At 71.5% G+C, this 55,279-nt stretch carries 52 protein-coding genes, 2 tRNA genes, 1 pseudogene and 1 riboswitch (2 of these 56 only partly in view); of the genes and pseudogenes, 24 read left to right on the forward strand and 31 right to left on the reverse strand.

Annotated features, from left to right (window positions below):
* Together AC4BDD_RS08860 and AC4BDD_RS08865 are read right to left on the reverse strand one after the other, a co-directional pair.
* Positions 1-350: the start of a helix-turn-helix domain-containing protein gene (locus AC4BDD_RS08860; protein WP_490690431.1), read on the reverse strand. The gene continues 493 nt to the left of window position 1, outside the view; the window shows 350 of its 843 coding nt (coding positions 1-350); it begins with the start codon at positions 348-350; its stop codon lies beyond the left edge, outside the window.
* Positions 351-475: 125 nt separating this feature from the next.
* Positions 476-697 (reverse strand): hypothetical protein, encoded by a 222-nt coding sequence (locus AC4BDD_RS08865; protein ID WP_490690432.1) that lies wholly within the window; start codon positions 695-697, stop codon positions 476-478.
* A 246-nt stretch (positions 698-943) separates the two neighbouring features.
* Between AC4BDD_RS08865 and AC4BDD_RS08870 the strand changes: the two genes are divergently transcribed.
* Together AC4BDD_RS08870 and AC4BDD_RS08875 are read left to right on the forward strand one after the other, a co-directional pair.
* On the forward strand, positions 944-1,534 hold the full coding sequence (locus AC4BDD_RS08870; RefSeq protein WP_490690433.1) for an N-acetylmuramoyl-L-alanine amidase: 591 nt from the start codon (positions 944-946) through the stop codon (positions 1,532-1,534).
* A 173-nt stretch (positions 1,535-1,707) separates the two neighbouring features.
* Positions 1,708-2,685 (forward strand): 1-aminocyclopropane-1-carboxylate deaminase/D-cysteine desulfhydrase, encoded by a 978-nt coding sequence (locus tag AC4BDD_RS08875; RefSeq protein WP_490690434.1) that lies wholly within the window; start codon positions 1,708-1,710, stop codon positions 2,683-2,685.
* A 72-nt stretch (positions 2,686-2,757) separates the two neighbouring features.
* On the opposite strand, the gene AC4BDD_RS08880 is transcribed toward AC4BDD_RS08875, so the two are convergent.
* Positions 2,758-4,356 carry a Na+/H+ antiporter gene (locus AC4BDD_RS08880; protein WP_490690435.1) on the reverse strand — a complete coding sequence of 533 codons (1,599 nt, stop codon included), beginning with the start codon at positions 4,354-4,356 and terminating at the stop codon, positions 2,758-2,760.
* Between the two features lie 85 nt (positions 4,357-4,441).
* Between AC4BDD_RS08880 and AC4BDD_RS08885 the strand changes: the two genes are divergently transcribed.
* From AC4BDD_RS08885 to AC4BDD_RS08900, 4 genes are all read left to right on the forward strand, one after another.
* Positions 4,442-4,702 (forward strand): UBP-type zinc finger domain-containing protein, encoded by a 261-nt coding sequence (locus AC4BDD_RS08885; RefSeq protein ID WP_490690436.1) that lies wholly within the window; start codon positions 4,442-4,444, stop codon positions 4,700-4,702.
* Positions 4,703-4,817: 115 nt separating this feature from the next.
* The gene (locus tag AC4BDD_RS08890) at positions 4,818-5,354 is read left to right on the forward strand and encodes a GNAT family N-acetyltransferase (protein WP_490690437.1); all 537 of its coding nucleotides are present in this window, start codon (positions 4,818-4,820) and stop codon (positions 5,352-5,354) included.
* Between the two features lie 241 nt (positions 5,355-5,595).
* Complete coding sequence (locus AC4BDD_RS08895) at positions 5,596-6,009, forward strand: ATP-binding protein (RefSeq protein ID WP_398460787.1); 414 nt, start codon at positions 5,596-5,598, stop codon at positions 6,007-6,009.
* Positions 6,010-6,025: 16 nt separating this feature from the next.
* Entirely contained in the window at positions 6,026-6,934 is a 909-nt protein-coding gene (locus AC4BDD_RS08900; RefSeq protein ID WP_490690438.1) for an RNA polymerase sigma factor SigF, read from the forward strand.
* Between the two features lie 167 nt (positions 6,935-7,101).
* Here AC4BDD_RS08900 and AC4BDD_RS08905 read toward each other — a convergent pair whose 3' ends face one another.
* Positions 7,102-7,611 carry a hypothetical protein gene (locus tag AC4BDD_RS08905; RefSeq protein WP_490691713.1) on the reverse strand — a complete coding sequence of 170 codons (510 nt, stop codon included), beginning with the start codon at positions 7,609-7,611 and terminating at the stop codon, positions 7,102-7,104.
* 159 nt (positions 7,612-7,770) lie between these two features.
* Between AC4BDD_RS08905 and AC4BDD_RS08910 the strand changes: the two genes are divergently transcribed.
* A complete protein-coding gene (locus AC4BDD_RS08910) occupies positions 7,771-8,739 on the forward strand; it encodes a diacylglycerol/lipid kinase family protein (RefSeq protein ID WP_490690439.1) in 969 nt (322 codons plus the stop codon).
* A gap of 317 nt (positions 8,740-9,056) precedes the next feature.
* The gene (locus tag AC4BDD_RS08915) at positions 9,057-9,314 is read left to right on the forward strand and encodes a WhiB family transcriptional regulator (protein ID WP_003953983.1); all 258 of its coding nucleotides are present in this window, start codon (positions 9,057-9,059) and stop codon (positions 9,312-9,314) included.
* Between the two features lie 206 nt (positions 9,315-9,520).
* On the opposite strand, the gene AC4BDD_RS08920 is transcribed toward AC4BDD_RS08915, so the two are convergent.
* Together AC4BDD_RS08920 and AC4BDD_RS08925 are read right to left on the reverse strand one after the other, a co-directional pair.
* A complete protein-coding gene (locus AC4BDD_RS08920) occupies positions 9,521-11,017 on the reverse strand; it encodes a histidine kinase N-terminal domain-containing protein (RefSeq protein WP_490690440.1) in 1,497 nt (498 codons plus the stop codon).
* Positions 11,018-11,461: 444 nt separating this feature from the next.
* Positions 11,462-12,088, reverse strand: a complete 627-nt coding sequence (locus tag AC4BDD_RS08925) for a TetR/AcrR family transcriptional regulator (RefSeq protein WP_490690441.1) — start codon at positions 12,086-12,088, stop codon at positions 11,462-11,464.
* 80 nt (positions 12,089-12,168) lie between these two features.
* On the opposite strand from AC4BDD_RS08925, the gene AC4BDD_RS08930 reads away from it, so the two are divergent.
* Together AC4BDD_RS08930 and nagB are read left to right on the forward strand one after the other, a co-directional pair.
* On the forward strand, positions 12,169-12,924 hold the full coding sequence (locus tag AC4BDD_RS08930) for an SDR family oxidoreductase (protein ID WP_490690442.1): 756 nt from the start codon (positions 12,169-12,171) through the stop codon (positions 12,922-12,924).
* A gap of 79 nt (positions 12,925-13,003) precedes the next feature.
* Positions 13,004-13,789 (forward strand): glucosamine-6-phosphate deaminase, encoded by a 786-nt coding sequence (gene nagB, locus AC4BDD_RS08935; RefSeq protein ID WP_490690443.1) that lies wholly within the window; start codon positions 13,004-13,006, stop codon positions 13,787-13,789.
* Positions 13,790-13,949: 160 nt separating this feature from the next.
* On the opposite strand, the gene AC4BDD_RS08940 is transcribed toward nagB, so the two are convergent.
* From AC4BDD_RS08940 to AC4BDD_RS08955, 4 genes are read right to left on the reverse strand one after another with little or no spacing between them, the layout of a single operon-like run.
* Positions 13,950-15,485, reverse strand: a complete 1,536-nt coding sequence (locus AC4BDD_RS08940) for a glycoside hydrolase family 3 protein (RefSeq protein ID WP_490690444.1) — start codon at positions 15,483-15,485, stop codon at positions 13,950-13,952.
* Positions 15,486-15,495: 10 nt separating this feature from the next.
* On the reverse strand, positions 15,496-16,326 hold the full coding sequence (locus AC4BDD_RS08945; protein ID WP_490690445.1) for a carbohydrate ABC transporter permease: 831 nt from the start codon (positions 16,324-16,326) through the stop codon (positions 15,496-15,498).
* Positions 16,323-17,345, reverse strand: a complete 1,023-nt coding sequence (locus tag AC4BDD_RS08950; protein WP_490690446.1) for a carbohydrate ABC transporter permease — start codon at positions 17,343-17,345, stop codon at positions 16,323-16,325. Before AC4BDD_RS08950 ends, AC4BDD_RS08945 begins: the two co-directional genes overlap by 4 nt.
* A gap of 4 nt (positions 17,346-17,349) precedes the next feature.
* Positions 17,350-18,621 (reverse strand): extracellular solute-binding protein, encoded by a 1,272-nt coding sequence (locus tag AC4BDD_RS08955; protein ID WP_490690447.1) that lies wholly within the window; start codon positions 18,619-18,621, stop codon positions 17,350-17,352.
* Between the two features lie 248 nt (positions 18,622-18,869).
* On the opposite strand from AC4BDD_RS08955, the gene AC4BDD_RS08960 reads away from it, so the two are divergent.
* The 6 genes from AC4BDD_RS08960 (at position 18,870) to AC4BDD_RS08985 (ending at position 27,008) form a co-directional block, all read left to right on the forward strand.
* Complete coding sequence (locus tag AC4BDD_RS08960) at positions 18,870-19,640, forward strand: GntR family transcriptional regulator (RefSeq protein WP_490691714.1); 771 nt, start codon at positions 18,870-18,872, stop codon at positions 19,638-19,640.
* 354 nt (positions 19,641-19,994) lie between these two features.
* Positions 19,995-20,255: a DUF3311 domain-containing protein gene (locus AC4BDD_RS08965; RefSeq protein WP_490690448.1), complete on the forward strand. Its 261-nt coding sequence runs from the start codon at positions 19,995-19,997 to the stop codon at positions 20,253-20,255.
* Positions 20,252-21,880 carry a monocarboxylate uptake permease MctP gene (mctP, locus tag AC4BDD_RS08970; RefSeq protein ID WP_490690449.1) on the forward strand — a complete coding sequence of 543 codons (1,629 nt, stop codon included), beginning with the start codon at positions 20,252-20,254 and terminating at the stop codon, positions 21,878-21,880. The genes AC4BDD_RS08965 and mctP overlap by 4 nt, the downstream gene beginning before the upstream one ends.
* Positions 21,881-22,148: 268 nt before the next feature.
* A riboswitch (cobalamin riboswitch) is annotated at positions 22,149-22,271 on the forward strand.
* A gap of 126 nt (positions 22,272-22,397) precedes the next feature.
* On the forward strand, positions 22,398-24,794 hold the full coding sequence (locus AC4BDD_RS08975; protein ID WP_490690450.1) for a ribonucleoside-diphosphate reductase subunit alpha: 2,397 nt from the start codon (positions 22,398-22,400) through the stop codon (positions 24,792-24,794).
* The gene (locus AC4BDD_RS08980; protein ID WP_490690451.1) at positions 24,794-25,813 is read left to right on the forward strand and encodes a ribonucleotide-diphosphate reductase subunit beta; all 1,020 of its coding nucleotides are present in this window, start codon (positions 24,794-24,796) and stop codon (positions 25,811-25,813) included. Before AC4BDD_RS08975 ends, AC4BDD_RS08980 begins: the two co-directional genes overlap by 1 nt.
* A gap of 187 nt (positions 25,814-26,000) precedes the next feature.
* Positions 26,001-27,008 carry an alpha/beta fold hydrolase gene (locus AC4BDD_RS08985; protein WP_490690452.1) on the forward strand — a complete coding sequence of 336 codons (1,008 nt, stop codon included), beginning with the start codon at positions 26,001-26,003 and terminating at the stop codon, positions 27,006-27,008.
* Positions 27,009-27,146: 138 nt separating this feature from the next.
* Here the strand turns inward: AC4BDD_RS08985 and AC4BDD_RS08990 are convergent, their stop codons facing one another.
* The 12 genes and pseudogenes from AC4BDD_RS08990 to AC4BDD_RS09045 all read right to left on the reverse strand — a co-directional run bounded on the left by AC4BDD_RS08990 (position 27,147) and on the right by AC4BDD_RS09045 (position 38,789).
* Positions 27,147-27,548 carry a hypothetical protein gene (locus AC4BDD_RS08990; protein WP_490690453.1) on the reverse strand — a complete coding sequence of 134 codons (402 nt, stop codon included), beginning with the start codon at positions 27,546-27,548 and terminating at the stop codon, positions 27,147-27,149.
* Between the two features lie 175 nt (positions 27,549-27,723).
* Positions 27,724-27,996 (reverse strand): hypothetical protein, encoded by a 273-nt coding sequence (locus AC4BDD_RS08995; protein WP_490690454.1) that lies wholly within the window; start codon positions 27,994-27,996, stop codon positions 27,724-27,726.
* Positions 27,997-28,028: 32 nt separating this feature from the next.
* Entirely contained in the window at positions 28,029-28,304 is a 276-nt protein-coding gene (locus AC4BDD_RS09000) for a hypothetical protein (protein ID WP_490690455.1), read from the reverse strand.
* A 280-nt stretch (positions 28,305-28,584) separates the two neighbouring features.
* Positions 28,585-29,286, reverse strand: a complete 702-nt coding sequence (locus AC4BDD_RS09005; RefSeq protein ID WP_490690456.1) for a hypothetical protein — start codon at positions 29,284-29,286, stop codon at positions 28,585-28,587.
* A gap of 406 nt (positions 29,287-29,692) precedes the next feature.
* Positions 29,693-30,322: a peptide deformylase gene (gene def, locus AC4BDD_RS09010; RefSeq protein WP_490690457.1), complete on the reverse strand. Its 630-nt coding sequence runs from the start codon at positions 30,320-30,322 to the stop codon at positions 29,693-29,695.
* A 241-nt stretch (positions 30,323-30,563) separates the two neighbouring features.
* Positions 30,564-31,574 (reverse strand): tetratricopeptide repeat protein, encoded by a 1,011-nt coding sequence (locus AC4BDD_RS09015; protein WP_490690458.1) that lies wholly within the window; start codon positions 31,572-31,574, stop codon positions 30,564-30,566.
* Between the two features lie 302 nt (positions 31,575-31,876).
* On the reverse strand, positions 31,877-33,262 hold the full coding sequence (locus AC4BDD_RS09020) for an HD-GYP domain-containing protein (RefSeq protein WP_490691715.1): 1,386 nt from the start codon (positions 33,260-33,262) through the stop codon (positions 31,877-31,879).
* A gap of 1,094 nt (positions 33,263-34,356) precedes the next feature.
* Positions 34,357-35,700 (reverse strand): annotated as a pseudogene (locus AC4BDD_RS09025) (HD-GYP domain-containing protein); the annotation flags it as partial.
* 135 nt (positions 35,701-35,835) lie between these two features.
* A complete protein-coding gene (rsrA, locus tag AC4BDD_RS09030) occupies positions 35,836-36,165 on the reverse strand; it encodes a mycothiol system anti-sigma-R factor (RefSeq protein WP_490690459.1) in 330 nt (109 codons plus the stop codon).
* Positions 36,162-36,863, reverse strand: a complete 702-nt coding sequence (locus tag AC4BDD_RS09035) for a sigma-70 family RNA polymerase sigma factor (RefSeq protein WP_490690460.1) — start codon at positions 36,861-36,863, stop codon at positions 36,162-36,164. The genes rsrA and AC4BDD_RS09035 overlap by 4 nt, the downstream gene beginning before the upstream one ends.
* 373 nt (positions 36,864-37,236) lie before the next feature.
* A complete protein-coding gene (locus tag AC4BDD_RS09040; RefSeq protein ID WP_490690461.1) occupies positions 37,237-37,881 on the reverse strand; it encodes an alpha/beta hydrolase family protein in 645 nt (214 codons plus the stop codon).
* 71 nt (positions 37,882-37,952) lie between these two features.
* Positions 37,953-38,789, reverse strand: a complete 837-nt coding sequence (locus AC4BDD_RS09045) for an SOS response-associated peptidase (RefSeq protein ID WP_490690462.1) — start codon at positions 38,787-38,789, stop codon at positions 37,953-37,955.
* Positions 38,790-38,870: 81 nt separating this feature from the next.
* Between AC4BDD_RS09045 and AC4BDD_RS09050 the strand changes: the two genes are divergently transcribed.
* The 4 genes from AC4BDD_RS09050 (at position 38,871) to AC4BDD_RS09065 (ending at position 42,592) form a co-directional block, all read left to right on the forward strand.
* Entirely contained in the window at positions 38,871-39,584 is a 714-nt protein-coding gene (locus AC4BDD_RS09050; RefSeq protein WP_490690463.1) for a M50 family metallopeptidase, read from the forward strand.
* A 166-nt stretch (positions 39,585-39,750) separates the two neighbouring features.
* Positions 39,751-41,124, forward strand: coding sequence for a 3-phosphoshikimate 1-carboxyvinyltransferase (gene aroA, locus AC4BDD_RS09055; RefSeq protein WP_490690464.1), 1,374 nt, complete (start codon positions 39,751-39,753; stop codon positions 41,122-41,124).
* A gap of 10 nt (positions 41,125-41,134) precedes the next feature.
* Complete coding sequence (rsgA, locus tag AC4BDD_RS09060; protein WP_490690465.1) at positions 41,135-42,142, forward strand: ribosome small subunit-dependent GTPase A; 1,008 nt, start codon at positions 41,135-41,137, stop codon at positions 42,140-42,142.
* A gap of 126 nt (positions 42,143-42,268) precedes the next feature.
* Complete coding sequence (locus tag AC4BDD_RS09065; protein WP_490690466.1) at positions 42,269-42,592, forward strand: DMT family transporter; 324 nt, start codon at positions 42,269-42,271, stop codon at positions 42,590-42,592.
* Here AC4BDD_RS09065 and AC4BDD_RS09070 read toward each other — a convergent pair.
* Complete coding sequence (locus tag AC4BDD_RS09070) at positions 42,558-43,211, reverse strand: TetR/AcrR family transcriptional regulator (protein ID WP_490690467.1); 654 nt, start codon at positions 43,209-43,211, stop codon at positions 42,558-42,560. The two genes, AC4BDD_RS09065 and AC4BDD_RS09070, sit on opposite strands and share 35 nt — an antisense overlap.
* 152 nt (positions 43,212-43,363) lie before the next feature.
* Here AC4BDD_RS09070 and hisN point away from each other — a divergent pair, with 152 nt between their 5' ends.
* Entirely contained in the window at positions 43,364-44,155 is a 792-nt protein-coding gene (gene hisN, locus AC4BDD_RS09075) for a histidinol-phosphatase (RefSeq protein WP_490690468.1), read from the forward strand.
* 237 nt (positions 44,156-44,392) lie between these two features.
* The gene (locus AC4BDD_RS09080) at positions 44,393-44,794 is read left to right on the forward strand and encodes a CBS domain-containing protein (protein WP_490691716.1); all 402 of its coding nucleotides are present in this window, start codon (positions 44,393-44,395) and stop codon (positions 44,792-44,794) included.
* A gap of 135 nt (positions 44,795-44,929) precedes the next feature.
* Here the strand turns inward: AC4BDD_RS09080 and AC4BDD_RS09085 are convergent, their stop codons facing one another.
* Positions 44,930-46,405, reverse strand: a complete 1,476-nt coding sequence (locus AC4BDD_RS09085) for a catalase (RefSeq protein WP_490690469.1) — start codon at positions 46,403-46,405, stop codon at positions 44,930-44,932.
* 160 nt (positions 46,406-46,565) lie between these two features.
* Here AC4BDD_RS09085 and AC4BDD_RS09090 point away from each other — a divergent pair, with 160 nt between their 5' ends.
* A complete protein-coding gene (locus AC4BDD_RS09090; protein WP_490690470.1) occupies positions 46,566-46,979 on the forward strand; it encodes a Fur family transcriptional regulator in 414 nt (137 codons plus the stop codon).
* Between the two features lie 153 nt (positions 46,980-47,132).
* Here the strand turns inward: AC4BDD_RS09090 and AC4BDD_RS09095 are convergent.
* The 4 genes from AC4BDD_RS09095 to AC4BDD_RS09110 form a co-directional block, all read right to left on the reverse strand.
* Positions 47,133-47,206: transfer RNA gene (locus AC4BDD_RS09095), tRNA-Met, on the reverse strand.
* Positions 47,207-47,289: 83 nt separating this feature from the next.
* The gene (locus AC4BDD_RS09100) at positions 47,290-49,206 is read right to left on the reverse strand and encodes a tetratricopeptide repeat protein (RefSeq protein ID WP_490690471.1); all 1,917 of its coding nucleotides are present in this window, start codon (positions 49,204-49,206) and stop codon (positions 47,290-47,292) included.
* A gap of 172 nt (positions 49,207-49,378) precedes the next feature.
* Positions 49,379-49,452 (reverse strand) — tRNA-Met (locus AC4BDD_RS09105).
* A 40-nt stretch (positions 49,453-49,492) separates the two neighbouring features.
* Entirely contained in the window at positions 49,493-52,456 is a 2,964-nt protein-coding gene (locus AC4BDD_RS09110; protein ID WP_490691717.1) for a UPF0182 family membrane protein, read from the reverse strand.
* A gap of 126 nt (positions 52,457-52,582) precedes the next feature.
* Here AC4BDD_RS09110 and AC4BDD_RS09115 point away from each other — a divergent pair, with 126 nt between their 5' ends.
* Entirely contained in the window at positions 52,583-53,182 is a 600-nt protein-coding gene (locus AC4BDD_RS09115) for a PPA1309 family protein (protein WP_490690472.1), read from the forward strand.
* Between the two features lie 112 nt (positions 53,183-53,294).
* Here AC4BDD_RS09115 and AC4BDD_RS09120 read toward each other — a convergent pair whose 3' ends face one another.
* From AC4BDD_RS09120 to AC4BDD_RS09130, 3 genes are all read right to left on the reverse strand, one after another.
* The gene (locus tag AC4BDD_RS09120; RefSeq protein WP_490690473.1) at positions 53,295-54,383 is read right to left on the reverse strand and encodes a YlbL family protein; all 1,089 of its coding nucleotides are present in this window, start codon (positions 54,381-54,383) and stop codon (positions 53,295-53,297) included.
* A 102-nt stretch (positions 54,384-54,485) separates the two neighbouring features.
* On the reverse strand, positions 54,486-54,659 hold the full coding sequence (locus tag AC4BDD_RS09125) for a hypothetical protein (RefSeq protein ID WP_490690474.1): 174 nt from the start codon (positions 54,657-54,659) through the stop codon (positions 54,486-54,488).
* 150 nt (positions 54,660-54,809) lie between these two features.
* On the reverse strand, positions 54,810-55,279 hold the 3' portion of the coding sequence (locus AC4BDD_RS09130; protein WP_490690475.1) for a molybdenum cofactor biosynthesis protein MoaE. Its footprint extends 1 nt past the window's final position; only the last 470 of its 471 coding nucleotides appear in the window; the start codon is cut by the window's right edge — 2 of its three bases fall inside, at positions 55,278-55,279; the stop codon is at positions 54,810-54,812.

Below are 55,279 nucleotides of genomic sequence, written 5' to 3' on the forward strand. Positions count from 1 at the left end.
TGCCCGGCCTCCCGGGCCTCAAGCAGCGCACCGGTCAGCCGGCGCACCTCGCCGGCCGGCCACAAGGCGTCCAACGGCACCCGGAGATCGCGGAGTTCATCGGCGGGCACCCCGAAGACGGCGGGGCCGGTGCCGGGGGCGAAGCGCAGCCCGGTGAAGCGGGTGCCCGGCGGCGCGTCGGCGAACTGGGCGACGGTGTCCGGCCCGGCGACGATCAGCTTTCCGGCCGAGCCGCTGTCGCACCAGATCAGATCGGTGCAGCCGTCCGGCAGGACGCGCTCCGGGCCGCCGGCCGCGGTCCGCGTCCACATCACCGCTCCGGCCGGTCGCGCGGCCCGTTCCCGGTACATGGCTCCCAGCATCGCAAGTCCCGGCGCGGTGGAGCCGCCCAGGCCTGTCCGCCCCTCCCACCCCGAGGGGCTCCGGTGGGTCGCGTCCCGGCCGTTCAGGGCAACTCACCCGCGGGGCGGGCCCGTCAGGGAACCTCGCGCAGATAGACGGCGCCGCAGGAGTGGCAGCAGGTCTCCTCGGCGACCCCCCACTCCTCGGCGGGGAGGGTCTTCGCGTCGGGGGCGAGTTCGCGCCCGCACATCGCGGTCGTACCGGCGCCGCGGACCATGTGCCAGATCTTGACCGGCGCCCCTGCCACCCGCCCCGAGCTGCCCTCCTCGTACTCCGCGCGCATCTCGTGCAGCATGGCGGTACACCTCCGTTTCCACCATGCGCCCGCGGGGCCGCGCCCCGCCACCCCGGCCCGCGTCGCCCTCCCCGGCGGCGCCCCCCGCTCCCGACGGTCGGCCGGATCGGCTCGCACGGCAGCCGAACACTCCTGTCACAGAATCCGAACAGCTCGTCACAGAGCGCGATTTCCGGGTACAAGCAGGGTGGGATGCAGGCGGCTCGCGGCGGGGCGGCCGCCGCCCGAGCCGAAACGGAGTCGCTCATGTCCTCACCCATGTCCGCGAAGAGATTCCTGGACGCGCTGCGCGACGAGGGCCTGCGGGTCGTGGAGGTCCGCGAGTGGCGGACCCACAACAGGAACCACAAGGGCGAGTGGGGCCCGGTGCACGGCGTGATGATCCACCACACCGTCACCTCGGGCGCCGAGGAGACCGTGCGGATCTGCTACGACGGCCACCACGACCTGCCGGGCCCGCTGTGCCACGGAGTGATCACCAAGGACGGCACGGTCCACCTGGTCGGCTGCGGACGCGCCAACCACGCCGGATCGGGCGACGACGACGTGCTGCGCGCCGTCATCGGCGAGAAGACCCTGCCGCACGACAACGAGCGGAACACCGACGGCAACCGCTACTTCTACGGGTTCGAGTGCGAGAACCTGGGCGATGGCGAGGACCCCTGGCCCGAGGCCCAGCTGGAGGCGATCACGAAGGCCGCGGCGGCGATCTGCCGCCACCACGGCTGGACCGAGCGCTCGGTCATCGGGCACCTGGAGTGGCAACCGGGCAAGGTGGACCCGCGCGGTTTCACCATGGCCTCGCTGCGCGCCCGGATCGCCGAGCAGCTGAAGTGACGGCGCGGCGCGACCGCCACGGGCCGGCGCGGCACGACCGCGGCCGGTCCGCGTGACGCCACCGACTGGCGTGACGCCGCCGGCGGGCACGACGCCCCGGCTCGCGCGTTCCCACCGACCCGCGCGTTCCCACCGGCCCGCGCGACGCCCCCGGCCCGCGTGACAATGGGCTGGTGACCGGCCCCATCCCCGACCCCGACACGCTGCGGCCGCGGCTGCCGTCCCCGCTCCAGGAGCTGGACGACGAGCGGTTCGCGCGCCGCGGCATACGTCTGCTGCTCAAGCGCGAGGACCTGATACACCCGGACATACCGGGAAACAAGTGGCGCAAGCTGGTACCCAATCTCCGGGCCGCCGCCGAGGCCGGACGCTCCACCCTCCTCACCTTCGGCGGCGCGTACTCCAACCACCTGCGAGCCACCGCCGCGGCCGGCCGGCTGCTCGGCTTCGCCACCATCGGTGTCGTCCGGGGCGAGGAGCTTGCGGACCGGCCGCTCAACCCCTCGCTGGCGCGCTGCGCCGCGGACGGCATGCGACTGCACTTCATCAGCCGCGACGCCTACCGCCGCAAGGACGAACCGCGGGTGCGCTCAGCGCTGCGGGACCGGTTCGGCGACTGCTACGTGGTGCCCGAGGGCGGCAGCAACACCGCGGCCGTGCTCGGCTGCGCGGGGCTCGGGCAGGAGCTCGCCGAGCAGCTGCCCGGAAGGCCCGGTTCCGGCACGGCCACGGTGGCGGTCGCCTGCGGCACCGGCGGCACCCTCGCCGGACTCGCCGCCGGACTCGGCCCGGGCCCGGCCGCACTCCAGGCCGGCGAGGCCCGGGCGAGCGTGATCGGCGTCCCGGTGCTGCGCGGCGGGTTCCTCGGCGCCGAGATCGAACGGCTGCAGCACGCGGCCTTCGGTGGCCGGAGTGGTGACTGGCGGCTGACCGAGCGCTTCCACTTCGGCGGCTACGCCCGGCGCGCCCCGGAACTCGACGCCTTCGCCGACGACTTCACCGACCGGCACGGCCTGCCCGTGGAACGGGTCTATGTCGCCAAATTGCTCTATGGGCTCACCGCCCTGGCCGAGGAGGGCTCCTTCGCCCCCGGCAGCACGGTCGCGGCCGTGATCACCGGCACCGACCCGGACTCCTCCACCATCCTCTGACCGGCCGCGATACCCCCGTTTAGCGACGCCTCCCGCCCTAGCGGGGTCGCTCCGCCCGGCGTCTGGGCCCGGTCACTCCGCCGCTTCCTCCCGGTAGGCCGCGGCCTCCTCCAGGTCCAGCCTGCGCAGCAGCGCGCGCAGCATCTCGTCGTCGATCCGCCGCGCGTTGCGCAGCTGTACGAAGACCGAGCGCTCGGCCTCGATCATCTCCCGGGAGAGCCTGCGATAGGTCTCGTCCACGGACTCCCCGGTCTTCTCGTTGACCGCGCCGAGCCGCTCCCAGACCGCGTTGCGGCGCCGCTCCAGCACGGTGCGCAGCCGGTCGGCGAGCGGCCCCGGCAGGGCGTTGCGCTCGTCGGCGAGCAGCTCCTCCAGCCGCTCTTCCGCGGCCCGGGACGCCTGGCTCTGCGCCTGCGCCTCGGCCAGGGTCGCCGCCTGGGCGTCCCGGCCGGGCAGCCGGAGCCGCCGGATCAGCAGTGGCAGCGTCAGCCCCTGCACGACCAGGGTGGCGATCACGGTGGTGAACGTCAGGAAGAGCACCAGGTCGCGGGCGGGGAAGGCGTCGCCGTGGGTGGTCTTGGGGATGGAGAAGGCGATCGCCAGCGAGACCACCCCGCGCATCCCGGCCCAGCCGACGATCAGCGGCGCGGTCCAGTCGGTGTCCGGCTCGCGCTCCCGGATCCGGGGGAACAGCGCGCGGGGGACGAAGGTCGCGGGGAAGACCCAGACGAAGCGGGCGATGACGACGGCGAGGAAGACCGCCGTGGCGTACCAGGCCACCTCCCCCGCCCCGTAGGCGTCGAGGCCGCGCATCACGACCGGCAGCTGGAGTCCGATCAGCGCGAAGACGGCGGATTCCAGGACGAAGGCGACCATCTTCCACACCGCCGACTCCTGAAGCCGGGTCGCGAAGTCGACCTGCCAGGAGCGGTGGCCGAGGTAGAGCGCGACCACCACGACCGCCAGCACCCCGGACGCCTGGACCTCCTCGGCCGCCGTGTACGCCACGAACGGGATGAGCAGCGAGAGGGTGTTCTGCAGCAGCGGGTCCCGCAGCCGGGTGCGCAGCCAGTGCAGCGGCACCATCAGCACCAGCCCGACGCCGACGCCGCCGACCGCGGCGAGCGCGAACTCGCGCAGACCTCCGGCCCAGGTCGCCCCCTCGCCGACCGCCGCGGCCAGCGCCACCTTGTACGCGGTGATCGCGGTCGCGTCGTTGACCAGCGACTCGCCCTGGAGCACGGTCGTGATCCGGCCCGGCAGGCCGACCCGGCGGGCGATGGCGGTGGCCGCGACCGCGTCCGGCGGGGCGATCACCGCGCCCAGCACCAGGGCGGCGGTCAGCGGCAGGTCCGGCACCACCAGGTACGCCGCCCAGCCCACCGCCAGGGTCGCGAAGAGCACATAGCCGACCGACAGCAGCGCCACCGGCCGGATGTTGGCGCGCAGATCGAGGTAGGAGCTGTCCAGCGCGGCGGTGTGCAGCAGGGGCGGCAGCAGCAGCGGCAGCACGATGTGCGGGTCCAGGGCGTAGTCCGGCACCCCCGGGAGGTAGGAGACGGCGAGGCCGACGGCGACCAGCAGCAGCGGCGCCGACACCGGGGTGCGGCGGGCCGCGCCCGCGACCGCGGCGCTGCCCGCGACCAGCATCAGCAGTGGCAGTACATCCATCGCTTCGGGCCGTCTCCGATCATCTCAGCCCGCCCCCGCGGCCAGGCTTCGTCCATGGTCGTCGGCCGATTTAACCTTGGCCACCATGAGCGAGTGCCCGCACACCTCCGAACTGCCGGACGACACCCCCGAACCGCTGACGGACTCCTGCCGCGAGTGCCAGGCGGCCGGCAGCCACCCCGTCCAGCTGCGGCTCTGCCTGAGCTGCGGCCATGTCGGCTGCTGCGACTCGTCGCCGTACCAGCACGCCACCGAGCACTACCGGCAGACCGGGCACCCGGTGATGCGCACCTTCGAGCCGGGCGAGGACTGGCGCTGGTGCTACCGGCACGAGCAGCTGATCTGAAGGTCCGGGCTGATCTGGAGGTCCGGTGCGTGGGCCGAAGTCCCTGGCCGCACCGCCCGATGCCGGTGCCGCGCTCCCCTGCCCGATGTCAGTGCCGCCCGCTAGCCTGCTCCACATGATCAGAACCGCGAAGCCCTCCGATGTCCCGGCGATCCACGCGATGATCCGCGAGCTCGCCGAGTACGAGCGCGCGCTGGAGGACGCCAAGGCCACCGAGGAGCAGCTGCGGGAGGCTCTCTTCGGCGAGCAGCCGTCGGTCTTCGCGCTGATAGCCGAGGCCGAGGGCGGCGCCGGGGAGCCGGCCGAGACGGTCGGCTTCGCCCTGTGGTTCCGCAATTTCTCCACCTGGACCGGGACGCACGGCGCCTACCTGGAGGACCTGTACGTCCGGCCGCACGCTCGGGGCGGCGGGTACGGCAGGGCGCTCCTCGCCGAGCTGGCGCGGATCTGCGTCGAGCGGGGGTATGCCCGTTTCGAGTGGTCCGTGCTGGACTGGAACGAGCCGGCGATCGGCTTCTACACCGCGCTGGGTTCCGAGGCGATGGACGAGTGGACGGTCCGCCGGCTGTCCGGGGAGCCGCTGCGGGCGCTCGCCGCACAGGCGGCCGGGCCGACGGGTCGGGCCAACGCGGCTCCGTCGGTTTCGAATTGAGACCACCCGACCCCTAGCCACTGTGCGTATGCGTTGTCTTACCATGAGTGACGTGGCGCGGAATCGGGCAGGTACCAACCGGGGCGGCCAGCATGCTCCGCCCTGGCGACACCGGGCCGCGGATCGCGGTAGCGTCGCAGCCGAACCATGTGCCGCGGCCGGTTCTCTGCCCCCACCAGGGACGGGCACCGGGCGCTCATACCAGCTCAGCTCAACCAGCTCAGCCACCTTGGAGGTGAGGGTGTCCCAGATCGCAGGCGAGCCCGGGACCCAGGACTTCGTGGAAGTCCGGCTGCCCGCTGCGGGTGCCTACCTGTCGGTGCTGCGGACGGCGACCGCCGGACTCGCAGCCCGCTTGGACTTCACCCTCGACGAGATCGAGGATCTGCGCATCGCGGTCGACGAGGCATGCGCGATCCTGCTTCAGCAGGCCGTCCCCGGCAGTGTGCTCAGTTGCGTCTTCCGCCTGGTCGAGGACGCATTGCGGGTGACCGTCTCGGCACCCACCACCGACGGCCGCGCTCCCGAGCGCGACACCTTCGCCTGGACGGTGCTGTCCGCGCTGGCGGGTGAGGTCGACTCGACCGTCGCTGAAGACCGCACGGTCAGCATCAGCCTGCACAAGAAGCGCGGCGCCGGCCCCGGGCAGCCGTGACGGAAAGGGGGGCTCCGTGAGCACCGCATCACCGCGGGACGTGCGTACCCCGGCCATCCCGCCGCAGCCGGCCCAGCCGCATCCCGCGGGCGAGGAAGCCGCCGGCGACCGAGCAGAGCGGGCGGACCACATGGACCAGCACCAGCACGACGCCTGGCAGCAGCATGATCCGCATGACCGCAGCGGCGCGCGAGCGCTCTTCGTCCGGCTGCGAGGGCTCCCGGACGGCTCCACCGAGCGGGCCGAGCTGCGCAACCACCTCGTCCGGATGCACCTGCCGCTGGTGGAGCATCTGGCGCGGCGCTTCCGTAACCGCGGTGAGCCGCTGGACGACCTCACCCAGGTCGCCACCATCGGGCTGATCAAATCCGTGGACCGGTTCGACCCGGACCGCGGGGTGGAGTTCTCCACTTATGCGACGCCCACCGTCGTCGGGGAGATCAAGCGGCACTTCCGCGACAAGGGCTGGGCGGTGCGGGTGCCGCGCCGCCTCCAGGAGCTGCGGCTCTCACTGACCACGGCCACCGCGGAGCTGTCCCAGCGGCACGGCCGGGCCCCCACGGTGCACGAGCTGGCCCAGCACCTGAACATCTCCGAGGAGGAGGTGCTGGAGGGCCTGGAGTCGGCCAACGCGTACAGCACGCTGTCGCTGGACGTCCCGGACACCGACGACGAGTCCCCGGCGGTGGCGGACACCCTCGGCGCCGAGGACGAGGCCCTGGAGGGCGTCGAGTACCGCGAGTCGCTGAAGCCGCTGCTGGAGGACCTGCCGCCGCGGGAGAAGAAGATCCTGCTGCTGAGGTTCTTCGGCAACATGACCCAGTCGCAGATCGCGCAGGAGGTCGGCATCTCGCAGATGCACGTCTCCCGGCTGCTGGCCCGCACCCTCGCCCAGCTCCGCGACAAGCTCCTGGTCGAGGAGTAGTCGAGCCCTGACCGAGGAGCGGTCGAGGTTTGGTCAGGGAGTGGCGGACTCCTGATCGCGGAGGAGAGATCCGGCCCGGGCGGAGAAGCCGGCCCGCCCGGGCGCCCGCGGTGTACTTCCAGGACGGAGTACCCGAATACCCACAGGGCGGGTCACCCCGGGAAGGACTACTCCCGGGGCCCGATCCCGAGCGCCTCGGTCGCCGTGGGGTTGACCAGCAGGGCCAGCACCGCGAAGGCCGCGGCGGCGATCGCCACGCCGACGGCGATCAGCCCGCCGCCGTTCTGCACCAGGGTCCAGGCCACCGGCAACCCCATCAGCTGCGTGATCATGGCCGGGCCGCGGCTCCACCGGCGGCACAGCCACAGACCGCGCGCCGCGGCCACCGGCAGCACGGCCAGCGCCAGCACCGTCACCGCGAGCATCTCGGCCTGCTCCGGACTCTCCGGATCACCGACCAGCCCCATCACCCCGAGGTAGATCCCGAAGCCGAGCAGCACCGCGCCTTCCAGCGCGGTGAGCACGGCCGCGGCGGTCACCCGGGCGGGGCGCGGCCCGCTCGGCCCGCTCGGGCCGCTCGGCGCGCCGGCGGCCGAAGCGGCCGGGGCCGTCCGCGCGGCCTTGACCGTCCCGGTGGCGGCCCCGGCCGCCTTGGATCCATCCGGCCTGACCGACATGGACTGCTTACCCTGCTTGCTCTGCTTGCCGGACCGAGCGGCCGCCTGCTTCGCGGGGGAGGACTTCTTCCTGCTCACCCCAGCAGGGTAGCCGTCACCGGGAGGCCGGGCGGCGCCCCGGGGGGCCGAGCGGTACCACCAGGTAGGTAGGCTTTTCGCATGCGCGCGCTTCTTGTGGTCAACCCGGCAGCAACCACCACCAGTGCCCGCACCCGTGATGTGCTGATTCACGCGCTGGCCAGCGATCTGAAGCTGGAGGTCGCGACCACGGAGTACCGGGGGCACGCCCGCGATCTGGCCCGCCGGGCGGCCGAGAGCGGCACATACGAGCTGGTCGTGGCGCTCGGCGGGGACGGCACCGTCAACGAGGTCGTCAACGGCCTGCTGCACCACGGCCCCGCCCCGGACCAGCTGCCCCGCCTGGCGGTGGTGCCCGGCGGCTCGACCAATGTCTTCGCCCGAGCGCTCGGCCTGCCCAACGACGTCGTCGAGGCGACCGGCGCACTGCTGGACGCGCTGCGCCAGGACAGCGAGCAGACCGTGGGCCTGGGCCTGGCGGCCGGCACGCCGGGCACCGAGGACGAAGCGGTGCCCGCCCGCTGGTTCACCTTCTGCGCGGGCCTGGGCATGGACGCCGGGGTGATCGGCCGGGTCGAGCAGCAGCGCGAGCGCGGCAGACGCTCCACCCATGCGCTGTACCTTCGACAGGCCGTACGCCAGTTCGTCAAGGAGCCGCATCGCCGGCACGGCACGATCAGCCTGATCCGGCCCGACCAGGAGCCGGTCGAGGATCTGGTGCTGTCGATAGTCTGCAACACCTCTCCATGGACCTATCTGGGCAACCGGCCGGTCTACGCCTCGCCGCAGGCGTCCTTCGACACCGCCCTTGACGTGCTCGGATTCACCAAACTGTCGACCGCGGCGATGGCCCGGTACGGCACCCAGCTGCTCACCTCCACTCCGGAGCGCGGGCCGCACGGCAAGCATGTGGTCGCCGAGCACGATCTGGCGGACTTCACCTTGCAATCGCAGGTGCCACTGCCCTTCCAGATGGACGGTGACCACCTGGGGCTGCGTACCAGCGTGACGTTCACAGGTGTACGGCGTGCACTGCGTGTGATTGTGTGAGTGGCAGGGGCCAAAGTCCTTTCAGTCGAACGTTTAGGCTGGCCTCCACCCCCTGGAAGTACGGCTGTGACCGAGACGACACCAAGGAATCAAAAAAAACTTTCCGGAAGGGGTTGTATCCGCCGCCGAGGTTTGCGAATCTCTTCATGGCGATCGGGACGGCCGCACGAAGCCCCCTTGAGAGCCCGAACCCCCTCCACATTTCACGGGACCGCACCAGTCCCAAACTGGGCGTCGGCCCTTCCCTTGCGGAGGGATTCGTGAAAGCGTTCACATTCACAAGCAACGTACATGCAACACGAGGAGATGGAGCAGCCATGGACTGGCGTCACAACGCCGTTTGCCGCGAGGAAGACCCCGAGCTGTTCTTCCCCATCGGCAACACCGGTCCTGCGCTGCTGCAGATCGAGGAAGCCAAGGCCGTCTGCCGCCGCTGCCCCGTCATGGAGCAGTGCCTGCAGTGGGCGCTGGAGTCCGGCCAGGACTCCGGTGTCTGGGGTGGCCTCAGCGAGGACGAGCGCCGTGCGATGAAGCGCCGCGCCGCTCGCAACCGGGCGCGCAACGCCAGCGCCTGACGCAGCCCCTTCGGCCCCCGAGCCGCAGCGCGCAGTATCCCCCGATGCGCATAACCAGATGAGCTTTGAGCCCCGGACCTGATCAACGGTCCGGGGCTCAGCGCTTTGCCGGGGGGCTCGGCGCCTTGTCGCGGCGGGGCCCAGCGTCCTTCACGGGCCCGCGTGAGGGCCCTCACCGACGGGTCAACGCTTCTCGGCCCGGCCGGTCAGCGCTTCTCCGCGCGCACCGGGATGTCCAGCACCACCCGGGTGCCGCGCCCGGGCGCCGGGACCATGTCGAACGTTCCGCCCAGTTCCCCCTCGACCAGGGTCCGTACGATCTGCAGGCCCAGATTGCCGGCGCGGCGCGGGTCGAAGTCCTCCGGCAGACCGCGGCCGTCGTCCTCCACCGTGACCAGCAGCCGGCCCTCGGGGCGGGAGCCGTTCCCCCGACCCACCGGGGAGGTCCCGCTGCGCACCGCGGTCACCTCGACGTTCCCCTGCTCCCCCGGCCCGAAGCCGTGTTCCAGGGCGTTCTGCAGGACCTCGGTGAGGACCATCGACAGCGGCGTGGCCACCTCGGCGTCCAGGATGCCGAAGCGGCCGGTGCGGCGGCCGGCGACCCGGCCCGGGGAGATCTCCGCCACCATCGCCAGCACCCGGTCGGCGATGTCGTCGAACTCCACCCGCTCGTCCAGGTTCTGGGACAGCGTCTCGTGCACGATCGCGATCGAACCGACCCTGCGGACCGCCTCGTTGAGCGCCTCCCGGCCCTGGTCGGAATCCATCCGGCGGGCCTGGAGCCGCAGCAGGGCAGCGACGGTCTGGAGGTTGTTCTTCACCCGGTGGTGGATCTCCCGGATGGTGGCGTCCTTGGTGATCAGCTCGCGCTCGCGGCGGCGCAGCTCGGTGACGTCGCGGAGCAGCACCAGCGAACCGATGTGGGTGCCCTTGGGCTTGAGCGGGATGGCGCGGAGCTGGATCACCCCGTCGTCGCCCTCCACCTCGAACTCCCGCGGCGCCCAGCCGCTGGCCAGTTTGACCAGCGCCTCGTCCACCGGTCCGCGGGCCGGGGCGAGTTCCGCGGTCGTCCGGCCCAGGTGGTGCCCGACCAGGTCGGCGGCGAGCCCGAGACGGTGGTACGCCGAGAGCGCGTTGGGGCTGGCGTACTGCACCACACCATCGGCGTCCAGCCGGATCAGCCCGTCCCCGGCGCGCGGCGAGGCGTCCATGTCGACCTGCTGGGCCGGGAACGGGAAGGCTCCGGCGGCGATCATCTGGGCGAGGTCGGAGGCGCTCTGCAGGTAGGTGAGCTCCAGCCGACTCGGCGTCCGCACGGTCAGCAGATTGGTGTTGCGGGCGATGACCCCCAGCACCCGGCCTTCCCGGCGGACCGGGATGGACTCGACGCGGACGGGTACCTCCTCGCGCCACTCCGGGTCGCCCTCACGCACGATCCGGCCCTCGTCGAGCGCGGCGTCCAGCATCGGGCGGCGGCCGCGCGGAACGAGATGGCCGACCATGTCGTCCTGGTAGGAGGTGGGCCCGGTGTTGGGCCGCATCTGGGCGACGGAGACATACCGGGAGCCGTCGCGGGTGGGGACCCACAGCACCAGATCGGCGAAGGAGAGGTCGGAGAGCAGCTGCCACTCCGAGACCAGCAGGTGGAGCCACTCGAGGTCGGTGTCACCGAGCGCGGTGTGCTGGCGGACGAGGTCGTTCATGGAGGGCACACTGGGAGCCTACCGGCGAACGGGGTTTACTCTTCCTGAACCGGGTTTACTCTTTCTAGAGACAACCATGGACAGACGGTAGTGGTCTAGTCCAGAATGTCGTATGGCGCAATCTCCGGTGACCCGCACGGTTGCCGGGCAAGACCTCCGCTCTCCCCGCACAGGAGGGCGGATCGAGGCACACGGCGCTCTCTGCCCTGACGGCGCCGGGGCCTCCACTCGGCCGGCTGGACCGGCCGATGCAACTCCGGGCTGCGGTGCCGGGCGGGTTGAGGGTCCCGCCCTGGCGCCGCGGCCCGCGGGTGTTTCCGGGCACTGTCCGGGCACCTGTCGAGCGCCGGACCGAGCGTCGAACCGGCCGACCGCGGCCGCGGATCTCCGGACACCCGCTCGCGCTTGTCTTCGGCCTCGCGGCCGGGCTCACTGGGGCCGGGCTCACTGCGGCCAGGCGAGCATCGCGACCCGGGCCACCTCCTCCAGCGTCGCCCGGTCCACCCCGTCCCGCGCCTGCTGCGACATGCCCTGGAGCACGGTGGTGCTGTAGACCGCGAGGGCGTGCGCGTCGGTCTGCGGGGGCAGCGCACCGGCCGCGACATCGGCCCGGATGTGGCGCTCGATGAGCGCGGTGCTCTGATTGCGCCGCTCCTGGAGACCTTCCACCACATCGGCGGACTGCGGCGTGCAGTTGGTGGCCGCCGTGCTCACCATGCAGCCGCGGGGGTGCTCCGGGAGGGTGTGCCAGGCGGCGGCCTCGCGCAGCAGCCGGGCCACCCCCCGGCGGGCCGTCGGCTCCTCCTCCAGGGCGCGGTCGATGAAGCCCCCGAAGTCCCTGACATACGCCTCGATGGCCTCTTCGAAGAGCGTCTTCTTGTCGCCGAAGGCGGCATACAGGCTGGGGGCCTTGATGTGCATCACGCGGGTCAGGTCGGCGATGGACACCGCTTCGTAGCCACGCTCCCAGAACTCCATGATCGCGGCCTTGAGCGCCGCGTCGCGGTCGAAGGAACGCGGCCTGCCGCGCCTGGCTCCCGGCTCGGTCGTTCGCTCGTTCGTGGCACTCATGGAGAGATTCTATAGCGGTCGCTAATTAATGTGCTACGGTCGCTTCTGTAACGACTCCTAAAGAAGTGGGGGGCGCTGCCATGGGTGCGCTCACAGGCAAGACGGCACTGGTGACGGGCGGCAGCAGGGGCATCGGGCGAGCCATCGCCGAGCGCCTGGGCCGGGACGGAGCGCGGGTCGCCGTGCACTACGGCCGGGACGAGACGGCGGCGAAGGAGACCGTCGCCGCGATCGAGGCGGCGGGCGGCGAGGCGTTCGCGATCCGCGCGGAGCTGGGTGTCCCCGAAGACGCCGAGACCCTCTGGGCGGCCTTCGACGAGCGGGCCGACGGGCTGGACATCCTGGTCAACAACGCCGGCATCACCGGCCGCCGGGAGCCGATCACCGCGCTGTCGCGCGAGGATTTCGACCGCGTCTTCGCGGTGAACACCACGGCGCCCTTCTTCGTCACCCAGCACGGGCTGGGCCGGCTTCGGGACGGCGGGCGGATCATCAATGTGTCCACCGCCCTGACCCGGGGCGGCGTGATGCCCGATCTCATCGCCTACGCCATGACCAAGGGCGCGATCGACGCGTTCACCATGCATCTGGCGAAGGAGGCCGGCGCCCGCTCCATCACGGTCAACGCGGTGGCGCCCGGCGCGATCGACACCGACATGAACGCCGACTGGCTCCGCGGAAACGCGGAGTCGCAGACCGCGATGGCACAGCGCTCACCGCTGGACCGGGTGGGTCAGGCGGCGGACGTCGCGGACATAGCGGCCTTCCTGGCCTCCGACGACAGCCGGTGGGTCACGGGGCAGTGGATAGACGCCTCGGGCGGCTCCCTGCTGTAGTCCGGCGCTCCCCGGCCACCACGCGGGCCTGCTAGATTGGTCTAAACCACATGCCCACTTCCAGAACGGCAGGCCAAGCGTGGAAGTTGTCATCGTTCCGGACGCCGCAGCAGGCGGAGAGCTCATCGCGGAGGCCATGGCCACCCTGGTGCGCCGCAAGCCCGACGCCCTGCTCGGTGTCGCCACCGGCTCGACCCCGCTGCCCATCTACCGGGCGATGGCAGCCAAGGTCCGGGCAGGCGCCGTGGACGTCTCGCGGGCGCGAATATGCCAGCTCGACGAGTACGTGGGGCTGCCCGCCGGGCATCCCGAGTCCTACCGCTCGACGGTGCTGCGCGAGGTCGTCGAGCCGCTCGGCCTGACCGAGGGGTCCTTCCTCGGCCCGGACGGCAGCGCCGAGGACGTCCAGGCCGCGTGCGAGGCGTATGACCGGGCGCTGGCCGAGGCGGGCGGGGTGGACCTCCAGCTGCTCGGCATCGGCACCGACGGGCACATCGGGTTCAACGAGCCGTGCTCGTCGCTGGCCTCCCGGACCAGGATCAAGACCCTGACCCGGCAGACCCGCATCGACAACGCGCGCTTCTTCGACGACGACATCGATCAGGTGCCGCACCACGTCATCACCCAGGGCATCGGCACCATCCTGGACTCCCGCCACCTGGTGCTGCTCGCCACCGGCGAGGGCAAGGCGGAGGCCGTGGCGCAGGCGGTCGAGGGCCCGGTCGCGGCGATCTGCCCGGCCTCGGCGCTCCAGCTGCACCCGCACGCCACGGTCGTGGTCGACGAGGCGGCGGCCGGCAAGCTCAAGCTCGCCGACTACTTCCGCGCCACGTACGCGGCGAAGCCGGCCTGGCAAGGTCTGTAGACCGTCCGCACCTCACGCGCCCGCGCCTCTCGCGCGTCCGCACCCCCTGACATACGACTCGGCCGGGGCTCCCTGACGAGTGCCCCGGCCGGGTCGTAGCCGACATCAGCCGTCGCCGACGTCCGTGTCGCCGATGTCCGTGGTCGCCGATGTCAGCGGGTCACCCGCCCGCGATGACCTCCGCGGCGGCGCGCCCGCAGACGCGGGCGGCGCCGTGGGTCGCGATGTGCAGCGCTCCGACCGGTGGCCCCTGGGGCACCCCCATCTCGACCACGACCGTCTCCGGCCGGGTCGTGAGCAGGGCCTCCAGCACCTCGGCCATCCAGGGGTGGCGGTGGGCATCGCGCACCACCGTGACGATCGGGCGGTCCGATGCCCCATCCAGCACCCGGGCGACCAGCGCGGCCGCACCCTCGTCCTCGGCGTCCTGCCTGCCGTGGGTGGCGGTGGTGGTGCCCGGCAGTAGCCGGGCGAGTTCGGCGGCCACGCCCCACGGGGTCTCGTCGCCGACCGCGATGTTGGCCACCGGGGTGAGCGCGGCGACATGGACCGGCCCGGCCGGCGGCGCGTACGGCCGCGGGCCCGCGGTCACCCGCAGCGCCCGGCGGGCGGCCTCCAGCCCTACCTCGGGGGCGGGCGCGGTCCCCACCGCCGCGCCCGGCCCCTCGGCGCGGCGTGCCCAGTCCGCCAGGGCCCGCACCCGTGCGGCGGCGTCGGCGAGCCGCTTCTCCGGCAGCTCGCCGGTGCGGACGGCTGTCACCAGCGCGTCGCGCAGCCGCAGCACGGTCTCCTCGTCGGCCAGTCCACCGCCGACACAGATGGCGTCGGCACCGGCGGCGATGGCCAGCACGCTGCCGCGTTCGATGCCGTAGACGGCGGAGATCGCCTGCATCTCCATGCCGTCGGTGACGATCACTCCGTCGAAGCCGAGGCCGCCGTCGGCGACAGGCGCGCGCAGCAGACCGTGCAGGGCGGCCGGGCTGAGGGTGGCGGGCAGTTCGGGGTCGAGCGCGGGCAGCAGGATGTGGGCGCTCATCACCGCCTTGGTGCCGGCGTCGATGGCGGCCCGGAAGGGCACCAGCTCGCGCGCCGACAAGGTCGCCAGGCTCGCGTCGATACGCGGCAGGGCGTGGTGGGAGTCGACGGCGGTGTCGCCGTGGCCGGGGAAGTGCTTGGCGCAGGCGGCGACTCCGGCGGCTTGCAGGCCGTCGATGTAGGCGGCGGTGTGCCGGGCCACCAGCTGGGGGTCGGCTCCGAAGGAGCGGACGCCGATGACCGGGTTGCGGGGGTTGGAGTTGACGTCCGCGGAGGGGGCCCAGTTGAGATTGACCCCGCAGGCGGCCAGCCTGCGGCCCAGTTCATGGGCGACCGCGCGGGTCAGGTCGGTGTCGTCGACCGCGCCGAGGGCGAGGTTGCCGGGGAAGGAGGAGCCGGTGCGCACCTCCAGCCGGGTCACGTCGCCGCCCTCCTCGTCGATGGCGACGAGGAGGGAGTCCCGCTCGGCGCGCAGTTGCGCGGTGAGCGCGGCCAGCTGCTCGGGCGAGGCGACGTTCCGTCCGAACAGCCCGACGGAGACCAGCCCTTCGCCCAGCCGGCGCAGCAGCCATGCCGGGGCGGTGGTGCCGGTGAAGCCGGGCTGCAGGACGGCGAGCGCGTCCTGGGTGAGGGTGTCGGGTGCGTGGGTGAGCGACGTCATGGGAAGTGCGTCATCCCTTCACTGCGCCGGAGGTGAGACCACCGACCGCCTTGCGTTGCAGGAACAGGAAGAGGAGGAGGACCGGCAGTGCGAAGAGCGAGGCCGCCGCCATGGTGGCGCCCCAGTCGTCACCGAACGCCGTCTGGAACTTCGACAGCCACAGTGGCAGGGTCTGCGCCTCGGCGTCCTTGTTGAGGATGAGGACCAGCGGGAATTCATTCCACGCGGTGATGAAGCCGAACAGCGAGGTGGCCATCAGCCCGGGCGCCAGCAGCGGGAAGATCACCTTGATGAACGCCTGCGGCCGGGTGCAGCCGTCGACCATGGCGGCCTCCTCCAGCTCCCTGGGCACGGCGGCGACGAAGCCGCGCAGCGTGAGGATGGTGAAGGGAAGCACCATGACCATGTAGAAGAAGGTGAGCGGCACCAGGCTGTTCAGCATGTCGCCGTCCCGGACGATCATGTAGATCGCGATGACCATGACCTCCCAGGGCGCCATCTGGGCGACCATGAAGGTGAGGATGAAGCCCCGGCGGCCCTTGAACCGCATCCGGGCCAGCGCGAAGGACGCCAGCAGCGCGATGAGCAGGGAGAGCCCGACGGCGAGCACGGTGACGGTGAGGGAGTTGCGGACCAGGGCCCAGAATCCCTCCGCGTCCAGCGCGGTCCGGAAGTGCTCCAGGGTGGGATCGGCGGGGAACCACACCGGGTCCTCGCTGATGATGTCCGAGGTCGGTTTGAACGCCGTGGCGAACATCCAGTAGACGGGGAACGCGAAGACGACGAAGAGGACGACGGCCGTCGCGCCCGGCCAGATCCGTCCGAGCGCCGAGCGCTTCACAGCTCGTCCTCCTCTTGCTTGAGCACGGTGCGCAGGTAGTAGGCGGTCAGCCCCAGCAGGATCAGGATGGTGAGGACGGAGATCGCCGCGCCCATGCCGTAGTGCTGGTTGCCGACGCCCTCGACGAAGGCGTAGACGGGAAGGGTCTCGGTGAGGCGTTCCGGGCCGCCCTCGTTGATCACGAAGACCTGGGGGAATGCCTTGAAGACCCAGATGACCTCGAGAAAGGTGGTGGCCAGCAGGAAGGGCTTCAGGAACGGAAGCGTCACCGAGGTGAAGGAACGCCAGGTGCCGGCGCCGTCCAGGGCCGCGGCCTCGTAGAGCTCCTTGGGGATGGTGGTCGTCGCGGCGTAGAGGTTGATGGCCACGAACGGGATCGACTGCCAGACGATCAGCAGGGTGATCACGGAGAAGGTGGAGAACTGGCTGCCGGTCCAGTCGTAGTCGGCCATCGAGTGCCAGCCCAGCTTGTCCAGCACCCAGTTGACCACGCCGAAGCGCTGGGCGAAGAGCCACTGGTAGACGGTGGTGGCGGCGATGACGGGCATCGCCCAGGCGAGCACCAGCCCGACCGAGAGCAGCAGCCGCATCCTCTTGCCCAGCCGGGCCAGCAGCAGTCCGATCAGGGTGCCGAAGACCATGATCAGGACGACGTTGGCGGCGGTGAAGACCACCGAACGGCCGGTCACCCGCCAGAACTCGTCGCTGGTCAGCGCCTCGCGGTAGTTGTCGGTGCCGTTCCACTCGGTGAGGTGCTGGATGAGCTGCCGCATGTTGAGGTTCTGGAACGACAGCATGCCGTTCTTCACCAGCGGCCAGCCGAGGAACACGAAGGTGGCGGCGACCGCGGGCAGCAGCAGCAGGTAGGGGACGGTGCCGGCGAGCCGCCCCCGCCCGGAGGCGGGGGCGACGCCGGACGGCGCCGTGCCGGTGCGGGCGGCGGCCGGTGCGGGGAAGTCGGCCTTCTCGGCCCGCGCAGCGCTCTCGGCCTTCTCGGTCTGCGCCGACGTGCTTGCCATCTGCTTACTGCTCCTGGCTGAGGCGCTTGTTCAGCTCGTCCTCGACCGACTTGGCGGCGTCCGCGTGCGACTTACCGTTCAGCACGGCGGTCATGTACGTCTTGATCGGGTTGGGCGCGTTCTCCACCGCGGCCCACTCGGGGATCAGCGGAGTGGTGCCGCCGGAGGCCACGGACGGCGCGGCGGCCTCGGCCGCGGCGTTGCCCTTCAGCGCGGTCTGCAGGGACTCCTTGTTCGGGATGATCCCGGTCTCCTTGGCGAGCAGGCCCTCGAACTCGTCCGACAGCGCGATCTTCAGGAACTCCTTGGCAAGTTCCTGCTTCGGGCTGCCCGCGGCGATGGCGAGGTTGGAGCCGCCGAGGAAGACGCCTTCGGGCTTGCCGGCCGTCTCCCCCGGGATGGTGAAGTAGCCGATGTCCTTCTCGATCTTCGGGTTGGCCTTGACCGCCACGCCCGCTTCCCAGCCCATGCCGATGAAGGCGCCGGTCTTCCCCTTGGCGAAGACCTCGCCCTGCTGCGGGGTGGCCTCGTCCTTGTTCTTGGGCGCCTTGGAGAAGGACTGGTACTGCTTGTAGATGTCCATGGCCTTGCCGACCTTGGGGTCGGAGAGGTTGGACACCCAGCTGTCGCCGTCCTTCTTCACCAGCTCGGCACCGGTGCCGATGGTCAGCCCGTCGAAGAAGTACCAGTTCTGGCCCGGCAGGTAGAGGGGCTCGGCGTCGGTCTTCTTCGCGATCGTGTCCAGGTCCTTGAAGAACTCGGTGCGGGTCTTCGGCAGCTCCTTGATGCCGGCCTCGGCCCAGATCTTCTTGTTGTAGAGGACGACGCGGTTGGCGGCGAACCACGGGGCCGCGTACTGCTTGCCGTCGAAGACCGCCGACTCGTTGAGCGATGCGGTCCACTCCGCGCCGATCGACTTCTTGAGGTCGGACAGATCGGCGAGGCCGCCGGTCTGGGCGTAGGCGGGGGTCTGGGTGTTGCCGATCTCGATGACGTCCGGCGGGTCGGACTCCGACAGCGCGGTGGTCACCTTCTGCTGGATGCCGTTCCACTGCTGGGTCTCGAACTTCAGCTTGGCGCCGGTCTTCTTCTCGAAGGCGGCGGTGACCTTGGTGGTCCAGCCCTCCGGAGTGGAGCCGTCCATCGCCCAGACGGTGAGCGTCTCGCCCTTGTAGCCGTCGCTCCCCGACTTCTCCCCGTCGTCGCCGGACCCGCAGGCCGCGAGACTCACCAGCATCGCCGCGACACCGGTCGCGGCTATCAGCCCACGCTTCACAGCACTCTCCTCAAAGGAACTGGAAGTGGTCTTTAATGGTTAATGGTTTAGACCAGTGCCCCGCAGCTTGGCCTAGACCTTTAGGGGTGTCAAGGGTGTATAAGAGTCGATGTCGGCTCCGTTACCGGACCGACATCTGACGACATCCGAGCTGGCAGGACGTCCTGGGCCGGGGCCGTGCCACGATGTGACCCTCAAAGACGGAGGAGCCGGTGACGGCAGCAGGACAGGAGTCGGGAAGGCGCGCCATGGAGACCGACGGGGCAACCGCCGAGAACGGCAACGGGACCGGCGGGGCGGCGCGCACCGCCCGCGTACCCAAGTACTACCGGCTCAAGCGGCATTTGCTGGAGATGACCGAGACGCTGCCGCCGGGCACCCCGGTCCCGCCCGAGCGCACGCTCGCCACGGAGTTCGACACCTCGCGGACCACGGTCCGGCAGGCGCTCCAGGAGCTGGTGGTGGAGGGGCGGCTGGAGCGGATCCAGGGCAAGGGCACCTTCGTGGCCAAGCCCAAGGTGTCCCAGGCGCTGCAACTGACCTCGTACACGGAAGACATGAAGGCGCAGGGGCTGGAGCCCACCTCCCAGCTCCTGGACATCGGCTACGTGACGGCGGACGACCGGCTCGCCGGGCTGCTGGACATCGCCACCGGCGGGCGGGTGCTGCGCATCGAGCGGCTGCGGCTGGCCAGCGGTGAGCCGATGGCCATCGAGACCACCCATCTGTCGGCGAAGCGCTTCCCCGCGCTCCGGCGCAGCCTGGTGAAGTACGCCTCGCTGTACACCGCGCTGGCCGAGGTGTACGACGTGCGGCCGGCGGAGGCCGAGGAGACGATCGAGACCTCACTCGCCACGCCGCGCGAGGCAGGCCTGCTGGGCACGGACGTCGGCCTGCCGATGCTGATGCTCTCCCGGCACTCGCTGGACGCCAACGGCGACCCGGTCGAGTGGGTGCGGTCCGTCTACCGCGGCGACCGGTACAAGTTCGTCGCCAGGCTCAAGCGGCCCAACGGCTGACGCCGGCCTCGGCCGGGTGCCGGCTGGGGGTCCGGGGGTTACCCCCCGGGACAGCACAGCGTCGCCAGGCTCAAGCGGCCCAACGGCTGACGCCGGCCTCGACCGGGTGCCGGCTGGGGGTCCGGGGGGTTACCCCCCGGGACAGCACAGCGTCGCCAGGCTCAAGCGGCCCAACGGCTGATGCGGCTCCCAACGGCCGAGCCCTGGCCCGGTGATGGGCCGGTCGTGTGCGGATGGCGGATCGGGCGGTCCTTTGTCATACCGATATACGGACGGGTAGTGACGCCTGCCACCCCCCTGGCTTAGATTTCCTGCGCATTACGCAGATGATCACCCAGGGACGGGAGCGCCCGCATGACGGAATCATCCGGTACGCAAGGCACCAGACCGGTCATCACGCCCTCGCGGGTGGTGGTCGGTCTGTGCCTGGTCGCGCCGTTCATCTCGATGCTGTGGGTCGGCTCGTACGCGAAGGTCGACCCCAAGCTGGGGGGCATCCCGTTCTTCTACTGGTACCAGATGCTGTGGGTGCCGATATCGGCCGCGCTGACGGCCATCGCCTATCTCCTGGTGCGCCGTGAGCAGCGCGCCCGCAAGGAAGGCGCGGCGCGATGAACGACGTCAACGGCGTCGCACTCGCCGTCTTCATCATCTTCTTCCTCGCCGTCACCGTGATGGGCTTCATGGCCGCACGCTGGCGGGCGGCCGAGAACGCCGAGAGCCTCGACGAGTGGGGGCTGGGCGGCCGCAGCTTCGGCACCTGGATCACCTGGTTCCTGCTGGGTGGCGACCTGTACACCGCGTACACCTTCGTGGCCGTTCCGGCGGCGGTGTACGCGGCGGGCGCGTCGGGCTTCTTCGCCGTCCCGTACACCATCCTGGTCTATCCGCTGATCTTCACCTTCCTGCCGCGGCTGTGGTCGGTGTCCCACAAGCACGGATATGTCACCACTTCGGACTTCGTCCGCGGCCGGTTCGGCTCCAAGGGCCTGTCCCTGGCCGTGGCGGTCACCGGCATCCTCGCCACCATGCCGTACATCGCGCTGCAACTCGTCGGCATCCAGGCGGTGCTGGACGTGATGGGCGTCGGCGGCGGCGAGAACACCAACTGGTTCGTCAAGGACCTGCCGCTGCTGATCGCCTTCGGCGTGCTGGCCGCCTACACCTACTCCTCGGGGCTGCGCGCGCCCGCGCTGATCGCCTTCGTCAAGGACACCCTGATCTACATCGTCATCGCGGTGGCGGCCATCTACATCCCGATCAAGCTGGGCGGTTTCGACGACATCTTCCATGAGGCCGGGAAGGCGTTCGCGGAGACCAACGACGCCGGGAAACCGAGGGGCGCACTGGCGCCACCGGACGCCTCCCACTGGGCGTACGCGACGCTCGCGCTGGGTTCCGCGCTGGCGCTGTTCATGTATCCGCACTCCATCACCGCCACGCTCTCCAGCCGCAGCCGTGAGGTGATCCGCCGCAACACCACCATCCTGCCGCTGTACTCGCTGATGCTGGGCCTGCTGGCGCTGCTCGGTTTCATGGCGATCGCCGCGAAGGTGGACACCGGCGGCAATCCGCAGCTCGCCGTCCCGCAGCTGTTCGAGGACATGTTCCCGGACTGGTTCGCGGGCGTGGCGTTCGCCGCGATCGGCATCGGCGCCCTGGTCCCGGCGGCGATCATGTCGATCGCCGCGGCCAACCTCTTCACCCGCAACATCTACAAGGACTTCCTCAAGCCCGACGCGACCCCGGCTCAGGAGACGAAGGTCTCCAAGCTGGTGTCGCTGCTGGTGAAGGTGGGCGCGCTGGTCTTCGTCCTGTCCATGGACAAGACGGTGGCGATCAACTTCCAGCTGCTCGGCGGCATCTGGATCCTGCAGACCTTCCCGGCCCTGGTGGGCGGTCTGTTCACCCGCTGGTTCCACCGCTGGGCGCTGCTCGCCGGCTGGGCGGTCGGCATGATCTACGGCACGTGGAAGGCGTACGACACCCCGAGCGCCACCCAGAAGCACTTCGGCAACACCACCGAGGTCCCCTTCATCGAGAAGATCGGCTACATCGGTCTGACCGCCATCGTGCTCAACATCGTCGTCACCGTCGTGCTGACGCTGGTGCTGCGGGCCCTGAAGGCTCCCGACGGCGTCGACGAGACCTCGCCCTCGGACTACACCGGGGACGCCGGCGACCCGGGCGTCAAGGCCGAGCTGCCGCCGGCGACGGCGGGGGCACCCGGCGGCCACTGAGGGGCGCCAGGGCGCGTTCCGGCCCGGCCGGAAGGTAGCGTGGAGGGACAGGGGCGCGGCGTGCTCGCCGCGCCCCTTCCGTGTGCCGTTCCCGCCCCGTGCCGCCCGCCGTCCTGCCCCTGCGCCAGGCCCCGTGGGCCCCGTGGGGCGGGCTCGGAACGCATGCCTCAACGCAGGTCAACTCCGCCTCGATATAGCACATTCATACGAAATCTCAAACGCGGTGACACAAGATGTGGGGGCACACGCGGCAGCCAACACAAGATGTATGCTCGTCCTCGCTGTCGCCGCAGGGGAATCCGGTGCGAATCCGGAACTGTCCCGCAACGGTGTACGTGTGTGTTTTTGCGTGCGCGTAAGTCCGACCACCTGCCGACGGCCTCGAACACGTCCGGGCCTCGCGGGTTGGGCCGGTGGACGCTGTGCGGTAGGCCCCGACCCTGGTCCGGCATGCCCGCACGCGCCCATCGCGCCCACCCTCGTAGGCCCTCCCAGCCGAGCGAGGGAGAGCACCTCCGTGACCATCGCGCCCGCCGATCCGGTTTCAGCGGCCCAGGACTTCCAGGGCCCCGGCCCCGCGTCCGACGCGCCCGGAACCGCCCTGCTGCGCACCCTGACCGACCTCACCGCCGACCTGCCCGCCACCGACCCCGGCAAGGTCGCGGCCGCCGCCCTGCGCGGCCGTCACGCCGGGTCCGACGAGGCGGAGTTGCGGGACCTGGCCACCGAGGCGGCCGCCGGACTGATCGCCGAGGAGCCGGAGTACTCCCGGCTCGCCGCGCGCCTGCTCACCCTCACCATCGCCGAGGAGGCGTCCGGACAGGGCGCGGTCTCCTTCTCCGCCTCCGTCGAGACCGGCCACCGCGAGGGCCTGATCGCCGACACCACCCTCGCCTTCGTGCGGACCCACGCGGACCGGCTGGACGCACTGGTCGACACCAGCGTCAGCGACGGCGCCGACGACCGCTTCGGCTACTTCGGCCTGCGCACGCTCTACAGCCGCTACCTGCTGCGCCACCCGCTCACCCGCAAGGTGATCGAGACCCCGCAGCACTTCCTGCTGCGGGTGGCCTGCGGCCTGGCCGAGGACCTCTCCGACCGGGCGCTGGAGGACGTCCGCGAGCTGTACCGGCTGACCAGCTCGCTGTCCTACCTGCCCAGCTCCCCCACGCTGTTCAACTCCGGTACCCGGCACCCGCAGATGTCCTCCTGCTATCTGCTGGACTCCCCGCTGGACGAGCTGGACTCGATCTACAACCGCTACCACCAGGTCGCCCGGCTGTCGAAGCACGCCGGCGGCATCGGCCTGTCGTACTCGCGGATCCGCGCGCGGGGGTCGCTGATCCGCGGCACCAACGGCCACTCCAACGGCATCGTGCCGTTCCTGCGCACCCTGGACGCCTCGGTCGCCGCGGTCAACCAGGGCGGCCGGCGCAAGGGCGCCGCCTGCGTCTACCTGGAGACCTGGCACGCCGACATCGAGGAGTTCCTGGAGCTGCGGGACAACACGGGCGAGGAGGCCCGCCGCACCCACAACCTCAACATCGCGCACTGGATCCCGGACGAGTTCATGCGCCGGGTCGAGGCCGACGCCGACTGGTCGCTGTTCTCCCCGGTCGACACCCCCGAGCTGGTCGACCTGTGGGGCGATGAGTTCGACACCGCGTACCGCCGCGCGGAGGCCGAGGGGAAGGCCGTGAAGACCATCCCCGCCCGGGTGCTGTACGCCCGGATGATGCGCACCCTGGCGCAGACCGGCAACGGCTGGATGACCTTCAAGGACGCCGCCAACCGCACTGCCAACCAGACCGCCGAGCCAGGCAAGGTCGTGCACTCCTCCAACCTCTGCACCGAGATCCTGGAGGTCACCGACGACGGCGAGACGGCGGTCTGCAACCTGGGGTCGGTCAACCTCGCCGCGCACCTGGGTGCCGACGGGCAGATGGACTGGGAGAAGCTGGACCGCACGGTCCGCACCGCGGTCACCTTCCTCGACCGGGTGGTGGACATCAACTTCTACCCGACCGATGAGGCCGGGGCGTCCAACTCCCGCTGGCGGCCGGTGGGTCTGGGCCTGATGGGTCTGCAGGACGTGTTCTTCCGGCTGCGGCTGCCGTTCGACTCCGCCGAGGCCAAGGCGCTGTCCACGAAGATCTCCGAGCGCATCATGCTCGCCGCGTACGAGGCCTCCTGCGACCTCGCCGAGCGACACGGCCCGCACCCGGCCTGGTCCGCCACCCGCACCGCGCGCGGTGTGCTGCACCCGGACCACTACGAGGGCGCTCCCATGGCCTGGCCGGAGCGCTGGACGGCGCTGCGCGAGCGGATGGCGAAGACCGGCATGCGCAACTCGCTGCTGCTGGCCATCGCGCCGACCGCGACCATCGCGTCCATCGCGGGCGTGTACGAGTGCATCGAGCCGCAGGTCTCCAACCTCTTCAAGCGCGAGACGCTCAGCGGTGAGTTCCTCCAGGTCAACTCCTACCTGGTCGAGGAGCTCAAGGAGCTGGGCGTGTGGGACGCGCAGACCCGCGAGGCGCTGCGTGAGTCCAACGGCTCGGTCCAGGACTTCTCCTGGGTGCCCAGGGAGGTCCGCGAGCTGTACCGCACGGCGTGGGAGGTCCCGCAGCGCGCGCTGATCGACATGGCGGCCGCCCGCACGCCGTACCTCGACCAGAGCCAGTCGCTCAACCTCTTCATGGCCTCGCCCACCATCGGCAAGCTCAGCTCGATGTACGCCTACGCCTGGAAGCAGGGCATCAAGACCACGTACTACCTGCGTTCGCGCCCGGCGACCCGGATCGCGCAGTCGGCGCGCGCCACCGCGCCCATCCCCGTCCAGCAGGCCACGCCCGACGCCGAGGCGATCGCCTGCTCCCTGGAAAACCCCGAGTCCTGCGAGGCCTGCCAGTAATGTCCACCCCCGAAAAGCCCAAGAACCTCCTGGACCCGGGCTTCGAACTCACCCTGCGGCCGATGCGGTATCCGGCGTTCTACGAGCACTACCGCAACGCCATCAAGAACACCTGGACCGTGGAGGAGGTCGACCTCCACTCCGACGTCGCCGACCTCGCCAAGCTCTCGCCCGGCGAGCAGCACCTGATCGGCCGGCTGGTCGCCTTCTTCGCGACCGGCGACTCGATCGTGGCGAACAACCTGGTGCTCACCCTCTACAAGCACATCAACTCCCCCGAGGCGCGGCTGTATCTGTCGCGGCAGCTCTTCGAGGAGGCCGTGCACGTCCAGTTCTACCTGACCCTGCTGGACACCTACCTGCCCGACCCGGACGACCGTGCCGCCGCCTTCGACGCGGTGGAGAACATCCCGTCCATCCGCGAGAAGGCGCAGTTCTGCTTCAAGTGGATCAATGAGGTGGAGAAGCTGGACCGGCTGGAGTCCAGGGAGGACCGCCGCCGCTTCCTGCTCAACCTGATCTGCTTCGCGGCGTGCATCGAGGGCCTGTTCTTCTACGGCGCCTTCGCCTACGTCTACTGGTTCCGCTCCCGTGGCCTGCTGCACGGCCTGGCCACCGGCACGAACTGGGTCTTCCGGGACGAGTCCATGCACATGGACTTCGCCTTCCAGGTCGTCGACACCGTCCGCGAGGAGGAGCCGGATCTCTTCGACGAGGAGATGGGCAAGCAGGTCACCGCGATGCTGGAGGAGGCCGTCGAGGCCGAATTGCAGTTCGCCCGGGACCTGTGCGGCGAGGGCCTGCCGGGCATGAACACCGCCTCCATGCGCGAGTATCTGCAGTGCGTGGCCGACCAGCGGCTGGCCCGCCTGGGCCTGCCGGTCCGGTACGGCTCGGAGAACCCCTTCGCCTTCATGGAGCTGCAGAACGTCCAGGAGCTGACGAACTTCTTCGAGCGGCGCGCCTCGGCGTACCAGGTCGCGGTCGAAGGCTCGGTCTCCTTCGACGACGACTTCTGATCCGGTCAATTCGCCTCCGGGGCGCACCCCTTTGTCCAGGGGTGCGCCCGCGGCGTTTCGGACAGTGATTCGGATCGGACCGATTGGGGGAGCAATCGCCCACTAAAGACGGATTACAGAGGAGGAGTTCCGTCGCGGGGCAATGATGAGTGGATACCGCCCTTGCTCCATCCACACAGGGGTCACTATGCGCTCTGACATCGCCATCGCCCAGGACACACCCTCGACGGACTTCGGCCCGGATCCGCTGGAGCAGGTGCGAGCGGAGGAGCGGACGTTCGCGTTCGAGGGCTTCTCCTACCGCTGCCGCGTCCTCCGCCAGGACGCTCCACGGACCGAACCGCTGGTGCTGCTCGGCGGCTCCTCGCAGAACCGTCACGCCTGGATGCGGCACGAGAAGTGGCTCACCCCGTGGAGCAGCCTGATCACCGTGGACCTCCCCGGCTACGGCGAGGCCGACTTCCTCCCCTCCGGCTACGGGCTGGACTTCCTGGCCGCCGCGGTCCGCGACATGCTGATCAAGCTGGACGTGCCCCGGGTCAACCTGATCGGCGCCTGCTTCGGCGGAGGCATCGCCCTGCGGTTCGCGCAGCACTACCCCGGGCACGTGTCCCGGCTGGGCTTCGTGGGCATGGCCAAGGCGGTCCCGGAGGACTACGCGACATCGGTGCCGCGCTGGCTGCGGATGCTGGAGCGCGGCGAGCGCGCGGAATTCGCCACCGAGCTGATCGAGCGGTTCATGTCGCCGCCCGGCGCCGCCGTGGTCCGCAAGCACGCGGTGGTATCCCGGCTGCTCTACCAGCAGTTCATGGGCCAGTCGCCGGAGGAGGACCGGATGTCGGTGGAGCACATCGTGCGGCTGATGAACCACGAGTGGTTCCGCGGCGAGCCGGTGCCGGCCGTGCCGTCGCTGGTGGTCACCGGCGAGCACGACTACCTCTGCACGCCCGCGATGGGCCGGGAGTTCGCGGCCGTGCTGCCCGCGGTGTCGTTCACCACCGTCAAGGAGGCCGACCATCTGCTCCCGGTGGAGCGGATGGCGGAGTTCTCCGACCTGCTGGCCAGGTTCTGCACCGACCGGCCCATGACCGACCTGTCGTACTGCAACCCGGTCGAGCTGCTGGGCACCTCCGTGCCGCGGACCCCGGAGGCCCGGGCGGGCGGGCCGACGGTGCCGCTGCCGGCCCGCCACTGACGCGGACCGGTGCCCGGCGGGGAGCGCCCGCCGGGCACCACACGCGGCACACGGCGGATGGCCGGTCCCGGGTCTCCCGGTCCGGCCATCCGCCGTGTGCCGTGCCGTGTGAGGGATCGGCGTCCCTGACACGGCACGTCAGGAGTCCGATTCCTCCTCGGCGTGTCCGCCGGACCCCTTCGGCGCCTGGCCCCTGGGCGCCCTCGGAGCCTGGTCACCGGACTCCTGCGCCGGCTCCTGCCTGGACCCTCCCGGCGCCTCGTTCGCGCAGTCCACCCGCCCGAAGCTCCGCGTGCCGGTGGCGGCCGCGGAGAGGCGAGGGGTCCAGGCGGTGGTGCAGTTCCGGGTCTGGCTCAGCCGGTACGAACCGTCCTCGTTGGTGTACTGGTATCTCTGGATGCAGGTGACGTTCAACTTGGCGTCCCGCGAGCAGGAAACCGGGCTGCTGTGCCCGTCGTACGCCTCGGCGGCGCCGATCCCCGTCACGGCGAGGCCGCTCAGCAGCCCCGAGACCACTGCGATCTTCTTCCAGCTGAGCATGTGTTGGGTTTCCTTTGCGATTCGATGCCCGGGCGCGGTCGCGCCAGGGCGGCAAGGCCGGATGCCCCGGGGCCGGTCGGCCCCCGGGAGAGGAATCAGGAAATGGGCCCCGGTGCCGGGCTCGTGGCTCGGATACCGGGGCCCATCGTCAGTTGCCTGACTGAGTGGTCGACGATCAGAGAGCGTGGTTGCTGCAGTCCATGAGCGAACCCTGCCTGGTCGGCTGGGCCGCCGGGTCGCCCTCACCGTTCAGGGCGTTGGCCAGCAGACCGTTCAGGATGCCGACATTGCCCAGAACGTCGACATTCAGATCGTGCGACTTGCACTTCGACGACTGGTCCACGTCGATGCTCGGACCTTTGCCGTGAGCCGAAGCGGTCCCGGCACCGATGAACCCGACGCTGCCGATCATGGCGACCGCTACGACAGCCTTCTGAAGCTTGCGCATGTGAACTCCGTTTTCCGAACGTGACCTTGACGTCAGAGGGCGCGGTTGCTGCAGTCCATGAGCGAACCCTGCCTGGTCGGCTGGGCCGCCGGGTCGCCCTCACCGTTCAGGGCGTTGGCCAGCAGACCGTTCAGGATGCCGACATTGCCCAGAACGTCCACGTTCAGGTCGTGCGACTTGCAGGCGGTGTGCTGCTTGACGTCGATGTCCGGGCCGCCCTTGCCGTGAGCCGAAGCGGTCCCGGCGCCAATGAACCCGACGCTGCCGATCATGGCGACCACCACGGCAGCCTTGTGAAGCTTGCGCATTTCAACTCCGATTTTTTTGGGTCCGATTCGGTCGGTTATCGACCGACTTCGTTCAGTTGTGGAGATTAGTGGAAGGACATCCGATTCGCCCGACGACGCGCGGAAAGAAATGTTCTCGTGCGAGAAATCCGACCGGAATCGCCCCTGACGGGTGGACGGTTGACCGGGTTACGGCGTACAGACCCCGCCGAACGGGGCCTGAAAGGCCGCCAGAACGCGGGAAGGCCCCCGGGGAGACGATCCCCGGGGGCCCGTTACGAGTGTCGCGCGAGGGGTTACCTCAGCGCTGGTACCCGTTGAACGCCATGTTGTTCTGGGTGCAGGTGAAGCCGTTCGTCTCGGCGTGCGAGAGCACACCGAGCGGAACGTTGGCATTGACCAGCGCCTGCGGGCTGCACTCCTGCTCGGGGTGGAAGATGTTGTAGTTGGCGGCCTTCTGTCCGTGGCCGTGACCGTGGCCGTGGCCCTGACCCTGGCCCTGCCCCTGGCCCTGTCCGTGGTCGTGGCCGCCCTGGGGCTGACCACCCTGCTGCTGCGGGGCGGCGGGCTGCGGGGCGACAGTCTGCTGGGGAGCGGCGGCCTGCGGGGCAGCCTGGAGGGTACCGGCCTGCTGAGCGTTGGCCAGCTGGGCACCGGCCTGCTGGTTGGCGCCCTGCGGAGAAGCCAGACCCAGTCCCTGGTCCTGAGGCTGCTGAGCCGGGGCCTGCTGAACCGGAGCCTGCTGGGGTGCGGGGGCCGGCTGGGGGGCGGCCTGCGGGGCGGGAGCCGGCTGGGCCGGACCCTGGGGGACGGCAGCCTGCGGAGCCGCCTGCGGGGCGGCGGCCTGGGGAGCCATCGCCTGCGGGGCGGCTTGCGGCTGGCCCTGCCAGCCGCCGCCGTTGTTGGGAGCGGGAGGGGCGTCGGCATAGCTGGTACCGGCACCGATGGTGACCAGACTGCCGACCGCCGCGACGACGATCGCGACCTGCTGAAGCTTGCGCATGGAACTCTTGGCCCTTCTTGCATGTACGCGGGGGTCTGATTACTCATAGCGAGTGGCCGCACACTAGCAGTAGCCCGGAGTCCGTTTCATCCCGCTGCGTACCCCGTGTCGGGGCCCTCAGCAGGCAAGTCGCCCAGCCTGGAGCCACCGCCGAAGGCCGCCCGGACGGCCGCCGCACATCGCCCGAAATCACCCTCCCGAGGATGTTTAGGGATGAATATTGTCGACGTCCACCACCCTCTCGGAGGGGAATTGAGGGCAAGTTTTTTACGCGAGCATGACAAGTTTGCCTTATATGGAAATCGGTCCATGCGCTGGCAACACTGGTATGGGGAACGGGATTTGACACCGCCGTCCCTCGCCGGAGGGCTCACCGGACCCGGCGGGCCCGGTGAGCCCCATGCGCTCAGTCGTTCGGCACGGTCTCGTAGCGCGGGGTGCCCTCCGCCATCTGGCGCAGCACGTCCTTGCGATCACGCTTGGAGAGCCGGTCGATGTAGAGCCGCCCGTACAGATGGTCGGTCTCGTGCTGGAGGCAGCGCGCGAAGTAGCCGGTGCCCTGGACGACGATCGGCTTGCCCGACGCGTCCTGGCCGCGCACCACGGCGTAGTCCGGCCGGGCCAGCTCGCAGTAGGCGCCGGGCACGGAGAGGCAGCCCTCGCCGGAGTCGTCCAGCACCCGCCGCTCGGCCGGGAGCTCGTCGAGCACCGGGTTGCAGACCACGCCGACGTGGCGGACGCCCTGGTCGTCCATGCAGTCGTAGACGAAGACCTTCAGGTCCACGCCGATCTGGTTGGCGGCCAGACCCACGCCCTCCGCCGCCCGCTGGCTGGCGAACATGTCGTCGATCAGCGATGCCAGCGAGTCGTCGAACTCGGTGACGTCCTTGCACTCGCGGTGCAGCACCGGGTTGCCGACCACCGTGATCGGACGAGCCTTACCGCGCTCGCGGTGGGCCTGCTCACGCTCCTCCGCGTCCGCCGTGTCGTCGATGAACTCGTCGTCCACCTGCTGATCCGTGTCCTGCTGCGCCATGGTCCGCCGCACGCCTTCCTCAAACCGTCAATCGTCGCCGTACAGCCTACGGCGACGATTGACGGCTCGGCTCACCTCCGGCCGCTCGGACCCGATGCTGACGCTCCTCGACACAGCACTCGCTCGTTCCTCGCTCCCTCGGTCTCGTCACTCTCAGCACCGGCGCGGCCTTTGGTTCGGTCGCCGCTCGACGGACCGGTCCGCGCGCCGGGCTCCTGGCCTGATACCGCCCGGTCCCCGGTCAGCAGACCTCTTCCAGATCCCGCCACTCACGGGTGTCCGGGCTGTCGGCGACCCAGCCGTCCAGCAGCCCGCGCACCAACCCGGCCGGGGCGGCGATCCCGCACTCGCGCTCGGGCACCCACAGCGAGCCGGAACCGGCCGTGCGGTGTCCCAGCGGTCCCGGGTGACCCGGCTCACTGTGATCGTGCGGGTCCAGGTGCTCCCCGTCCCCCTCGTCGCTCGGCATCCGGCTCTCCGAACAGGACCGGCACAGCAGTCGCACCGAGGAGGACCAGTCCTCGGCCGCGAACCCGGCGTCCGCCGCCAGCTGCTCCAGCGCGTCCCGGTCCGCCTCGGTGGCCGCCTCCAGCAGCACCACCCAGGTCGGCACCGGGGACGGCGCCCACAGCTCGATCTCGTCGAAGACCGGATACGCCTTGGTGGCGCCGCTCGTGCCGACGGCGGTGGTGCGCTCACCGTGCGGAACGCCGTCGTGCAGCACCACCTCGCCCCAGCGCCGCCCGGACGACGGCAGCGGAATGCTCAGCACCTCGATACGGGCCGGGTCCAGCCGGCGGCCCCAGACCACCTCGGCCTCGCCCTCCGGGGACAGCCGCACCGCGGCGCTGCCCAGCTCCATGCCCACCGGCTCGCCGGAGGCCGCCCCCGTGCCGCGGTCGCCGGGCACCCGCAGTCCGTACGCCTGCCAGGCGCGGCGGGCCAGCGGCCAGTCCTGCAGCGCGGTCGCCGCGATGCCGACGTTCCACCAGTCCGGGGCCCCGGTGGCGCGGTCCAGCAGCGCGACGGCGCGCAGCCCGGCCGCACGCGCCTGCTCCCAGTCGTGCCGGAACTTGTGCAGCAACGCCAGGTTGAACCACGATTCCGACAGCCACGGCTCCATGTCGGCGGCACGGGTCAGCAGCGCCCCCGCGTCGTCGTACCGGCCGTCGCCGATGAGCGTGAACGCACGGTCGGTGGCCTGCCGCCATGAGGCGGAAGGCCGGTGCCGTACCTTGCCGAAGATCTTCACGATTCCCGCCTGCCGGTTTCTCCGTTGTCCCGCACCCGATGCCTGAGCGGACGGCGTCGCCCTCCCCCTGACGACAACCTGCCACACATTCGTGGACATCTCAGCCCGGTCCCTCAAGGATTCGCTCGGGGACTGGCGCCCACCACCCGTCGTGCCGCCGGGGTGACAAGGCACTCCCCCTGGCTTCGCCGGAGGCACCCCCGGCCGGGGCGTTCCCGCGATGCTGGAGGGTTGGGGAAGCCCGACACCCCTTACTTCGCATCCAACCATGCCTCTTCGGACGCCCGCTCATTACCCATGGGTTATCCGTAGGTTCCGCCATGAGCGAGCACCCTGGCGAGGGCCTCCACCACCGCCGGGTCGATCTCGCGTGCGGTGGCCGACCGCAGCTTCTCCAAGGCCCGGAGCGGCTCGCCGGGCCGGGCGCCGGGGGCCGCGGTCAGCTCCGCGTAGGCGTTGGCCACCCGCAGGACGCGGGCCGCCGGCGGCGCCTGCCGGTACGGCTCCGCCTGCCGCTCGACGATCAGCGCGACCTGCTCCGGCGCCCCGGTCTGCCGCACCACCGCGCCGCCCAGCCGGGCGATCCGCCGCCGCTCGGCCGCGGGCAGCCGCTCGGTGGCTCCGGCGGGCAGCGGGTCCAGCAGCGAGAGCTGTCCGACGTCGTGCAGCAGGGCCGCGTGTTCCAAGGCCGCCAGTTCGCGCCCGGACAGCCCCATCTCCCGGCCGACCGCCCCGCTCAGCGTGGCCACCCGGTGGGCGTGCCCGGCGGGGGTGTAGCCCGCGACCTCCGTCGAACGGGCGAGGGAGGCGATCGTCTGACGGTACGTGGCCCGTACATCGGCGTGGCGCCGGAAAGCGTGCTGGGCCGGCAGCAGCGGCACGCAGACCACCGGCAGCGCCCACAGGCCGGCCACGGTGACCGCCAGGGCCATCGCCACGCCGGTCGCGCCGACCGCCGTGCCCGTCCGGGGCAGCTCGCGCGCCTCCTCCGCCAGCAGCAGGACGTACGGCCGGCCGGTACGGGCCCGGGTCAGCGCGGCCGCCAGGACGGCGTCGCACCCGGCGGCGAGCGTCAGCAGGACCAGCAAGTAGCCGACCTGGTACGGGCCGTGGACCGACGAGCCGGTCAACCCGTCCAGGCCGGAGAGCGGTTGGCAGCAGGCGGCGACCATGGCCACGCAGAGCACCCGGCGGGCGAGCCGGTCGAGCGCCACGGGACGGCCGAGGGCGATCTGCGGGACCAGTCCGACCAGCCCGGCGGCGGCGACCACCGCGATGACCTGCAACCCGCCGCCGCCCGGGAGGCTCGCGGGCGGGGCCCCCGGAGGCCCCGGGTCGCCCCCCGCGAGGACGCCCGGCAGTACGTTGTCGACGACGCGCAGGCCCCCCTCGGCGGTGGCGCCCGGGGCGCCCCCGGTCGCGGCGGTCCCGGGCAGGCCGCCGGTGGCGGCGCCGAGCCCGCCCAGCCCCTCCAGCAGCGCGTACGCCAGGGCTCCGGCGGCGGCCAGCGGCGCGCACTCCCGCCCGGCCGGGCCCGGCTCGCTCGCCCCTTGCCCGAGGCCCGTGCCGCGCCGCGCGGCCCGGCCGTCGCCGCGGCGCAGTGCCTCACCGACGGCGACGAGCGCCCCGAAGGCCAGCGCCACACCGGGCTGGCGCACCCCGTGCCACTGGGTCCAGCCGAGCGCCACGAGCGTGAGCGCCCCGGCCGCGCCGTATACCGCCCCGACGGTGAGCTGGGCTCCGTACGCCGGGCGCGGCCGTTCACCGCAGGCCTTCGCCGGGCGCGGACGGGACGACGCCCGCGCCCCGTCCGCCGCCACGTCCTGCTCACCCCGGTCGTCGGCAGCCAGGTCGCCTGCGGCCGGGCAGTCATCAGCCAGCTCGCCATCTGCCGGGGCGCCTGCTACCGAGTCGGCGCCCGTCGGGTCCTCGGCAGGCAGGTCGCCACCCGCCGGGACGCCCGCGGCCGAATCGTCGTCTGCCAAGTCGCCTGCGGTCGGGTCGCCACCCGTCGGGTCCTCGTCCGCCCGGTCGTCGGCAGCGAGATCGTCGACAGGCAGGTCGCCCGCGGCCGGGTCGCCCGCGGCCGGGTCGCCCGCGGCCGGGTCGTCGGCGGCCAACGGCTCCGGCGGCTCGGCGTTCTGGGGTGTGGTGGCCGGGGCCGCCGGCTTACGGTCCCGGGATGCGGCGGCCGGTGGCGTGGGCCGGGGTGTCCCGCTGCGGCGGTGCCGACCGCCGCCCGCCGCCTTCGGATGGCCGCTCCCCGCCCGGCGGTTCATGAGCGGCCCCCCGACGGGTAGCGGCCGATCGGAGGCGGTGGCGGAGAGCCGGCCGGGCGCGCGGGCGGCAGGAGATCCGGGAGGCCGCCGGGCTGGGCGCCTGCCCCCGGCACCGGCCCCGCCACCGGTCCCGGCGGCGCGGTGGCACCTCGGTGACCTCCAGCGGGCGTTGGCGGGACGTTTCCGCACGAGCCGGAGACGCCGCAAGGGCACCGGGCACCGCAGGGGCGTCCGCCCCCGCCCGCGGCGGGGGCGCCAGCCGCGTCCGACGCCGCGCGCCCCACCGCTTCCAGGGACGCCCCGGCGCCGCCGCGCGGCGCCGACGCCACGCCGGCGCCCGAGGGCTCGCCGACAGCCGAGGGCCCACCCGGCCCCGAGCGCCCACCCGGAGCCAGGGCCCCGCCCGGGGCTGGGAGCCCGCCCGGGGCCGGGGCTCCGCTCAGGGCCGGGAGGTCAGGGACGACGGAAGCGCCGGTCGAAGGCGCGGCCCCACGGCAGGCCAGCGGCCCGGCCGGTACCGGGAGGTCAGCGGGGATCGAGGGCTCGCCCGGGGCCGGGGCGACCTGGGCGGCGCCGGCGTCAGGGGTGGGCGGCTGCGGGGGATCCGCGGGGGGCGGCTGGTGCCAGGGGTGGCGGGCCAGCGCACGCGAGAGGGCCCGCACCATCGCCGGGTCGAACTGGGTGCCGGCGCAGCGGCGGAGTTCCTCGAGCGCGCGGGACACCGGCCGGGCCCGCCGGTAGCTGCGGGTGGAGGTCATCGCGTCGAACGCGTCCGCCACCGCCACCACCCGCGCGCACTCCGGGATCTCCCGGCCGGCGAGCCCGCACGGGTAGCCGCTGCCGTCCAGCCGCTCGTGGTGGTGGAGGATCGCCGCCCGCGCCTCCTGGAGGAAGCCGATGCCGCGGACCACCTCATGGCCCAACTCCGGGTGGAGTTCGATGAGCCGCCGCTCTTCGGCGGTGAGCGGCCCGTCCTTGCGCAGCAGCCTGGTGGGGACGCCGAGTTTGCCGACGTCGTGCAGGGTGCCGGCGAGGCGCAGGGCCTCCTGCCGCTCGCTGCTCATCCCCAGCTCCCGGGCGATCATCGCCGAGGCGCGGCCGACGCGTTCGCTGTGCCCGCGGGTGTACCGGTCCTTGAGGTCCACCGCCGAGACCAGGGCGCGGACGGCGGCCTGCTGGGCGGTGCGTTCGCGGTGGCAGAGCGCGAAGACGGAGGCGGAGACGGAGATCGGCAGCAGCACCAGCAGGGCCGCCGCCGGACCGTACGGGCTGTGCCACAGCAGCGCCATGATCAGCCCGGCCAGGCCGTGGACCAGGTGCGGGCCGGCCGAGCGCGGCAGCGGCCCGCCCCAGGCCGCGGCCGGTGCCTGCCGCTCGGCGGTGACCAGCACGCCGCCCTCCAGGGCGGCCCGGGCCAGCCCGAAGACCAGGGCGGCGGCGGCCGCGGGCAGCAGGGCCGACGGCAGCTCCAGGGCGGCGAGGGCGGGGCGGCCACCGGCGAGGGAGAAGGCATGGGACGCCGCGGCGGAGGCGAGGGAGAGCTGGGCGGCATGCCACAGGCGCCGGGCGGCCGCGGGGGGCCGGTCGACCCTGCCGGCCGCCCCTGCGGGCAGGGCGATCAGCGCGGCGGCCGGTGGCGGCAGCAGCATGGCCCCGGCGAGCAGCACGGGGCCGGCGGTGCACTCGGCGGCCGGTCCGGCGCAGACCAGGGCGCAGAGTGCGGCGAGTGGGAGTGCGGTCGACCAGGGGATCTCCGCGCCCGGGCGGAGGGCGGGGGTGGCGCACAGGGTGGCGGCGAGGCCGCAGCCCAGGATGTAGGCACGCGCCCCGGGAGGAAGTGCCCGCATCGCCCCCTCCTCCCTGTCCGCGTCAGGTCGTCGTCAGGTTGGGGAGGATATTGCGGTGGGCGGGGCAAGACGGGCGCATCAGGGGATTAGGCCGGATGAGCCCGCGGATTACACACCTTCGGGTGAGAGGAGGATTCAGTCCTGTGTGGCGGTGGGCAGATCCGCCTCGCGGTGCAGCGGCTGGGTGAGGTCCACCTCCGGCGATACCTCGCCGGAGCGGATCAGCTCGATCCGGCCCATCACCTTCGACCGCAGGTCACTGGGGACGTCGTCATGGCCGCAGCACCGCTTGACGAGCTTCTTCACGGCCTGCTCCAGGCCGTACTTCTCCAGGCAGGGCGAGCACTCGTCGATGTGCACCTCGAACTTGGCGCAGTCACCATCGGGCATCTCGTTGTCGAGGAACTCGTACAGATGGTCGAGAACCTCGGAGCAGTCAGTCTCGTGCGGCTCTCCGCAGCTCATGAGTCAGAGCCTTTCCGATCGTGCGACTCGTCGGCCGCCGCTCCCGCGCCGGCCGGGACGAGCCCGCGCCCACGGGCATAGTCCTCCAGCAGACCGCGCAGCTGGCGACGCCCACGGTGCAGACGGGACATGACCGTACCGATGGGTGTCCCCATGATGTCCGCGATCTCCTTGTACGCAAACCCCTCGACGTCCGCGAGGTAGACCGCGATGCGGAATTCCTCGGGAATCGCCTGGAGGGCTTCCTTCACGTCGGAGTCGGGCAGGTGGTCGAGCGCCTGGGACTCGGCCGAGCGCAGACCGGTCGACATGTGCGACTCCGCGCGCGCCAGCTGCCAGTCCTCGATCTCCTCGGCGGCGCTGCGCTGAGGCTCCCGCTGCTTCTTGCGGTAGGAGTTGATGAAGGTGTTGGTCAGGATGCGGTACAGCCACGCCTTGAGGTTGGTGCCGTCGCGGAACTGGTGGAAGGACGCGTACGCCTTGGCGTACGTCTCCTGCACCAGGTCCTCGGCGTCGGCGGGGTTGCGCGTCATGCGCAGCGCGGCGGAGTACATCTGGTCGAGGAAGGTGAGGGCGTCCCGCTCGAAGCGTGCGTTGCGCTCGGCGGCCGTCTCCTTGGCCGTCTCCTGCGCCTCTCCGCCGAGCCGGACCTCGCCCGTGCCGTCGGCCCCTGCGTCGGTGCCAGTGACCTGACCCACCTCCTCCAAGACCGTGGCAGACCCGGTGATGGGCCCACTTGAATCGGAGAATAGACGAGGATCCCGTCCGCTCGCCCCTCCAATACCGGCGGCATGCATCACCTGCAGCTGCGACCAGTCCAGGTCGGCGGACTGCGGGCGGGCCGGGCAAGCAAGCGAACCCATGCGGGGGACTCCCTCTCCTCGTGCGTGTGCCTCTGCGAACCTGATGCGCCGGTCGGCCCGGGGGCCAGGTGTCCCGACGCATGCCACAACACCCACTGGCGTCTCGGCATTCCCCGCTCCCGGCGGACGGGCGGAAAAATCCGCGGCCGGTCTCAGGCGTCAGGCGTCAGGCGTCAGGCGTCAGGCGTCAGGCGTCAGGCGTCAGGCGTCAGCTGAGGATCTTGTCCAGCCACCCGGCGACCGCCCCGGTGATCCGGTCGAGTGCCTCCTGCTGGGTGATCGCGGCGGACTTCGGCACCGCGAAGCCATGGTCGCCGTACGCCACCTCCACCAGCTCGGCGCCATCGGGGAGCGCCGGGAACTCCTCCGGGCGGCCGAACGGGTCCCGGCCGCCCTGGACGACCAGGGTCGGAACCCCGGCGTCGGTCAGCTCCTCGGCCCGGGACTTCTCCGGCTTGCCCGGCGGATGCAGGGGGAAGGAGAGCGCCAGCACCGCGTGCGCCCCGAGCGCGGAGGCGGTCCGGCAGGCCACCCGCGCGCCGGCGCTGCGCCCGCCCGCCACCACCGGCAGGCCGGGCCCGGACAGCGCGGGCCACAGCGCGGTCCAGCCGGTGTCCAGGGTCCTGGGCGCGGGCGCCACCTTCTTTCCCGCGACCCGCCACGGTTGCTCGACCAGCGCCACGGTGATCCCGAGCGGCGGCAGCGCGGCGGCCAGTGCCCGCAGGTCACGGGCCTCGATCCCGCCGCCCGCACCGTGGCCCAGGGCCAGCACGGCGCGGGCCGGGCGCGCGGTGTGCCAGGTGATCCGGGCGTCGCCCGCGGGGGTGGGGACGATCTCACTCGAAGCGTTCATGGAAGAAAGTAGAGCGCAGCGGGAAAGCAGAGCGCCGCACCGGAAGCCAGAGCAGGACGCCGCACCGGAAGCTAGAAGAGCGTGCCCAGTTCGGGCTCGGCCAGCTCCGCCACCAGTTCGGGCCCGTTGTTCCGCACGTCGCTCACCGCGGTGCCGACCGGGAAGGCGCGCAGCAGGTCCGGGCGCGGCGGTGTGAGCAGCTCGCGCAGGTCCGCCGGGTCGGTGTTGGCCGGGTCCAGCCAGTCGGCCCACCGGTCCGGGGTGAGGATCAGCGGCATCCGGGGGTGGATCTCGGCCAGCGAGCGCGGGCCCGGCCCGTCACCGTCCCCGGCCTCGTCATCGGCTCCGGCCAGCGGTTCCTTCTCCGCCTCCGTCGTTATCACCGTGCACGTCACCCACCAGGCGCGAGGGTGCTCGTCCGGCAGTGTGCGGTCCCGCCAGAATTCGTACAGCCCGGCCATCGCCATCGCCGAGCCGTCGGCCGGGGTGACGAAGTAGGGCTGCTTGCGGGGCCGCTTCCGCTTGCCCTGCTCCTCGAGCCGGCGCTCGGCGGCGCCGGTGACCCACTCGTAGTAGCCGTCGGCGGGCAGCAGGCAGCGGCGGGCGAGGAAGGGCCGGCGGAAGGATGCCTTCTCGTGCACCGTCTCCGCCCGGGCGTTGATCATTTTCACGCCGACGTCCGGTGACTTCGCCCAGGACGGCACCAGTCCCCAGGTGAGTGTGCGCAGCTGGCGAACCGGACGCCGGTCCGCGGCGTCCTTCAGGGGGCGTTCGAGCACCACGGGGACGTTCTTCGTCGGGGCGACGTTCCAGTCAGGCTGCAGGGCCTCCGTCGGCTCCCATTTCCGCACCTCGAAGAGGTCGACGAGATCCTCCGGCTGCCGGCTCGCTGCGTATCGACCGCACATGGATGCCACACTGCCACGACGCCCGCGCCCCGAGACACACCGGGCCCAGGACGCAACCGTCAGACGAGGAGCCGCCCGCCCATGGACGCAACGAACGCCGCCGAGATGTGGGACCGGGTCGTCGGCACCCAGCCCGAGCCCTCGCTGTGGCTGGTCGCCGCCACCGGCGTGCTGGCGCTCTCGCTGGTCGTCTACCGGACCGCCTGGCTGATAGCCCGCAACGCGATCACCATCGCCCACGAGGCGGGCCACGGTCTGGTCGCGCTGGTGTGCCGCAGGCGGCTGCAGGGCATACGGCTGCACTCGGACACCTCGGGGTTGACCGTCTCCCGGGGCAAACCGACCGGGCTGGGCATGATCGCGACCGCGGCCGCGGGTTACACCGCCCCATCGCTGCTGGGCCTGGGCGGGGCGTGGCTGCTGGCCGCGGATCACATCACCGCGCTGCTGTGGGGGGCGACCGGGCTGCTGCTGGCGATGCTGGTGATGATCCGCAACGCGTACGGCGTGCTGACCGTGATGGTCACCGGTGCGGCCTTCCTGCTGGTGTCCTGGCTGACCGAGCCGGAGGTGCAGGCGGCCTTCGCCTACGGAGTGGTCTGGTTCCTGCTGCTGGGCGGCGTCCGCCCGCCCTTCGAACTGCAGCGCAAGCGCCGGTACGGGCACGACGGGAACTCCGACCCGGACCAGCTGGCCCGGCTCACCGGTGTCCCCGCGGTGGCCTGGCTGCTGTTCTTCCATGTGGTCTCGGTCTGCTCGCTGATCGGCGGCGGGCGCTGGCTGCTGGACATGTGAGCCCGCCGCGGCTCGCGTGAGCCCGGGAGACCCCCTCCGTCGTCCCTTCGCCGGCTCTCCCCCGGCCTCCGCTGATCCGATCCCCTTTACCAGTGCTGTGTTTCGACTGAGTTTCGCCACTTTTGATCGGGATTCGTCTCCTCGGCGAACCACTAAAGTGAAGGCCATGACCGGCACTGAGACCCCCCCGGACGCACACTCCGACCTCTGGCCCGCTCCGCTCGCACACGGAGCGGTCGACGCGACCGTCACCGTGCCCGGATCGAAGTCGGTCACCAACCGTGGCCTGGTACTCGCGGCCCTGGCCTCCGAGCCCGGCTGGCTGCGCCGGCCGCTGCGCTCCCGCGACACCCTGCTGATGGCCGAGGCGCTGCGTGCGATGGGCGTGGGCATCGAGGAGACGGTCTCCTCCAGCTCCCCCGGCGCGGACGGCGGCGGCGAGGCGTGGCGCATCATCCCCGCCGGGCTGCGCGGCCCCGCCACCGTGAACGTCGGCAACGCGGGCACCGTGATGCGCTTCCTGCCGCCGGTCGCGGCGCTGGCCGACGGCCCGATCCGCTTCGACGGCGACCCCCGGTCGTACGAGCGTCCGCTGCACGGCGTGATCGACGCCCTGCGCGCGCTCGGCACCCGGATCGACGACGACGGCCGCGGCTGCCTGCCGATGACGGTGCACGGCGGCGGCGCGGTGGACGGCGGCCCGGTGTCGATCGACGCCTCCTCGTCCTCGCAGTTCGTCAGCGCGCTGCTGCTGTCCGCGCCGCGCTTCAACCAGGGCGTGGAGGTCCGGCACGTCGGCTCCGCACTGCCCTCGCTGCCGCACATCCGGATGACCGTCGACATGCTGCGGCACGCGGGCGCGGCGGTGGACACCCCCGAGTCGGGCGGCGAGCCCGACGTGTGGCGGGTCGCGCCCAGCGCGCTGCTGGGCCGGGATCTCGTCGTCGAGCCCGACCTGTCCAACGCGGCGCCCTTCCTGGCCGCCGCGCTGGTCACCGGCGGCCGGGTGACCATCCCGGACTGGCCGGCGCACACCACCCAGCCGGGCGACGAGCTGCGCCGCATCTTCACCGCCATGGGCGGCTCCTGCGAGCTGGGCGAGGCCGGGCTCACCTTCACCGGCACCGGCCGGATCACCGGCATCGACGCCGATCTGCACGAGGTGGGCGAGCTGACCCCGGTGATCGCGGCGGTCGCCGCGCTGGCGGACTCGGAGTCCGTGCTGCGGGGCATCGCACATCTGCGGCTGCACGAGACCGACCGGCTCGCCGCCCTCGCCAAGGAGATCAACGAGCTCGGCGGGGACGTCACCGAGACCGAGGACGGGCTGCGGATCCGGCCGCGCGCGCTGCACGGCGGGGTCTTCCACACCTACGAGGACCACCGGCTGGCCACCGCCGCCGCCGTGCTGGGCCTGGTCGTGGACGGCGTCCAGGTGGAGAACGTCGCCACCACGGGGAAGACGCTCCCCGACTTCCCCGGTCTGTGGACCGGGATGCTCGGCCGGGCGGCCGAGGCGACCGAAGCACCGAGAGGCTGAGAGTCCCGTCATGCGCCGCTACGGCAAGCACACCGACGAGGACGACGTACGGGTCCGGCCCGGCCGCCGCGGCAGCCGGCCGCGTACCAACATCCGGCCCAAGCACGAGGACGCCGCCCAGGGCTTCGTGGTGACCGTGGACCGCGGCCGCCTCACCGTCCTGGTCGAGGACCGCACCGTGACCGCGATGAAGGCCCGCGAGCTGGGCCGCAAGGCGGTGGTGGTCGGGGATCAGGTCGCGGTGGTCGGGGACCTCTCCGGCGACAAGGACACCCTGGCCCGGGTCGTGCGGGTCGAGGAGCGGTCCTCGGTGCTGCGCCGCACCGCCGACGACGACGATCCGTTCGAGCGGGTGGTGGTGGCCAACGCCGACCAGCTGGCCATCGTCACCGCGCTCGCCGATCCCGAGCCACGCCCCCGGCTGATCGACCGGTGCCTGGTCGCCGCCTACGACGCGGGCCTGGAGCCGCTGCTGGTGCTCACCAAGTCCGATCTGGCCCCGCCCGGGCCACTGCTGGAGACGTACGCCCCGCTCGGCGTCCCCTATGTGGTGACCAGCCGGGAGGAGCTGGCGGACGGCGGCGCCGCGGACCGGGTACGCGAGCGGCTGACCGACCGGGTCACCGCCTTCGTCGGCCACTCCGGCGTCGGCAAGACCACCCTCGTCAACGCCCTGGTCCCGGAGCGCAAGCGGGCCACCGGACGGGTCAACACGGTCACCGGGCGCGGCCGCCACACCACCACCTCCGCGCTCGCGCTCCCGCTGCCGGACGGCTCCGGCTGGGTCATCGACACCCCCGGTGTCCGCTCCTTCGGGCTGAACCACATCGACCCGTCCCGGGTCATCCGCGCCTTCCCCGATCTGGAGCCGGGGACCGAGGAGTGCCCGCGGGCCTGCAGCCACGACGAGCAGGACTGCGCGCTGGACCAGTGGGTGACCGATGGCCACGCGGAACCGGCCCGGCTGTACTCGCTGCGCCGGCTGATGGCCACCCGGGAGCGGCGGGAGGGCGACTGACCGGCCGCGTTTGCGATCCGCTCCGGACGGCAAGGGCATAATCGCACCGGCCGGGCGGGCGTGGACCAGCCCACGCGCTCGGCTGAGCCGGCACCGTGTCATCGAGGCAGCGTGGGAGGCAATCTGATGGCGTGGCTCCTCGTCGTGGTCGCCGGCCTGCTGGAAACGGGCTTCGCCGTCGGTCTCAAGCTCTCGCACGGCTTCACCCGGCTCTGGCCGACGGTCTCCTTCTGCATCTTCGCGCTGGGCAGCTTCGGTCTGCTGACCCTGTCGCTGCGGAAGCTGGAGGTCGGTCCCGCGTACGCGGTGTGGACGGGCATCGGAGCGGCCGGCACCGCGATCTACGGCATGGCCTTCCTCGGTGAGGCGGTCTCCACGCTCAAGCTCGTCTCCATCTCGCTGGTGGTCGCCGGGGTCATCGGCCTGCAGCTGTCCGGCGCGTCCGCCTGATCCCGGCCGGGTGCCGCCGGTCGTCCTCCGGCGCGGCGGGCAGCACCCCGCGCACCAGGCTCGCCACCTCCTCCGCGCCGGCCGGCGCCACCACGCAGGACAGTGCCAGCCGGGCCGCGGTCTCGCAGGCGCGGCCGAGGCCGGCCGGGTCCCCGGGCCAGTCGCGCTCCAGCACGGTGACCGCGCGGTCCCGGACCCGGCCGAGCAGTTCCTCGGGGGAGGGCACCGGCTCGGCCGCGCCGCCCCGGCGCGGGCCGGGGAGGGGGCCGGCGGCCGTGGGCGACGGCAGCCGCTCACTCCAGCACCCGGTCAGGGCGGCCCGGACCAGCGGATTGGCGCTCGCGGTGCGCACGGTCCACTGCGCCGCCGCGGTCAGCCGGTCCTGCGGACCGGTGCCACCCGTGCCTGCCAGCACCTCCTCGACGCCCGTCAGGTACGCCTCCGCCTCGCGCCGCACCAACGCCCGGGCCAGGCCCTCCTTGTTGCCGAACTCGTTGTACAGGGTCTGCCGGGAGACTCCGGCGGCCGCGGCCACGTCGACCATGCGCACCCCCGCCCACGGGCGGCGGGCGAGCGCCGTGAAGGCCGCGTCCAGCAAGGCTTCCCGCGCCACGGGCATCGTCGCCTCCCCGGGTCATCCGTCCCTTGTCGGCCGTTCGCCCAGAATTGACGGACCGACAGATGGTGTCAATAGTCCTGGCGGGCGACCGCCGTGCCGGGCCGGCCGTGGCCGTGTGGCCCTGCCCCATGCCTGTCGATACTGTTTCGCTCATGCCCGACTACCACGATGACCTGCGCCTCGCGCATGTGCTGGCCGACTCCGCCGACGCGACCACCATGGAGCGGTTCAAGGCGCTCGATCTCAAGGTGGAGACCAAACCCGACATGACGCCGGTCAGCGAGGCCGACAAGGCGGCCGAGGAGCTGATCCGTTCCCAGCTCCAGCGCGCGCGGCCGCGTGACGCGGTGCTCGGCGAGGAGTTCGGTCACGAGGGCACCGGCCCACGTCGCTGGGTGGTCGACCCCATCGACGGGACGAAGAACTACGTACGCGGCGTGCCGGTGTGGGCCACCCTGATCGCCCTGATGGAGCGCGGCGAGGGCGGCGACCGGCCGGTGGTCGGCGTGGTGTCCGCCCCCGCGCTGGGCCGCCGCTGGTGGGCCGCGGAGGGGCTGGGCGCGTACACCGGCCGCAGTCTGTCGTCGGCGAGCCGGCTGCGGGTCTCCCAGGTGAGCAGGCTGGGCGACGCGTCCTTCGGGTACGCCTCGCTGAACGGTTGGGAGGAGCGGGGGAAGCTCAACCGCTTCCTCGATCTGACCCGGGCCTGCTGGCGGACCCGCGGCTACGGCGACTTCTGGCCGTACATGATGGTCGCCGAGGGTTCGGTGGACATCGCGGCCGAGCCGGAGCTGTCGCTGTGGGACATGGCGGCCTGCGCGATCGTGGTGCAGGAGGCGGGCGGTCGCTTCACCGGGCTGGACGGCAGGCCCGGTCCGCACAGCGGGAACGCGGCGGCGTCCAACGGCCTGCTGCACGAGGAGTTGCTCGACTACCTGGGCTGAGCCCCCCGGGGACGCCGGGCGCGCGCCCCACGGCCGAGCCCGGCCGGACGCCGCGCGCGACCCGACGGCCGAGCCGGGGTGCACCGGTTGCCCCGGCGCACGCCCCTTGTCGCTTTCACGAGGCGCATGTGAACATGAGAATCCACCCGCTTGTGAACTTGTGAACACCTTCACAGGGGCCGGAACGGCCGGATTCCCGCCGAAGGTTCACCAAGGAGGTGGCTCCACTCCATGTCCCTGCTCATCCGTGACGCCATGAGTTCGGTCCTGCTGACCATCGGCCCGGCCCATACGCTCCGTCAGGCGGCCACCCTGATGGCCGCCAGACGGGTCGGCGCGGCAGTCGTGTTCGACCCGCACACCAGCGTGCTCGGCATCCTCACCGAGCGCGACATCCTCAACTCCCTGGGAAGAGGCCAGGATCCCGACCGGGAGACGGCCCAGGAACACACCACCACCGATGTGGTCTTCGCCGCTCCCGGCTGGACCGTCGACGAGGCCGCGGCCGCGATGTCCCGCGGGGGCTTCCGCCATCTGATCGTCCTGGACGACCGGGAACCGGTCGGGGTGGTCTCGGTCCGCGACCTGCTCCGCTGCTGGGCCCCGGCGCGGCAGCCCGCGGGCGCGGCCGCGGGCTGAGACCGGCCGGCCCGGCGCCGGGATCGTGGCGCTCGCGGGCGCGCGGCAGAGGCCGGAAACCCATTGGGCTTCCGGCCTCTGCCGAAGGGGTACGGCAAGCGGCGGTCGGCGCCCCGGCGGCGACCGCCGGGTCACTCAGCCGCGCAGGGCCTGGACCGCGGCCTCCAGCCGCTTGCCGTAGTCCGAGTCCGCCTTGCGGAAGTTCTCGATGGCCCGCTGCGCGATGTCCTCCCGCGACACCTGCGCGATGAAGCCGGCGAGGTTGGCGATCAGCCGCTCCTTCTCGCTCTCCGACATCAGCCGGTAGAGGTTCCCCGCCTGGACGAAGTCGTCGTCCTCGGCGTGCGAGGGGGCGGCCAGGTCACCGGTGGCGCCGGTCACCGGGATCGGCTGCCACAGCGGCCGTCCGGTCTGCGCCGGGCCGCCGAAGCTGTTCGGCTCGTAGTTCTTCGCGCCGGCGTGGCGGCCGTCGTAGAGGAAGCCGTCCCGCGAGTGGGTGCGCGCCTCGGTGGCGTGCGGGCGGTTCACCGGCAGGTGGTCGGCGTTGATGCCGACGCGGTAGCGGTGGGCGTCGCCGTACGCGAAGAGGCGGCCCTGGAGCATCTTGTCCGGGGAAGGGCCGATGCCGGGCACCAGGTGGGCCGGCGAGAAGATCGACTGCTCGACCTCGGCGAAGATGTTCCGCGGGTTGCGGTTGAGCTCCAGCTTGCCGATCTCGATCGGCGGGTAGTCCTCGTGCGGCCACACCTTGGTGAGGTCGAACGGGTTGAAGCGGTAGTTCGCCGCATCGGCCGCCGGCATGATCTGCACCTGCACGGTCCAGGTCGGGAAGTCGCCGCGCTCGATCGCCTCGCGCAGGTCGCGCTGATGGCTGTCCGGGTCCTGGCCGGCGAGCACCGCCGCCTCGCCCGAGGTCAGGTTCTTGATGCCCTGGTCGGTCTTGAAGTGGTACTTGACCCAGAAGACCTCACCGGCGGCGTTGTTCCACTGGTAGGTGTGGGAGCCGTAGCCGTTCATGTGGCGGTAGGAGGCCGGGATGCCGCGGTCACCGAAGAGCCAGGTCACCTGGTGGGTGGACTCCGGCGACAGGCCCCAGAAGTCCCAGACGTTGTCCGCCTCCTGCGAGCCGGTGTACGGGTCGCGCTTCTGGGTGTGGATGAAGTCCGGGAACTTGATCGCGTCCTTGATGAAGAAGACGGGGGTGTTGTTCCCGACGAGGTCGTAGTTGCCCTCTTCGGTGTAGAACTTCAGCGCGAAGCCGCGCGGGTCGCGTACCGCGTCGGCCGAGCCGAGGCTGCCCGCGACGGTGGAGAAGCGCAGGAAGGTTTCTGTCTGCTTGCCGACCTCGGAGAGGAACGCCGCCCGGGTGTACTCGGTCACATCCGCGGTCACCGTGAAGGTGCCGTAGGCGCCGGCACCGCGCGCGTGCACGATGCGCTCCGGTATCCGCTCCCGGTTGAAGTGCGCCAGCTTCTCCAGCAGGTGCTGGTCCTGAACGAGGACCGGGCCGCCGATTCCCGCCGTCTCGCTGTTCTGGTTGTCGGCGACCGGAGCCCCAGATTCCGTGGTGAGCGGGCCCGTCTGCTTGCCGACCTCGTCCTGAACGGCCACGTTGCGCCTCCTGCGTCTTGATCCCTGTCCCTTGGCGAAAGCCGCTGCCGATCCTACATTGGACATTGTCTAAGTCAAGAAGATCTGAAAACTCGTACTGGATCCGGCCATGGACAGGCCACTGGTACGCTGGGCCTTATCTGACTGATAGGTGAATGGCATGAGTGACCTGCTGGAACGCCTCCGCGGACGCGGCTGGCGGCTGACGGCCCAGCGGCGTGTGGTCGCCGAGGTCCTCGACGGGGACCACGTGCACTACACCGCCGACGAAGTACACGCCCGGGCGGCCGAGCGGCTCCCCGAGATCTCGCGCGCGACCGTGTACAACACGCTCGGCGAGCTCGTCTCGCTCGGCGAGGTGATCGAGGTCAGCACGGACGGCCGCGCCAAGCGGTACGACCCCAACGCCCACCATGCCCACCAGCACCTGGTCTGCTCGCGCTGCGGCACGATCCGGGACGTCCACCCGGCCGGCGACCCGCTCGCCGACCTCCCCCCAGAGGAGCGGTTCGGCTTCGCCGTCTCCGCGGTCGAGGTCACCTACCGCGGCGTCTGCCCCAGCTGTTCGACCTGATCCCACTACCCGGGCCCCCGCATCCCGCCGCCCGGGCCCGGGGCCGCACCCTCCGGGCCGCCGCGGGCCCGCTCGCTCAAGGCATGCGCCGGAAAACGCACGGGACATGCGCGTAGGGCCCGGATCCTGATGGATCCGGGCCCTACGTCTTCGTAGCGGGGACAGGATTTGAACCTGCGACCTCTGGGTTATGAGCCCAGCGAGCTACCGAGCTGCTCCACCCCGCGTCGGTGTGTAGCAACCTTAACCTCCGCCACGGACGCATCGCAAATCCCATACGGAGCTCGCCTCCGTCCGCCGCCGTCGGTGCTCAGGCGGACAGCTCCTGCTGGAGGGCGTCGCGCAGCCGGGCCGCCCGCTCGGCGACCTCCGCCGGGCCGAGCTCGACGGCGCGGCCGCACCAGCGCTGCCCCTCGGTCAGCCGGCCGCGCCGGGCGGCGAGCAGCGCCAGCCGCAGCGCCGCGCGGCCGTGGCCGGCCTCGGCGGCACGCTGCCACCACAGGGCCGCCTCCGGCTCGCTGCCCTCGCGCGCCAGTAGCAGCCCGAGGTTGAACGCGCCGTTGCTGCTGCCCGCCTCGGCGGCGCGGCGGTACCAGCGGGCGGCCGTGACCACGTCGCCGCGCCCGGCCGCGAGCATGCCGACCCGCACCTGGGCCCTGCGGTGACCGTCCCGGGCGGCCCGCTCGTACCACTCCTCGCACTCCGGGCGCTCGTCCTCCGCGCCCTGGGTCTGTTCCTTGCCCAGCGCCCCGCAGGTGTCACCGTCGGTGGCCGGCCGGTCCAGCAGCGCGCCGAGCCGGAAGGCCGCCTCGGTGCTGCCGCCCTCCGCGGCGCAGCGCAGATGCCGCTCGGCGGCCCGGTCGTCGCCGTCCCGCAGCAGCACGATGGCGACCTGGAGCGCGGCCTCGGTGTGTCCGCCGGCGGCGGCCCGCTCGTACCACTGGTGGGCTTGCGCCTCCTCGCCGCGGCCGGCGTGCAGGATGCCGAGGTTGAACGCGGCGTCCACACTGCCCGCCTCGGCGGCCTTGGAGAACCACGGTTCGGCGCCGGCCGCGTCGCCCCGCTGCAGCAGCAGCACCGCGAGCGCGTTGGCGGCCTCCCGGTGGCCGGAGTAGGCGGCGCGGCGGTACCACTGCTCGGCCTGGACCGCGCGGCCCTGCTCGGCGCAGAGCAGGCCGAGGTTGTAGGCGCCGTTGTGGTCGCCGGCGTCGAGCGCGGCGCGGTACCAGCGCTCGGCGGTCTGCGTCTCGCCCCGGTCGGCGTGGAGCGCGCCCAGCGCGTTGGCCGCGTTGCCGTCGCCGTCCTGGGCAGCCCGGTGCCACCACACGGCCGCGCTCTCGGCGTCGCCCGCGTCGCGCAGCAGGAAGCCCAGGGCACAGGCGGCGCGCGACTCGCCGTCCTTGGCCGACATCAGATACCAGCGGCCCGCCTCGTGGGTGTCGCCGCGCTCTTCCAGGAGGGTGCCCAGGTGCAGCGCGGCGCGCCGGTGGCCGCGCGCGGCCGCCTGCCGGTACCACTGCTCCGCCTCGCCCCCGGGTGCCCGCCCCGGCCCGGTACGCACCGCGCTCGCGCGGCCGGGGCCGGTGCCGGCCGGCCCGCCGTGGCCGGTGCCCGGCGCCCCGGCACCCGTCCGGGCCGGGCGGCCGGCGCCGGTTCGGCCGGTGCCGGTGTGGCCGCGCTCGGCCTCGCTCTCCCGCTGGTCCAGGATCCGGGCCAGGCGGTAGGCGGCTTCCCGGTGGCCGCGCTCGGCGGCGGCGCGGAACCAGCGCTCGGCGCCGATGTCGCTGCGGTGCTCCAGCAGATCGGCGAGGGCGTAGGCGCCGAGCGCGTGCCCGGACTCGGCGGACTGGCGCAGCCAGTACTCGGCGGCCGGCTCGTCGCCGTGCTCGCGGTGGTGGCGGCCCAGCGCGTGGGCGGCGGCGGCCGATCCGGCGACGGCGGCGGTCCGCCACCAGTCGGCGGCCTCGTCGGCGCACCCGCGCTGGTGGAGCAGGACTCCCAGGTTGTTGGCGGCGGCCCGGTCCCCGGCGGCGGTGGCCGCGCGCAGATAGGGCTCGGCTCCGTCCAGGTCGCCGCGGCGCAGCAGCAGGGAGCCGAGGACGCTCATGGCGGCGGTGTCGCCCGCCTCGGCGGCACTCCGGTGCCGCGTCTCTTCCTCGGCATCGTCGTGCGCCTGCACAAAACGCCCTGTCTCCAACAGACTTGCCCTGTCCCCCACGAATTCCATCGTCGCACCACCCGCAACGCCCGTACACCTGGTATACCGCAGCCAGTGAGGTCACTTCAGCGTTTTGTCGACATGCCCACAGAGAGATAAGTCAAACGTGTGAAGCGCGGTCGGCGGGGGTGGACGCACGACAAAGGCCCGGATCCTTGAGGATCCGGGCCTCGTCGTTCAGTAGCGGGGACAGGATTTGAACCTGCGACCTCTGGGTTATGAGCCCAGCGAGCTACCGAGCTGCTCCACCCCGCGCCGTTGTGCTTTTACCGTACCACGGCGCGGGAGGGCCGCCTCAGGTGTCGTCCTGTCTCCTGCCCTTCTCCGGCTCGTCCGCCGGCTTCTGGTCCTGCCGGCCGCCCTGTTCGCCGCCCTGCTTCTCGGCGGCCTCGCGCTCCGCGTCGGCGGCCCGCTGGAGAGCGTTCTTCAGGTCCTCCTGCGCCTTGTCGTACGCGGCCCAGTCCGGCCCGCCCTCCTTGGCCATGGCCTTCTCGCCCGCCTCGAACGCCTCCTGGGCGTCCTTCAGCGCCTCCTGCACCGTCGCGTCACCGGTCGGCGGCACCTCGGGCTTCTCGGGCTTCTCGGGCTTGCCCGGCGGCTTCGTCGAATCGGTGGGCGGCTTCTGGCCGAAGGCCACGTCGAGCGCCCTCTCCAGGGTGTCCTCGAAGGCGATCCGGTCACCGCCGTCGGAGACCAGCACCTTCTTCAGCAGCGGGTAGTCCGTCCCCGCGCCTCTGACGTAGACCGGCTCCACGTAGAGCAGTCCGCCGTCGAGCGGCACGGTGAGCAGATTTCCGTACTCCACCGTGGAGTCACCGCGTTTGAGAAGGCTGATGGACTCGGCGATCTTCGGATTGGAGTTGAAGAGGCTCTGCACCAGCTGTGGACCTGACACCGGTGTGTTGGGCGGGAGTTTCAGCAGCCGGATTCTGCCGTAACTCTTGCTCGTCGCATCGGCGTCGACCGCCATGAACGCACCGAGGGTCTCCCGCTCGTTGGGCGTGAAGGTGGTCGTCAGCGAGAACGTCTGGTCCTTCTCGTCCGGCATCCGCATGCTCAGGTAGTACGGCGGGACGAAATTGCCCTTGTTCGTCGGGTCGTCCGGGACCTGCCACACCTCACTGCCGCTGTAGAACTGCGCGGGGTCGGTGACGTGGTAGCGGGTGAGCAGCTCCCGCTGCACCTTGAACAGGTCCTGCGGGTAGCGGAAGTGCTGCATCAGGCTGTCGCTGATCTCGCTCTTGGGCTTCACCGTGCCCGGGAACGCCTTCCGCCAGGTCTTCAGCACCGGGTCCTCGGTGTCCCACTCGTAGAGCTTGACCGAGCCGTCGTAGGCGTCGACCGTCGCCTTGACCGAGTTGCGGATGTAGTTGACCTTGTTCTGCTGGGCGACCACCTCGCGCTCCCCGTCGGTCAGGGAGTCGGCGGTGGTGTCCCCCAGGGTCGTCCGCGAGGAGTACGGGTAGTTGTTGACGGTGGTGTAGGCGTCCACGATCCACTGGATGCGTCCGCCGACCACCGCCGGATAGGCGTCACCGTCGATGGTCAGCCACGGGGCGACCGCCTCGACGCGCTCCTTGGGCGTGCGCTTGTAGAGGATCCGCGAGCCGTCGCCGATGGCACCGGAGTAGAGGATCTTCGGGTCGCCGAAGGTGAGGGCGTACGCCGCGCGGTTGACCGGGTTGGAGAGGTTGACCCCGCTGTCGCCCTTGTAGGTGTACGTCTTCTCCTCGCCGTTGTCGCCGGAGTAGTCGAGCTCCTTCTGCGGGCCGCCCACGATCGAGTACTGCGTGGTGCGCTCGCCGTAGTAGATGCGCTGCTCGTACTTGGGGAAGGCGCCCCGGGACGGGAGGTTCCGCTCGGTGAACTCCGGCAGACCGTTCTTCTCGACCGAGGTGCCCTTGGCCGCCACGGCACCGTAGCCGTGGGTGTACTTGAAGTGGTCGTTGATCCAGTTGCGCTCGGGGATGCCCTCGATGTCCAGCTCGCGCAGACCGATGACGGTGTCCTGCTCCTTGCCGTCCGCGGTCTTGTAGCGGTCGATGTCCAGCGTGGCGGGGAAGCCGTAGTAGCCGCGCACCTGCTGGCGCTGCTGGAAGGTGGGCGAGACCACGTTGGGGTCGAGCAGGCGCAGGCTCGCCGCGTCGCCGGCGTCGGCGCGCAGCCGCTTGTTGTCCGTGCTGCTCTCGCCCTCGTAGTCCTCCGGCTTGGCCGCGTCGATGCCGTACGCCTGCCGGGTGGCCTCGATGTTCTTCTTGATGTACGGCGCTTCCTTGGCCTGCTCGTTCGGCTGGACCTGGAACTTCTGGACGATCGCCGGGTAGAGGCCGCCGATCAGCACCGCCGAGAGCACCATCAGGCCGAAGCCGATGAGCGGCAGCTGCCAGGTGCGCCGCCACAGCGTCGCGAAGAACAGCACGGCGCAGATCAGCGCGATGAAGAACAGGATCGTCTTCGCCGGCAGGTAGGCGTTGGCGTCCACGTAGCGCAGCCCGGTCCAGTCACCGGTGCCCTTGAAGCCGCTGGACTTCACCGCCAGGCCGTACCGGTCGAGCCAGTACGCGACCGCCTTGAGCGCGACGAAGACCCCGAGCAGCACCGAGAGATGCCCGGTGGCCGCCGAGGTCGCGCGCGCGCCGGGGCTGGTCAGCCGCAGGCCCCCGTAGAGGTAGTGCACGAGCACGGCGGCGATCAGCGACAGCACGGTGGCCGCGAACCCGAAGCTCAGCAGGAAGCGGTACCAGGGCAGGTCGAAGGTGTAGAAGGACGCGTCCTTGTGGAACTGCGGGTCCTTCTGGTGGAACGGCACGCCGTTGACGTACAGCAGCCAGGTGCGCCACTGACCGGAGGCGGAGGCGCCGGCGATCAGGCCGACCAGCGCGGTGACCGCGACCAGCACCCAGGTCTTGTACGGCGCGATGGCCATCCGGTAGCGGTCCAGGCTCTGCTGCTCCAGCGACATCGCGCTCAGCGGCGGCCGCAGCCGGTGCGCCAGCCAGATGTTCAGACCGACGGCCAGGGACATCAGCAGACCGAAGACGGCGAACAGCCCGACCTTGGTCCACAGGGTGGTCGTGAAGACGGAGGTGTAATGGACCGAGCGATACCACAGCCAATCGGTCCAGAACCCCGCGAACATGACGAAGAGCATGGCCAGCACGGCCAGCACACCCAGGGTCATGAGCAGCGTCCGGACACGCCGGGAGGGTCGGCCGACTCTGATCCGTGGCCCTGTCGGGCCTCCGCCGCGGTCCGGCATCTGGAAAGCCAAGGTGCGCACCTCGAAGTTCGCTGTCGAATGAGCGGGCCCCGCGATCGTAGGGCCCACTGATGCAACTTACTCAGGCTTTACCCAGTTCCCGTTTTCGGGTCTGAACAAGGCACGATGTTGCCCATGTCCAACCTTCCCGACCCCACACCCTCCTCCGAGCAGCCGTCGCCGGGTCCGATGGCCGCGAACCCGCTGACCCGGGCCGTGCTCGAGGTCGACGAGTACGCGTCCGGCCTGGGCTGGGACCAGCCCGCCCGGCTCTTCGCCCTCGTCGACACCGCCAAGCTGCGCGCCCAGGAGCCCGGCCTGGCCGAGCAGCTCGGGCTGGACCAGGGTGCCGAGAGCACCGCCGGCCCCTCCTACACCCCCATCGAGCAGGAGGAGCTGCCCGCGAACACCGCGCTCGACGAGTTCCTCGGCACCATCGCCTGGCCGGACGCGGTCATCGGCTGCGCCCTGACCGTGGAGCGGCTGATGCTGCCGCCGTCCGCCGAAGCCTCGGTGCCCAAGGGCCTGAGCGAGGCGAAGCTGGCGGCCTGGGTGGCCCGGCATCCCGAGCGCCAGGAGGTGCGGATGACGGTCGCGGTGCTGCGCGACGGATCGCGCGAGTCCGCGGTGCGGCTGCGCGAGAAGGACTCGCCGACCGAGGTGCTGACCGGCCCGGACCTGGTGCCGGGGCTGGCCGAGGCGCTCTCCGCGACCTTCGCCGACTGACCGGCCGGGACCGGTTCCGGGCCCGGCGGCCCCCACCCGCCCGGCCCGGTCGCCGCCGGGCCGCGGCCGTGGCGCCCGGCCACCGGGGGGCGACGCCATCAGGCGGCCGGGTTCAGCCCTTGGTGCAGCTGGGCAGCTTCGAGGTCTTGTCCGCGCGGATGTCCGCCAGCGCCTTCACCGCGTCGTCCAGGGTGCTCACCTTGACCAGGGTGAGCCCGTCGGGCACGTGCTCGGCGGCGGTCGCGCAGTTCTCCTTGGGCGTCAGGAAGTACTCCGCGCCCGCCTTCCGCGCCCCGATGGTCTTCATCGCGATGCCGCCGATCGCGCCGACCTTGCCCGCCTCGTCGATGGTGCCGGTGCCCGCGACGAACTTGCCGTCGGTCATGTCCCCCGGCGTCAGCTTGTCGATCAGGCCCAGGGTGAACATCAGCCCGGCGCTGGGGCCGCCGACGTCCGCCAGCTTGATGTCGATCTGGAAGGGGAAGGTGTAGTCGATGGCGGCCGCGATACCGACGACGGCGCGGTCCCCCTTCTCCGCCTTCCTCGTCGTGATGGTCACCGGCACGGTGTCCTGCGGCAGCTTTCCGGTCTTCTTCCCCAGCTGGGCCTCCTTGGCCGGGATGACCGTGAAGACCACCTTCTCGCCGGGCTTGTGCTTGCTCACCAGCTTGCCGACGTCCTCGGGCCCGGCGACCGCCGTCCCGTCCACCTTCTTGATCACATCACCGGTGCGCAGCTTGCCCTCGGCCGGCTTGCCCTCGAAGACCGTTCCGACGACGACGCTGGAGCGGACCGGGATCTTCAGGTACCTCAGCGCCGCGACCTTGGCGCTCTCCTGGGACTGGGTGAACTCGACGGCGTTCTCCTGGTCGACCTCTTCCGGCGTCTTGTCGTCCGGGTAGAGGGTCTTGTGCGGGACGACGATGTCGTCGTCCGCGAGCCAGCCGTAGACCGCTTCGAACAGGTTCATCCGGTATTCCGAGCCGGTGACCCGGACCGTGGTCATGTTGAGGTTGCCGTCGGCCTCGTAGACCTTGTGGCCGCGGATCTGCAGCACCTGCTCGCCCTTGTGCTCACCCAGCGTGTTGTACGTGGGCCCGGGTGACATCTCGGCGTACGGCACGGGGATCAGGACCCCCGCGCACAGCAGCGCGATCAGCGTCAACAGGGAGGCGAGCATCGTCGCAGTGCGGCGTGGCATGGAACGACAGTACGGGACGGGTCCGCCAGTCCACCCCCGGGGCCGTCCGTACGGGCAGCGGCCCCCGGAGCCCGTTGGCGGATGCGTATGTTCCGGTCCTCGCTAGGCGGCGTCGGAACCGGAATGCGACCGCTCCATCGCCTCGCGGAACCGGGCGTACCCGGCCAGCTCGGCGACATCCCCTCCGGTCTTGCGGTTGCGCGTCGCCCAGCCGGCGTACAGCACGGCGGCCAGCGCCGCGAAAACCGGAATGAGCAACCAGAGAAGCGCCGCCACCGCGTCCTCCCGACCCCTTATGCAAAAGCAACTGACAGATCAGCAGATTAATCGTCTGCCCGATCAACGCTTACGGCAGGGTGCCGGTTACGCAACCGCGGGTGCGCCGGGCGGGTGCAGGGCCCCAACGGGCCCGCGCCAGGGGGATGATCAGCAGGCGCCGACCCAGTCCTGGGCCCCGTCGGCATAGGTCTGGTGCTTCCAGATCGGGACCTCGCGCTTGAGGTCGTCGATCAGCCGGCGGCAGGCCTCGAACGCCTCCCCCCGGTGCGGGCAGGAGACGGCGACCACGACCGCGAGATCGCCGATGGCGAGGTCCCCGACCCGGTGCACGGCGGCCAGCGCACGCACCGGGAAGTCGGCCGCCACCTTCTCGGCGATCCGGCGCATCTCGGCCTCCGCGGTGGGGTGGCAGGAGTAGGAGAGCGCGGCGACATCGGTACCACCGTCGTGGTCGCGCACGGTCCCGACGAAGAGCGCGGTGCCGCCCGCGGCGTCGTCACCGACGGCCTGGAACACCTCGTCCACCGAGAGCGGGGTGTCCCGGATCGCCAGCAGCCGGATCGGATCGGCTGCCGCCTGCTCGCCGGGGTGGTCGGGGCGGTGATGCGTACGTGCCA

This window comes from Streptomyces sp. JLBT605, from assembly GCF_058215555.1.

Excerpts from the sequence above, each read along its gene's own strand:
- AC4BDD_RS08865 (WP_490690432.1), bottom strand. The coding sequence starts at position 697 with ATGCTGCACGAGATGCGCGCGGAGTACGAGGAGGGCAGCTCGGGGCGG.
- AC4BDD_RS08870 (WP_490690433.1), top strand. The coding sequence starts at position 944 with ATGTCCTCACCCATGTCCGCGAAGAGATTCCTGGACGCGCTGCGCGAC.
- AC4BDD_RS08880 (WP_490690435.1), bottom strand. The coding sequence starts at position 4,356 with ATGGATGTACTGCCACTGCTGATGCTGGTCGCGGGCAGCGCCGCGGTC.
- AC4BDD_RS08885 (WP_490690436.1), top strand. The coding sequence starts at position 4,442 with ATGAGCGAGTGCCCGCACACCTCCGAACTGCCGGACGACACCCCCGAA.
- AC4BDD_RS08890 (WP_490690437.1), top strand. The coding sequence starts at position 4,818 with ATGATCAGAACCGCGAAGCCCTCCGATGTCCCGGCGATCCACGCGATG.
- AC4BDD_RS08905 (WP_490691713.1), bottom strand. The coding sequence starts at position 7,611 with ATGTCGGTCAGGCCGGATGGATCCAAGGCGGCCGGGGCCGCCACCGGG.
- AC4BDD_RS08910 (WP_490690439.1), top strand. The coding sequence starts at position 7,771 with ATGCGCGCGCTTCTTGTGGTCAACCCGGCAGCAACCACCACCAGTGCC.
- AC4BDD_RS08915 (WP_003953983.1), top strand. The coding sequence starts at position 9,057 with ATGGACTGGCGTCACAACGCCGTTTGCCGCGAGGAAGACCCCGAGCTG.
- AC4BDD_RS08920 (WP_490690440.1), bottom strand. The coding sequence starts at position 11,017 with ATGAACGACCTCGTCCGCCAGCACACCGCGCTCGGTGACACCGACCTC.
- AC4BDD_RS08925 (WP_490690441.1), bottom strand. The coding sequence starts at position 12,088 with ATGAGTGCCACGAACGAGCGAACGACCGAGCCGGGAGCCAGGCGCGGC.
- AC4BDD_RS08930 (WP_490690442.1), top strand. The coding sequence starts at position 12,169 with ATGGGTGCGCTCACAGGCAAGACGGCACTGGTGACGGGCGGCAGCAGG.
- AC4BDD_RS08940 (WP_490690444.1), bottom strand. The coding sequence starts at position 15,485 with ATGACGTCGCTCACCCACGCACCCGACACCCTCACCCAGGACGCGCTC.
- AC4BDD_RS08950 (WP_490690446.1), bottom strand. The coding sequence starts at position 17,345 with ATGGCAAGCACGTCGGCGCAGACCGAGAAGGCCGAGAGCGCTGCGCGG.
- AC4BDD_RS08960 (WP_490691714.1), top strand. The coding sequence starts at position 18,870 with ATGGAGACCGACGGGGCAACCGCCGAGAACGGCAACGGGACCGGCGGG.
- AC4BDD_RS08965 (WP_490690448.1), top strand. The coding sequence starts at position 19,995 with ATGACGGAATCATCCGGTACGCAAGGCACCAGACCGGTCATCACGCCC.
- mctP (WP_490690449.1), top strand. The coding sequence starts at position 20,252 with ATGAACGACGTCAACGGCGTCGCACTCGCCGTCTTCATCATCTTCTTC.
- AC4BDD_RS08980 (WP_490690451.1), top strand. The coding sequence starts at position 24,794 with ATGTCCACCCCCGAAAAGCCCAAGAACCTCCTGGACCCGGGCTTCGAA.
- AC4BDD_RS08985 (WP_490690452.1), top strand. The coding sequence starts at position 26,001 with ATGCGCTCTGACATCGCCATCGCCCAGGACACACCCTCGACGGACTTC.
- AC4BDD_RS08990 (WP_490690453.1), bottom strand. The coding sequence starts at position 27,548 with ATGCTCAGCTGGAAGAAGATCGCAGTGGTCTCGGGGCTGCTGAGCGGC.
- AC4BDD_RS08995 (WP_490690454.1), bottom strand. The coding sequence starts at position 27,996 with ATGCGCAAGCTTCAGAAGGCTGTCGTAGCGGTCGCCATGATCGGCAGC.
- AC4BDD_RS09000 (WP_490690455.1), bottom strand. The coding sequence starts at position 28,304 with ATGCGCAAGCTTCACAAGGCTGCCGTGGTGGTCGCCATGATCGGCAGC.
- AC4BDD_RS09005 (WP_490690456.1), bottom strand. The coding sequence starts at position 29,286 with ATGCGCAAGCTTCAGCAGGTCGCGATCGTCGTCGCGGCGGTCGGCAGT.
- def (WP_490690457.1), bottom strand. The coding sequence starts at position 30,322 with ATGGCGCAGCAGGACACGGATCAGCAGGTGGACGACGAGTTCATCGAC.
- rsrA (WP_490690459.1), bottom strand. The coding sequence starts at position 36,165 with ATGAGCTGCGGAGAGCCGCACGAGACTGACTGCTCCGAGGTTCTCGAC.
- AC4BDD_RS09040 (WP_490690461.1), bottom strand. The coding sequence starts at position 37,881 with ATGAACGCTTCGAGTGAGATCGTCCCCACCCCCGCGGGCGACGCCCGG.
- AC4BDD_RS09045 (WP_490690462.1), bottom strand. The coding sequence starts at position 38,789 with ATGTGCGGTCGATACGCAGCGAGCCGGCAGCCGGAGGATCTCGTCGAC.
- AC4BDD_RS09050 (WP_490690463.1), top strand. The coding sequence starts at position 38,871 with ATGGACGCAACGAACGCCGCCGAGATGTGGGACCGGGTCGTCGGCACC.
- aroA (WP_490690464.1), top strand. The coding sequence starts at position 39,751 with ATGACCGGCACTGAGACCCCCCCGGACGCACACTCCGACCTCTGGCCC.
- rsgA (WP_490690465.1), top strand. The coding sequence starts at position 41,135 with ATGCGCCGCTACGGCAAGCACACCGACGAGGACGACGTACGGGTCCGG.
- AC4BDD_RS09065 (WP_490690466.1), top strand. The coding sequence starts at position 42,269 with ATGGCGTGGCTCCTCGTCGTGGTCGCCGGCCTGCTGGAAACGGGCTTC.
- AC4BDD_RS09070 (WP_490690467.1), bottom strand. The coding sequence starts at position 43,211 with ATGCCCGTGGCGCGGGAAGCCTTGCTGGACGCGGCCTTCACGGCGCTC.
- hisN (WP_490690468.1), top strand. The coding sequence starts at position 43,364 with ATGCCCGACTACCACGATGACCTGCGCCTCGCGCATGTGCTGGCCGAC.
- AC4BDD_RS09090 (WP_490690470.1), top strand. The coding sequence starts at position 46,566 with ATGAGTGACCTGCTGGAACGCCTCCGCGGACGCGGCTGGCGGCTGACG.
- AC4BDD_RS09100 (WP_490690471.1), bottom strand. The coding sequence starts at position 49,206 with ATGGAATTCGTGGGGGACAGGGCAAGTCTGTTGGAGACAGGGCGTTTT.
- AC4BDD_RS09110 (WP_490691717.1), bottom strand. The coding sequence starts at position 52,456 with ATGCCGGACCGCGGCGGAGGCCCGACAGGGCCACGGATCAGAGTCGGC.
- AC4BDD_RS09115 (WP_490690472.1), top strand. The coding sequence starts at position 52,583 with ATGTTGCCCATGTCCAACCTTCCCGACCCCACACCCTCCTCCGAGCAG.
- AC4BDD_RS09120 (WP_490690473.1), bottom strand. The coding sequence starts at position 54,383 with ATGCCACGCCGCACTGCGACGATGCTCGCCTCCCTGTTGACGCTGATC.